We start from the raw sequence: 50,709 nt of genomic DNA on the forward strand, positions 1-50,709 counted from the left end.
CGCGTCCGCGCGGCGCAGTAAGCACCGCGACGCCTGACGCCATCGTCAGCAGCTGATGAACAATCGCCTGCTGCTGCTCCGGCGCGCGACACTGCCAGCGCGGCAGCGGCGCCAGCGGCGAGATACGCGGCGGCGCGTCCTGACGCAGCAGCGCCACGGCGGGATCGGCAAGCAAACTCGCCTGTAGATGCCGCACAAAGTGCGGCGTCGGGAGCGGTTCGGCGACGTTGGCCCAGCGCAGGCTGTCCTCGTCAGGCTGTTGCGCCCAGCGCGGCCACGGCGGCGTCAGCAGCAGCAGCCAGCTTCCGGCGCGCAGCGTGCCAGCCAGCGCGGCGAACGCCTCGGCGTGGAAACCGCGGCGCGCGTCGAAAATAGCGTGGGTGAATTCGCGGCCCAGCAGCGTGCGCAGCGCCGATGGCGCGCAGTGCGGCAACCCCGCGATCGGCGCGTCGCCCACAACCAGCCAGTCGCCCGGCAAGCCAGCGCGCCACTCGTCGGCGCGCGCCAGAGACCACTCTGCGTCGCCGCTAATGGCGCAAAGCCGCCTGACGCCTGCCTGCTGCATCTGGCGGCTGAGCTGCTCAGGCGACATCAGTTAGCAGCGAAAGTGTTGCACTGTCCCGGATCGCCGCTGTCGAATCCGCGTTTAAACCAGGTGTAGCGCTGCTCCGAGGTGCCGTGGGTAAAGCTGTCGGGCACCACGCGTCCCTGACTGCGCTGCTGCAGACGGTCATCGCCGATCGCCTGCGCTGCATCCAGCGCCTGCTGCAGGTCGCCGGTTTCCAGCCAGTTATCTTTGCTAACGTAGTGGCCCCAGACGCCAGCGAAGCAGTCCGCCTGCAGCTCCATTTTCACCGACAGATGGTTGATTTGCGTCTGGCTCGCGCCCTGCTGCATTTCGCGCACTTTCGGTTCGATGCCGAGCAGATTCTGCACGTGGTGTCCCACCTCATGCGCGACTACGTAGCCCTGCGCGAACTCGCCGCCCGCGCCGAGCTTGTTTTTCATCTCGTCGTAGAATGAAAGATCGATATAGACGCGTCGATCCGCCGGGCAGTAGAAGGGGCCCATCGCCGTCTGGCCGGTGCCGCAACGGGTCTGGGTCGCGCCGCGGTACATCACCAGCGTCGGCGCGGTGTACTCTTTGCCCATCTGCTGGAACAGTTTGCTCCAGGTATCTTCCGTGGAGGCCAGGATCACGCGGGTGAATTTCGCCGCTTCGTCGTCATTGGTGCTGACGCGCTGCTGCTGGCTGGTGGGGGCGACATCGCCGCCGGTCAGCAGCCCCGTCAGGTCGTAACCGTAATAGCCGGCAACCGCGACCACGACTAACAGAATAATGCCGCCCTTTCCGCGTGGAATACGAATCTGACGTCCGCCGCCACCGTAAGCTGGGCTTTGATCTCGACGGTCTTCTACATTGTCGCTCTCGCGACGTCCTTGCCAGCGCATAATCTGCTCCTGATTGAGATAGTTTCCCGTGATTTTAGTTGCGCGAGGAGACAACTACCAGCCTTGCGGCCAAATGAAAAAGGAGAGCCGCGGCTCTCCTTTCTCTGTCTGGCAAGCGATTAGCTTAGTCGAGCTTAACGCCCAGACGCTGCGCCACCTCTTCATAGGCTTCGATCAGGCCGCCCAGGCTCTGGCGAAAACGATCTTTGTCCATTTTATCCATCGTCTGCTTGTCCCACAGGCGCGCGCCGTCCGGCGAAAATTCGTCGCCCAGCACCACTTCGCCTTTAAACAGGCCGAACTCCAGTTTGAAATCGACCAGGATCAGGCCCGCGTCGTCAAACAGTTTGCTCAGCACTTCGTTGGCTTTAAAGGTCAGCTCCTGCATACGTGCCAGGTTCGCTTTACTTACCCAGCCGAAGGTTTCGCAGTAGGATTCATTAACCATCGGGTCGTGCTTAGCGTCGTCTTTGAGAAACAGATCGAACAGCGGCGGATTGAGGATCATGCCCTCTTCCACGCCGAGACGTTTTACCAGCGAGCCAGCCGCGCGGTTGCGCACCACGCACTCGACCGGCACCATCTCCAGCTTTTTCACCAGCGCTTCGTTATCGGAGAGCAGCGCTTCCATCTGGGTCGGAATGCCCGCTTCCTGCAGTTTGGTCATGATGAAATGGTTGAACTTGTTGTTTACCATTCCTTTGCGATCGAACTGCTCGATTCGGGCTCCGTCGCCTGCTGACGTATCGTTGCGGAACTCGAGTACCAGCAGATCCGGATTGTCGGTGCTGTATACGGTTTTCGCTTTACCGCGATACAACTCAGCTCGCTTTTGCATCTTGTTAACTCCAGACTTGAAAATTTCGGGTGTTCTGCGACGGCGGGCCGCTGGGGGATTGCCGCGACGCAATCGTTTACTTCGCCGCGCGCTATTATGCCAGAGACGAAAAAAAAAGGCCGGAGAATCTCCGGCCCTGAGGCGATTTATTTGTTGAGGGCCGCCTGGAACACGGCCACCAGCGCATCGTTTTGCGACTGGGTGAGCACATGCCCTTTCGGATCGATAAACTGCAGGCTGCTGCGGTTATCGAGATCGCCGACCTGCACTTTATAGTCGCCGTTCGGCAGTTCCGGATCTTTCGCGCCGACCTCATCCCACGCGCCGCTGCCCGGCGACTTGTAGGTCACGTTCATGCTGCCCTGCGAGCGATTGCTGTCGGTCACTTCCATGCCGACGCGCTGCATCGCCTGCGGCAGACGCTGCCAGGCGACGCTGAACGGCGTGCGCAGCACCAGCAACGGCAGGCCGGTATCGTCCGCGCCGCTCTGAACGTCAATGCTGCCGCTGACGCGGCCCGCCGCCGCGTTTTCGCTGGCGACGTCGATTTTATCCAGGCCGGCGCTGATGGCGTTGAGCATCTGCGCGGTGTAGCGCTGGATCTGCACCGGCGCGGTGACCGCTTTGCCTTCCTGCTGCAGCTCCAGCAGGCGCACCGTCAGCACCTGCTGATAGCTCTGCGACTGCACGCTGATCTCGTAGCGGCCGCGATACTGATTATCTTCGTCGGCGCGGTTCCACTGCACCCAGTCGGTGGTGAGCTGCTGACGCGCATCGTTGCGCTGCGCAATGGGGAAGTTGCTCGATTCAACGACTTTGGTTACCTGCGACCACACCGCACCGCGGCTGTTTTCCAGCATCAGCACGCCAGTGTTGCCGGTGAACTGCGCGCGCGCGCCGTTGACCAGCGCCAGCGGCTGAGCCGGCGGACGAATGTCGAGCTGCTTGCCGACGTTGCCGCTGGCGGCGGTATGCGGTACGTCGTAATCGCCGTGCGCTACCGGCAGGATCATGCCGGCGGGCGCCTGCAGATCGTGCAGCTCGCTGGCCTGTAAATAGGACTCGTCACCGCTTACCTGACGTTTATAACGCTGATCGCTAGAGCACGCCGTTAACAGCATCGCAGTAGACAGCGCCACGACGGTCGCAACCGTTGAGCGCTTTACAGAATGATTCATTGAAACTCCCTAACTTATCGCAAACCCGCTTTAATCAGCGCCTGCTCAACTTTTGGTATGGCCGCTGAACTCAGCGGCGTCATCGGCAGACGCAGCGTGTCACTGGCGATTAATCCTAACTGTTTCGCCGCCCATTTCACTGGGATCGGATTGGGTTCGCAGAAAAGCGTCTGGTGCAGATGCATCAGACGCTGATTCAGACGACGCGCCTCGACGAAGTTGCCCTGTTGCGCCAGCGCGCACAGCTCAGCCATTTCACGCGCCGCGATGTTGGCCGTGACCGAGATAACGCCCTTGCCGCCCAGCTGCATCAGGTCCAGCGCGCTGGCGTCGTCGCCACTGACGATTATAAAGGCCTCATCGACCAGTGCTTGGATCTGGCTAACGCGCGATAAGTTCCCGGTCGCCTCTTTGATTCCGATAATATTTTTGATTTCAGCCAGGCGCGCGACGGTTTCCGGCAGCATGTCGCAGCCGGTGCGTGAGGGGACGTTGTATAACATTTGCGGCAGCGCCGTGCTTTCCGCGATCGCTTTAAAGTGCTGGAACAGCCCTTCCTGCGTCGGACGGTTATAATAGGGCGTCACGGTCAGGCAGCCGACTACGCCGCTGTTTTCGAAGCGTTTGGTGAGAGAGATGCCTTCTGCGGTGGCGTTGGCGCCGGTGCCGGCGATCACCGGAATACGGCCATCCGCCAGATCGAGCGTCAGCATCACTACGTCGCCATGCTCTTCATGGCTCAGGGTCGCGGATTCGCCGGTGGTGCCGACGGAGACGATCGCCGCGGTGCCGCTGGCGACGTGATAATCAATTAGTTTTTTCAGACTCGCACGGCAGACATTACCTTTGTCATCCATTGGCGTAACGAGTGCAACAATACTTCCCGTGAACATTGGCGATCCCCTCGACAAACAAGTGCTTCATGGTACGTTTTACTTCTGTTGAAAAGCAAGCAGGCCACGTCCCTCCTGCGCTTGTCAGCAGTTTTTTTTATGTTTACCTTATAGTTATTAGCGAATGAACAGGAAATCCCACTTTGCCGCAGTCTCAGCCCCACCATTTGGTGATCACCGCACTGGGTGTTGACCGTCCGGGTATCGTCAATACCATTACCCGTCACGTCAGCAGCTGCGGATGCAATATCGAAGACAGCCGTCTCGCCATGCTCGGGGATGAGTTCACCTTTATTATGCTGCTCTCCGGCAGCTGGAACGCCATCGCGCTGATTGAATCGACGCTGCCGCTGAAAGGCGCGGAGCTGGAGCTGCTGATCGTCATGAAGCGCACCAGCGCCAGAATGCGTCCGCCGATGCCGGCGACGGTGTGGGTGCAGGTCGAGGTGCCGGATTCGCCCCACCTGATTGAGCGCTTTACCGATCTGTTCGACAAACATGCGATGAACATCGCTGAACTGGGATCGCGCATCAAGCCGGGTCAGGCGGATCAGACGCCGACGCTCTATATTCAAATTACCGCGCACAGTCCGGCGGGCGTCGGCGACTCTCAGTTTGAGCAGGCGTTTTACGCCCTGTGCCGCGAACTCAACGCCGACGGTACGCTGCGTTTCTACAGCCTGGCCGACGACGATGCGGCGACGCTGCAGGGTTCACGCTAAGCTGTAAACAAACCGGGGCTATTCCTCCACATCACTGTTGTCTGGCTATGTGGCGCAATATCCCCTGATGGCGGCTTTTCGCCTGACGCGGTTCGTCAGACGTCAGGTCGCCCACAGCATAAAGAAAAAATGGAGAGTAGTGATGAATCCACTGAAAGCCGGTGATACCGCACCGAAATTTAGCTTGCCCGACCAGGATGGCGAACAGGTAAATTTAACCGACTTCCAGGGACAGCGCGTTCTGGTCTATTTCTACCCGAAAGCGATGACGCCGGGATGCACCGTGCAGGCCTGCGGCCTGCGCGACAATATGGATGAGCTGAAGAAAGCGGGCGTGGAAGTGCTCGGCATCAGCACCGACAAGCCTGAAAAGCTGTCGCGCTTCGCCGAAAAAGAGCTGCTGAACTTTACGCTGCTCTCTGACGAAGATCATCAGGTCTGCTCCGCCTTCGGCGTCTGGGGCGAAAAGACCTTTATGGGCAAAACCTATGACGGCATCCACCGTATCAGCTTCCTGGTGGGCGTCGACGGCACTATCGAAAAAGTGTTCGACGACTTCAAAACCTCTAACCATCACGACATCGTGATGGATTATCTGAAGTCGGCGTAACGCGGCGCGGATGCGGCCCTGCGCCGCATCCCGTCTCTTCTCTACGGCGCCAGGCTCTTCGACGCCTCCGCCACCCGCACGCAGTTGCGTCCGTCATGCTTGGCCTGATAGAGCGCGGCATCAGCCTGTTTCAAACTCTGCTCCAGCGGTATCGCCTCATCCTGCCAGGCCGCGACGCCGACGGAAAGGGTAATGGCGCCGACGTCGGCTATCGACGCGGCGGCGATGCTGGCGCGTATGCGCTCGGCGAGGCGGCTCGCCTCATCAATATCGGTCACTGGCAGCAGCATCAGAAACTCCTCTCCGCCGCTGCGGCACACCACGTCGCTCTGACGCGCGCTGGCGCTTAACGTCTCCGCTACCTGCTTGATCACGCGATCGCCGACATCGTGTCCCCAGCTATCGTTGACCCGCTTAAAGTGATCGATATCCAGCGCCAGCACGGCGAACGGCTGACGCATCGTCTGATAGAAGTCGAGCACCGCGCTGAGCCCGCGCCGGTTGAGGAGCTGCGTCAGCGGATCGGTCTGCACCTCTGACTTCAGGCGGCCGATCTTGTCCTGCACCAGCCCGATGCCGGTCAGCAGCGCGCGCTTCACCTGCGCCGCCTCAAAGTACCAGGCATGAATCATGCCGAGCTCCAGCGAGACGCCGGGCGCATCCATCTGGCGCGCCTTACGCGCCAGCTGCCAGAGCGGCAGCGCGATCAGCCGCGCCAGCACCACCGCCACCAGCAGCGTCAGCAGCGCAAAAGGCACCGAGTGCTTCAGCACCTGCATCAGCAGACCGGTGAGCGGCTCCAGCGTTACCGCGGTCGGCTTCAGCGCCACCACCGTCCAGCCGGTGGTCGGCACCATGGCGTATCCGGCAAGGCGCGGCGGTTCGCCCGCCGTCTGCAGCTGCAGCGAGCCGTTGCTGTTTTCGTCGCGGCCGCTCAGCAGCGCAGGCAGAGTTTTGCCAATCAGCTGCCCGTTCTGGTGATAGAGCACCTGACTGGCGCTGTCGAGCACGTAGACGCTGGTGCCGTCGCGATAGTACTGCTCACCGAGCAGCGTATTTAAGATGCTTTTCTTTTTCAGGTAGATGGTGCCGCCTACGTAGCCGAGATAGTGCCCGTCGCGGCTCCAGATCGGCCAGGAGACGAAGATAATCAGATTGTTGGCCGCCGAAATGGTCGGCTTGCTGATGGCGGGCTGCCGCGCGCTGAGCGCTTCGCGCGACGCATCGCTGGTCAGGTGCATGCCCTGCAACATCAGAGACTCCGGCGAGATAGCCTTTACCACGCCGCTGGCGTCGACCACCGCCACCGAGTTAAAGCTGCTGGTCTGCTCGCGCAGGCGATCGACCTCCTGACGCAGCAGCGCGGGATCGTCAAAGTTTTCGCCGAGCAGCCTGGCGCTGTAGTGCAGCTGCGACTGCGCCAGCTGGAAAAAGATTTCGGTGGTGGAGGCGAGCTTGGTGGCGTAGGCGCGGTTCGCCTCCAGCGTGCTGTCGATCAACGCCATACGCTGCACGCGCCAGGTGGCATAGAGCGTGTTGGTCAGCGTAACCACAATGCTGACGATAGCGAGCAACGCGATAAGCGTACGCAGATCGGTTCGGGGACGCAGGCGCATTAACATAGCGCGCCCGCCGCAAAAGATAAGTACATGCTGAAAGGCCTGAGAATGTCGTTATTGTTGGAGGTTATCTGCCCTGGTGAGGCAATCGCCAAGTGTACACGCTGTCGCCCTCCTGAGCACCTTTCCCACCGCGACATTCTCAGAAACCGTTTATTTACGCCTGGCGCTAATCGATCAGTCCGTGCCGATCGTAGAAGGGCCAGGGGCCGGAGTAGTCGCCGATGGCGCACTGGTGCGTCACCATGCCCTGCCCCGGCTGCCAGCGGTGCAGCAAAAAGCCTGGCGGCTCCAGCACGAAATGGGCCGGGCCGTCGGGCTGCAGGTCAAAGGCCACCTGGTGAGAGAGGCCCGGCGCGCACACCGCCAGCGTGCCGGCGAAGCGCGTTTGCAGGCTGCGATGCAGATGGCCGCACAGCACGCGCTCAACCTGCGGATGCCGGGCGATCACCATCGCCAGCGCGTCGGGGTTGCGCAGCCGCTGGCGATCCATATGGTCGATGCCGCAGATAAAGGGCGGATGGTGCAGCATCACCAGCGTCGGCGCGGCGGGTTCACGCGCCAGGTTTTGCTCCAGCCACGTCAGCTGATGTTCATCGACATAGCCCCAGGGCTGCTGCGGCACGCTGGAGTCGAGCGCAAGCAGCTGCAGCGGCCCGACCTTTAGCTGCCAGTTCAGGGTGGCGCCGTGCTGAAGACAGGCGTGATCGGCAAACACCGCGCGCAGCGCCTGACGATCGTCATGGTTGCCCGGCATCAGGCGAAACGGCAGCTGCAGACGACGCAGCGCCAGCCGCAGCGTCTCATACTCCTCAACCGTGCCGAAATCGACCAGATCGCCGGTGATCACCACCATATCCGGCTGCGGCCGCAGCGCGTTAAGGGTGTCGATGGCGCGCAGCAGTGCGGCCTGGGTATCGACTTTTTTATAGGACAGGCGACCGTTCGCCTTGATATGCAGGTCGCTGATCTGCGCAATCAGCGTCGGATTGTCGGACACAGAGCTCTCCTTAATAACCGGTAAAATCGAGCGCGGCGCGCGGCGCCAGCGTCCAGGTGACGCGCTGCCCGGCGTGCCAGGCCTCCCGCGCATGGCGCTCGACCTGAATCGGCGCGGCGAGACCGATATCGATCTGCAAACGCTGCACGGCGCCTAAAAAGGTGTTGCCGACGATATAGCCGTGACGCGCATAGCGGCTGTCGTCCGCCAGCAGAATATCTTCTGGTCGGCAGAACTGACGCGGTTCGCCGCGGGCGTCGGTCTCGACGCAGTTGATGGCGCCGACGAAATCGGCGACGAAGCGCGTCGCCGGACGCTGATAAATCGCCTGCGGCGTGTCGATCTGGGCGATGCGCCCCTGCTCCATCACCGCGATACGATCGCCGAGCGCCATCGCCTCCTGCTGATCGTGCGTCACGTAGACGGCGGTAATGGCGAGCTTTTTCAGCAGCGCGCCGATCTCGATGCGCAAACGCTCACGCAGTTTGGCGTCGAGCGCCGCCAGCGGCTCGTCGAACAGCAGTACTTTCGGCCGTGCGGCCAGCGCGCGCGCCAGCGCCACGCGCTGCTTCTGTCCGCCGGAAAGCTTGTCGATGGCGCGGTTCGCCAGCGCGCTGAGATCCACCAGCGCCAGCATCTCTTTGACGCGCGCTTCACGTTCGCCGCGCCCCACGCCCTGCACCTTCAGGCCATACTCGACGTTCTGTGCCACGTTCATATTGGGAAACAGCGCGTAGTTCTGGAACACCATGCCGACGTTGCGCTTCTCGATCGGCAGCGCGGTGACGTCGCGATCGTCAAACCAGACCTCGCCGCCCTCGTCGCTGCTTTCCAGACCGCTGATAATGCGCAGCGTGGTGGTCTTGCCGCAGCCGGAGGGACCGAGCAGCACCAGAGTTTCGCCAGCGTGAACGGTGAGATCGAGCGGGTGCAGCGCGGTGTGTTGATGAAAGCGGCGCGCGCAGCGACGCAGCGTGACGGTAACGGCATCGTTATTCATGCCAGCTCCTTAAGGGCGTTGCGCGTCGCCTGACGCTCGAGCCAGTGATTGCAGGCGTTGAGCATCAGCAACAGCGGTAAAATCATGACGATAAAGATCAGCGTATAGGCCGATCCCACTTCCAGCCGCATTGAGGCGTAGCTGTCCGCCAGCCCGACCGGCAGGGTTTTGGTCAGCGGCGTATGCAGCATCCAGGTAATGTTGAACTCGCCTACCGACAGCGTAATCACCATAAACGCCCCCGCCAGGATGCCGTTGCGGCAGTTCGGCACCACCACGGTGAAAAAGCGGCGCCAGAAACCGGCCCCGAGGCTGGCGGCCGCCTCTTCGAGGCGCGGCAGCTGAATCGCCTGCATCACCGCCAGCACCGGACGGATCATAAAGGGCAGCGTAAAGAGCACATGGCCGATCAGGATAAACAGCCAGCTGTCGCGCAGGCCGCTAAACCGGCCGTAAAGCAGAATAATGCCGAGCGCGGTGGCGAGGCCCGGCAGCGCCACCGGCAGCATCAGGCACTCCTCGATGCGAGCGGCCCAGCGCGGCGGCGCCTTCAGCAGGCCCCAGGCGGCGGGCAGCCCGATCGCGACGGTGATCGCCAGGCAGCAGAGCGCAATCAGCAGCGACAGCCAGAAGGTGTCGGCGTAGAGCGCCCACACCTGATCGACCCACTTCAGCGTCAGGCCGCTGCGCAGACCGATAAAGTAATTCTCCGTGACGCCCGCCAGCATCGACAGCACCACCGGCACGATCATAAACAGCGCCGTCAGCGCGGTAACGCCGACCTGCAGACAGAACAGCGCGCGACGTTTCATGATGGTTGCTCTCCTCCAGCGTGCGTCAGCGCACGCGCCAGCATCAGCCCGAGCCAGGCGACCGCGCCCATCACCACCGACAGCGCCGCCGCGGTGGCGAAATTGGCATAGTTAGTGAACTCCCCGTAGATGGTCAGCGGCAGCACGCTAAGGCTGGTGCCGAGCGTAAAGGCGGTGCCGAATGCGCCCATGCTGGTAGCGAAGCAGAGCGCGCCGCTGGAGAGCAGCGCCGGCTTCAGCCCCGGCACGATAACGTCCCAGGTGATGCGCCACTGGCTGGCGCCCAGCGATCGCGCCGCCTCTTCCAGCGAACGATCCAGCTTTTCGCTGGCCGCCACCAGCGTGACGATAGCGCGCGGCAGCGAGAAGTAGAGATAGCCGATAAAGAGGCCGCTGAGCGAGTAGGCGAGCGTCCAGCGCTCGTGGAACAGGCTCATGCTCAGCTGCGCCAGCACCCCCTGCCGCCCCGCCAGCATCACCACCAGAAACCCCACCACCACGCCGGGAAAGGCGAGCGGAAAGGTCAGCAACGCCAGCAGCGTGCCGCGTCCGGCGAAGCGCTGACGCGCCAGAAAACAGCCGACCACGGCGGCGATCAGCAGCGTTATCAGCGTCACCGCCAGCGACAGCAACAGGGTGTTGAGCAGGCTTTGCAGATACTGCGGCTGGCTCACCACCGTCCAGTAGCCGCTCTGCTGCGTGGTGCGATCCGGCGAGAGGCCGATCTGCAGCAGACGCGCGAAAGGCAGCAGCCAGAAGGCCGCGAGAAACAGCAGCGCAGGCAGCAGCATCCAGGGCCAGCGCGCGCCATGATGCGCCCGACGGCGCAGGGCCGTCGGCGCGCGGCCGCGGGTTTCCAGCAGCGACATTAACGGATCTCGCTCAGGTAGCGGGCGGAGAAGGCTTTCTGCGCATCAGCCATCTGCTGGTAATCCACCGTCGTGGCGCGAGCATAGTCGCTGTCAGGCAGGAACTTCGCCTTCGCCTCGGCGGACATCGCCGACGGGCGCACCGGACGCAGATAAGCGTTAGCCCAGATAGCCTGACCTTTATCCGAGAGCACGTAGTCGATCACTTTTTTGCCGTTGGCGGCGTGCGGCGCGTTCTTCACCAGACTCATGACGTACGGCACCGTGACCGTGCCCTCTTGCGGGATCACGAAGGCGACGTTGGCGTGGTCTTTATATTTCGCGCGATAGGCGTTGAAGTCGTAGTCGAGCAGAATGGGGATCTCGCCGGAAATCAGGCGCGCGTAGGCGGTCTGCTTCGGCACGATCGGCTGGTTGGCCTGCAGCTTTTTGAACCAGCTCAACCCCGGCGCGAAATTCTGCAGGGTGCCGCCTTTTGCCTGGTTAACCGCCACGGCGGCGACGTAGCCGACGAAGGCGCTGGAGGGATCGAGATAGCCCACCATGCCTTTATATTCCGGCTTCAGCAGATCATCCCAGGATGTCGGCAGCGGCGCGCCGCCCAGCGCATCGACATTGACCATAAAGCCCATGGTGCCGGAGTGCAGCGCCACCCATTTGCCGTCAGGATCCTTCATGCCCGTTGGCACCTCATCCCAGTGCGCCGGTTTGTAGTCGGCGATAACGCCGGCGCCCGCCGCCTGGATGCCGAAGCTGACGCCGTAATAAACCACGTCGGCAACCGGATTGCCCTGCTCAGCGACCATCTGCGCCAGCGCCTGGCCGGAGTTTTTATTGTCCTGCGGCACCTGGATGCCGGTGTCGCGCGCGATGGCTTTCAGCTGCGTTCCCCAGTCCGCCCACTCCGGCGGGCAGTTGTAGCAGATGGCGCTGTCCGCCGCGTGGGCGGCCTGGCTCGCCATGCCGCATGCAGCCAGCAGCGCCGCAGCGGTTAAACTCTTTATTCTGTTGTGCGTTGACATGTGGATTCCCTGGTGTTGACAAAGGTAGAGCGCGGCGCGGGCGCGATGCTTTCGCCCAACCGCAGGTCGTGCGCCAGCATGCGGGATCCGCCGCGGGCGTGTTGTAAAAGCATATCGATGGCGCAGGCGCCGAGCAGATCGCTGGGCTGCACCACCGAGGCCAGCGACGGCGTCAGATGCTCGCCGGTCTCAATACCGTCGAAGCCCATAACGGAAAGCTGCGTCGGCACCTGAACGCCCGCGCGCGCGGCGGCACCCATCAGGCTGATGGCCAGCAGGTCGTTACTACAAATCACTGCGGTCAGCGGGTTCGCGCCCTGCAGGCGCGGCCGCAGCTGCTGAAAGTCGGAGCGCGTGTGGCTCGGCATCTCGATTAAAGGAAAGGGTTTCAGACCGGCCTGCTGCATGGCGTCGCAGTAGCCAAGGAAGCGCTGCTGGGCGCGATCGGACTGCCAGACAGGCCCGGTCACCATGCCGATATGGCAGTGGCCCAGCGCCAGCAGATGTTCGGCGGCTTCGGCCATCGCGCGCCGGTTATCGACGCATACGCTCGGCCAGCTGGCGCTCTGCGGCACGTTGTGCGCCAGCACGAAGGGCATCTGCGCGGCGGCCAGCGTCGGCAGCACGGCGCTGCGGTCCGCGTCGGCTACCGTCAGCACCAGCCCGGCGACGCGCTGACGCAGCATATGCTCGACAATCGCCGCCTCGCGTTCGGCCTGATAGTCGCTGGTGGCGACCAACAGCCCGAAGCCAGCCAGCCGCGCCTGACGCTCCATCGCCTGTAGCTGCTGGGCGAACACCGGATTAAGCAGCGAAGGCAGCAGCACGCCGAGGGTGGTGGAGTTCTGGGTGCGCAGCTGGCGCGCAATATGGTTAGGACGGAAGCCGAGCTGGTCTGACGCCGCCAGCACGCGCTGTAGCGTGCTCTCTTTCAGCAGATGGGGATCGGAGAAGGCGCGCGCCGCCGTGGCGCGCGAGACGCCCGCCAGTTTCGCTACGCTGACTAAATCCGTCATTTTTCTCCCCTTATGCGCTGATGAGAACGATCTCATTGGCGCTCAAAGTAAAGGGGTTGTATGACAGAACAATCGCAGCGGAATGACGAACAGATGACAGCGGCGCGCGGCCGCTGTCGGGAGAGGGTTTAAAGCATCAGGAAGGCGTAGCCTTCGTTTTGCAGCGTCGCCACCGTGGTGCCGCTGGAGATGGTGTGGGTCACGCGCTGATCGATCCAGTCGCGCTGCAGATTGTGGAAGGCCACCGACTGGTCGCAGATTGAGACTTGCACGCCCGCCTTCTTCAGCTCGTCGATCAGCTTCAGGTTGGGGTTATCCACGCCGTAGGCTTTATGGAACTGATCGTTATTCAGCGCCGCTGGCACCGCGTCGCTGTTGATCGACACTACGAATTTCAGCTGATCCAGCGGCACGCCTGCGGCGTAATAGAGGTTGGTCACGCGGGCGACGCGCTCCAGCCCGAGATTCGGCTGACGAATATCGCCTTCATTACGGTTAATCTGGAAAACGATTTTATTGCTCAGGCCAGGCACGGTGCCTGGTTTAAAAGCGGGCGTGTCGACATAGTGAATTTTGCCGAAGCCTTCAATTGCAGGCGTACTCCAGAAATCCGCTGGCTGTGTGGTGTTACCGGCAAATTTGCCGCTCACCTTGTCATATAATTCCGGCAGCTGTAACACATTGCCGCCAATAAAACCGGCTATCGCCGCCACCACAATATAGGCCGCTGGACGCATCGTTATTCTCCTGCTTGTTATTTTCGAAGTGTGATTACATCTGTAGCCATGCGTAACCCTGATTTTCCAGGGTTGAGACCGTGGTCGGGCTGGAGAGCGCATGGACGACCGATTTATCGATCCAGTCGTTGGGGTAATGGTGGAAAGCCACCGACTGATCGCAGACGGAGACCTTCACGCCCAGCTTATCGAGTTCGTTGATGAGCTTGAGGTTGGGATTGTCTACGCCGTAAAACTGTTTGAAGTGGGCGTTATCCAGCATCGCAGGCGTGGCGTCGCCCGTTACCGAGACCACGAATTTCAGCTCTTCCGCCGGCACGCCGGAGGCGACATAGAGATTGACCACGCGCGCCACGCGCTCCAGGCCAAGGTTGACGTCGGTCATCGCGCCGTCGCTGCGGGTAATCTGGAAAACGATCTTATTGCTCAGGCCCGCGACCGGTTTAAAGGCGGCGTCCGGTTCGTAATGGATCTTGCCGTAGCCGTCGACGGCGGGCGTGCTCCAGAAACCGTCGGGATCGCTGGGTTTAGCGGCAAAATGGTTAACGACTTTTTGATAGAGCGCGCCGCTCTGGGTAACGCCCGCGCCAACAGCACCGCCAATAATGGCGATGAGCGCGTAAGATACAGCTGAACGCATAAATTATCTCCGGACAACAGCGTAGCGCTGGTTCACATCCCGAATTGGGTGAGCTATCTATACCACAGCCCCGGCGCGGCAAAAGGGCGCGGCGCTGACCGCCTGCGGCGCGTTAATTTCAAAGGGAACTATTAATAAAGCTAATTGATGAACGCTTTCGATGGTGAAATGCGTATTGGTCTGCATTTGAGTGGATCGATATTAAAGAAGGGAATGGCGCTATATAAAATCCATCTCTCTGAATAACGTACCAGCTATTTATATTTCCCGGAGAAGCGTTACAGCTGTCACAATAAAAATTATTGATTTTCGCTTTCGCTCGCTAAGGCCTTTTAAGGCGTTTTTTTCAGAGTAAGCCTGGAAAAAAACATGCCACCTTCAATTTTTTTGAGTAAATTTACATATCTTTAATTAAAAAGCGTGTTGGCTATCTCCGCTTTAAATCACTATCAGCTATCTCGTCCGGTTCGCTTAAAAAAGCGACGCCTGTTGCAGCGCTGCTATAGCGCCGTTTCCTGTTAAGGAAATAAATGCGCGTTTTGTTTTTCAACGAAAGCGCGCCTGCGCTTAACGTTCAATTTTTTACTGCAAAAGCGTCGCTGTGGCGCGTGCTAATAGCAGAGCAGACCGTTTCTTTCTTTTAAGGCTCTGGTTAAGATAGGCGCGACGCGTCTTTTACCCTGAAAAAGCACAATGTACTTTCCAGGCCTCTGAGTTTCTCTACAGGATCCAGGCATGTTGAACCGGTTAAAGAAAACGCTACTCGCCGCGCTGATTCCCACGCTAGTGCTGATGCCGCATGCGTCCGCCTGGGCCGACGTCAGCGACTCGCTGCCCGATATGGGCACGACCGCAGGCTCGACGCTTTCTATCGGTCAGGAGATGCAGATGGGCGACTTTTACGTGCGCCAGCTGCGCGCCAGCGCGCCGCTGATCAACGATCCGCTGCTTAATGAGTACATCAACCAGCTCGGCCAGCGTCTGGTCGCCCATGCCGATTCGGTGAAGACGCCCTTCCACTTTTTCCTGATCCAGAACGACGAACTCAACGCCTTCGCTTTCTTCGGCGGCAATGTGGTGCTGCACGCCTCGCTGTTCCGCTTTACCGAAAATGAGAGCCAGCTGGCGTCGGTGATGGCGCATGAGATCTCGCACGTTACTCAGCGTCATCTGGCACGCGCGATGGAAGATCAGAAGCGTAACGCGCCGCTGACCTGGGTCGGGGCGCTGGGATCGATTCTGCTGGCGATGGCCAGTCCTCAGGCGGGCATGGCGGCGCTGACCGGCACGCTGGCAGGCACCCAGCAGGGCATTATCAGCTTCACCCAGGGCAACGAGCAGGAGGCGGATCGCATCGGCATTCAGGTGCTGCAGCGCGCCGGATTCGATCCCGAGGCGATGCCTAATTTTTTACAGAAGCTGGCCGATCAGAGCCGCTTCTCGTCGAAGCCGCCGGAGATCCTGCTGACGCACCCCCTGCCCGATAGCCGCCTGGCGGACGCGCGCAACCGCGCCAACCAGATGCGTCCGGTGGTGGTGCAGTCATCACAGGATTACTACATGGCGAAAGTGCGCGCGCTTGGCATGTACGCCACCGGCCGCAACCAGCTGACCGACGAGCTGCTGGACAGCTATAGCCACGGCAACAGCCGCGAGCAGCAGGCGGCGCAGTACGGCAAAGCGGTACAGTTTTTACAGGCGAAGAGTTTCGCTAACGCGAAAAAGATCATCGAGCCGCTGCTGGCGAAGCAGCCCGATAACGTCTGGTATCTCGACATCATGACCGATATCGATATCGGCCTGAACCAGCCGCAGCAGGCGATCGCCCGGCTGAATGCCGCGGGCGCGGCCAAAAACAGTCCGGTAGTGCAGCTAAACCTGGCGAACGCCTACGTCGAGGCGAAACAGCCTGCCAACGCCAGCCGCATCCTGAATCGCTATACCTGGTCGCATCCGGACGATGTCAACGGCTGGGAGCTGCTGGCGCAGGCGTCGGCGCAGCAGGGACTGAATGATGAAGAGATGTCGGCGCGTGCCGAAACGCTGGCGCTTAACGGCCAGCTTGATCAGGCGATCACCACGCTGAGCAGCGCCAGCGCGCAGGTGCCGGTCGGCAGCCTGAAGCAGGCGCGCTACGACGCGCGTATCGACCAGCTTCGTCAGCTGCAAACCCGCTTTAAGCAGTATCAAAAAGGATAACCCAGCATGGTCACCATTTATCACAATCCGCGCTGCAGCAAGAGCCGCGAAACCCTGGCGCTGCTGGAGGCGAATGGCATTGAGCCTGTGATCGTTCGCTATCTGGAGACCCCGCCGGATCGCGAAACGCTGCAAATTTTGCTGCAAAAACTCGGCATGAGCAGCGTCCGGCAGCTGATGCGCACCAAAGAGGAGCTTTATAAAACGCTGCGGCTGGAAGAGGCCGACGAAGCACAGCTGCTTGAGGCGTTGTCGGCGCATCCGGCGCTGCTGGAGCGGCCGGTGGTGATCAACGGCGATCGGGCGCGCATCGGGCGGCCGCCGGAAGCGGTGCTGGAGATCCTTTAAAGCCCGAGGGTCTCTTTTACGAAAGGAATCGTGAGCTTGCGCTGCGCGCTAATGGAAGCGTGATCGAGGCGATCCAGCGTATCGAACAGCGTACGCATTTCGCGATCGAGGCGTTTCAGCAGGAAACGGCCGACATCTTCCGGCAGCTCAAAGCCGCGCATACCGGCGCGCAGCTGCAGCGCCTGCAGCTTATCTTCGTCGCTCAACGGCTGCAGACGATAGATCTGCCCCCAGTCGAGACGCGACGCCAGATCGGGCAGGTTGAGGTTGAGCTGGCGCGGCGGCCGATCGCCGGTGATAAAGAGTCGGGTTTTGCCGGTTTCCAGGATACGGTTATAGAGGTCGAAGATCGCCATTTCCCACGCCTCTTCGCCGGCGATGCACTCGATATTATCGATGCAGACCAGCGCCAGATGCTCCATGCCGTCCAGCACGTCCGGCACAAACCAGGTGCGTTTATCCAGCGGCACATAGCCGACCGCTTCGCCGCGCGCCGACATCTCCGCGCACGCCGCGTGCAGCAAATGGCTGCGGCCGCCGCCTTCGCGCGACCAGAAATAGAGATAGCTGCCGTGTTGCTGACTGAGGGCGCCTTTCAGGGCGGCAATAAGCGACGGATTTTCCCCCGGCCAAAAGCTGGCGAAAGTCTCGTCGTCCGGTAAGTAGAGTGGCAGTGACAGTTGTGCCGGCGTGTTCAGAAGCACCTCAAAAGGAACAGGCAAAAAACGGGGCAAGTCTACCACAGTTTTCGCCGGGTGAGGATAACGGGCGTCCCTGCCCGTACGGGCTTAGTGACCGCCCTTCTCTTCGGCGTCCAGCACCACTTCTTCCGGGCGCAACAGCGAGATAACGCGGAAGATCAGCGCCAGCAGCACGCCGACCAGCGTCGCCAGCGCCATGCCTTTCAGCTCCGCGGCGCCGATGTGCACTTTCGCTCCGCTGACGCCGATGATGAGGATAACCGAGGTGAGGATCAGGTTTTGCGCTTTGCTGTAGTCCACTTTGGATTCGATCAGCACGCGGATGCCTGACGCGCCGATAACGCCATAGAGCAGCAGCGACACGCCGCCCATGACCGGCACCGGGATCGCCTGAATCGCCGCCGCCAGCTTGCCGACGCACGACAGCAGGATCGCGATGATCGCCGCGCCGCCGATTACCCAGGTGCTGTAGACGCGGGTAATCGCCATTACGCCGATGTTTTCGCCGTAGGTGGTGTTCGGCGTCGAGCCGAAAAAGCCGGAAATCACGGTGGAAAGGCCGTTAGCGAACATCGAGCGGTGCAGGCCGGGATCGCGGATCAGATCTTTTTTCACGATATTGGCGGTCACCACCAGATGACCGACATGCTCGGCAATCACCACCAGCGCGGCGGGCAGAATGGTCAGCATCGCCGCCCACTCAAAGCGCGGCGTATAGAAAGTCGGCAGCGCGAACCAGGGAGCATTGTAGACCGGCGTCCAGTCGACGATGCCCATAACGAACGAAAGCGCGTAGCCTGCCACCACGCCCACCAGAATAGGGATAATGGCGAGGAAGCCGCGGAACAGCACCGAGCCGAACACCGTCACGCCCAGCGTTACCAGCGAGATAGTAATGGTGGTGCTGTCGGGACTCGCGCCTTCTGCCGGCAGCAGTCCCGCCATATTGGCCGCCACGCCCGCCAGCTCCAGACCGATAACCGCCACGATCGCGCCCATCGCCGCTGGCGGAAACATTACGTCGATCCAGCCGGTGCCAGCCTTTTTCACAATCAGCGCCACGATGCAGAACAGCACGCCGCACAGGATAAAGCCGCCCAGCGCCAGCTCATAGCCGAGCGGCAAGAGCAGCAGCACCGGCGAGATAAAGGCGAAGCTGGAGCCGAGATAGGCGGGAATTTTGCCTTTGCAGATAAAAAGATAAAGCAGCGTGCCGACGCCGTTGAACAACAGCACCGTCGCCGGGTTGATATGAAACAGGATCGGCACCAGCACCGTTGCGCCGAACATGGCGAACAGATGTTGCAGGCTGAGCGGTATGGTTTGCAGTAGCGGCGGTCGTTCGCTGACGCCAATGGCGCGACGAGTCATCATTTATCCCCTTCAACGTTTATTTTTGCCAAAAAAAAGCCGACTCTCTGGTCGGCTGATTCAGTTACTTCGTTCCGAAAATCTTGTCGCCGGCATCGCCCAGCCCCGGAATGATATACCCCTTTTCATTCAGGCCGCGATCTACCGACGCGGTATAGAGCTCAACGTCCGGATGCGCCTTCTCCAGCGCGGCGATGCCCTCCGGCGCGGCCACCAGAACCAGCACCTTGATGCTGCTGCAGCCCGCTTTTTTCAGCAGATCGATGGTGGCGATCATCGAGCCGCCCGTGGCCAGCATCGGGTCGACCACCAGCGCCAGGCGCTCTTCGATGTTGGAGACCAGCTTCTGGAAATAGGGCACCGGCTCCAGCGTCTCTTCGTCGCGGTAGACCCCGACCACGCTGATGCGCGCGCTCGGCACATGCTCCAGCACCCCTTCCATCATCCCCAGACCGGCGCGCAGAATCGGCACGACGGTGATTTTTTTACCTTTGATTTGATCGATTTCCACCGGGCCGTTCCAGCCTTCGATGGTGACGCGCTCGGTTTCCAGGTCGGCGGTGGCTTCGTAGGTCAGCAGGCTGCCGACTTCCGACGCCAGCTCGCGGAAGCGCTTGGTACTGATATCGTGCTCACGCATCAAGCCCAGTTTATGTTTGACCAGCGGGTGTTTGACTTCCACGATCTTCATTGGTGTTCTCCCGGAATGAGTTGAGCTAAAAAAAAATCGCGGGATTATACCGCCTTTTCGCAAGTGCGCCATATGTCGTTGCGCAAAGAGGCTAAGTTTTGATCCGTCATTCAAGGATTGATGAAAATCGTCCGGCGCGCAATTTGACCAGGCAATGGGACTCGCAAACGTTTGCCTGCGCTGTTAGAATTGCCGCGCTTTTTGTTAACCACCAACCGCAATCGCGTGGGGATTCCGCAGTGACCGACAAGACCTCTCTCAGCTACAAAGACGCCGGCGTTGATATCGATGCTGGTAATGCTCTGGTTGATCGTATTAAAGGCGTAGTGAAAAAGACCCGTCGCCCGGAAGTGATGGGTGGGCTGGGCGGTTTCGGCGCCCTTTGCGCGCTGCCGCAGAAATATCGCGAGCCGGTGCTGGTCTCCGGAACCGACGGCGTCGGCACCAAGCTGCGTCTGGCGATGGATCTGAAGCGCCATGACGCTATCGGCATCGATCTGGTCGCCATGTGCGTGAACGATCTGGTGGTTCAGGGCGCGGAGCCGCTGTTTTTCCTCGACTATTACGCCACCGGCAAGCTGGACGTCGAGACCGCCTCTTCCGTTATCACCGGCATCGCCGAGGGCTGTCTGCAGTCCGGCTGCGCGCTGGTAGGCGGCGAAACCGCTGAAATGCCGGGCATGTACCACGGCGAAGATTACGACGTGGCGGGATTCTGCGTCGGCGTGGTTGAGAAATCTGAAATTATCGACGGCTCAAAAGTGCAGGACGGCGACGTGCTGATCGCGCTGGGCTCCAGCGGCCCGCACTCTAACGGCTATTCGCTGGTGCGCAAAATCCTGGAGGTAAGCCAGACCGATCCGCTGACGAAACAGCTGGACGGCCGCCCGCTGGCGGACCACCTGCTGGAACCGACCCGCATCTACGTGAAAAATATTCTCAGCCTGATCGAGCAGGTGGATGTGCATGCGATTGCGCATCTGACCGGCGGCGGCTTCTGGGAAAATATTCCGCGCGTGCTGCCGGATCATACCCAGGCGGTGATCGACGAGAAGAGCTGGGAATGGCCCGCGGTCTTTGACTGGCTGCAGCAGGCGGGCAACGTCAGTCGCCACGAGATGTACCGCACCTTTAACTGCGGCGTCGGCATGGTGATCGCCCTGAGCGCCGCCGAAGCCGACAAGGCGGTAGAGCTGATGCGCGCCGCGGGAGAAAAAGCCTGGAAGATCGGCGTGATCAAGGCGTCAGATGCGGAAGAGCGCGTGGTTATTAACGCATGAAAAAGCTGGTTGTACTGATCTCCGGCAACGGAAGCAATCTTCAGTCCATCCTCGACGCCTGCGCAAGCGGGCGGATTAACGGCAGCGTCGCTGCCGTTTTCAGTAATAAAGCGACCGCTTACGGGCTGACGCGCGCGCGCGACGCGGGCGTGCCTGCCCATGCGCTGGCGGCGGGCGATTTTCCCGATCGCGAAGCCTTCGATCATCAGCTGATGCGGGAGATCGACGCGTACGCGCCGGATCTGGTGGTGCTGGCGGGCTATATGCGCATCCTGAGCAGCGCCTTTGTCGCGCATTATCAGGATCGCCTGCTCAATATCCACCCTTCCCTGCTGCCGAAATACCCAGGCCTGCACACCCATCGTCAGGCGCTGGCGAACGGCGACGCCGAACACGGCACTTCGGTGCATTTCGTGACCGACGAGCTGGACGGCGGCCCGGTGATACTGCAGGCTCGCGTGCCGGTCTTCCCTGACGACAGTGAAGACGAGGTTACCGCGCGCGTGCAGCATCAGGAGCATGCGATCTATCCGCTGGTAATTAGCTGGTTTGTCGAGGGTCGGTTAGCGATGCGCGAAGGCAAGGCCTGGCTGGATAATCAGCCGCTGCCGCCGCAGGGCTACGCGTACGACTAAGGCATAAAGCTGTTTGATTCATCCGTGCTTACGTAGATGGCATGGACCGATCGCCAGGCCGCTCAAGGTATCCATACGCGCTCGGCCTGCGCGGACACGCACCTCCTCCCTGAGGTGCGCCCGTAAACGGGCCAGCGCTCTGCGCTGTTCAAAAACGCTCCCGGCGTTTTTGTCCCTGGCGCAGGCCGCTTTGCTCTTCTGCCCATGCCAGCTACGTTTTGACTTTGTTAGCTGCCTGTGAGAACACGTACCGCTACCTCAGCCGTAGCGCCCGGTAATGTAATCCTCGGTGCGCCGGTTGCGCGGCGAGGTAAAGATGCGATCCGTTTCATCAAACTCCACCACCGCGCCCTGATGCATAAAGGCGGTGTAGTCAGAGACGCGCGACGCCTGCTGCATATTGTGGGTGACCAGCACCAGCGTGAAGTGCTGCTTCAGCGTGGTCATCAGCTCTTCAATCACCAGCGTCGAGATAGGATCGAGCGCCGACGTCGGCTCGTCCAGCAGCAGGACTTCTGGTTCAATCGCGATGGCGCGCGCGATCACCAGTCGCTGCTGCTGGCCGCTGGAGAGCGTGAGCGCGTTCTGGCCCAGCTGATCTTTCACCTCGCTCCACAGCGCCGCGGCACGCAGCGCGCGTTCGCACGCCTCGTTCAGCACTCGCCTGTCGCGCACGCCCTGCAGCCGCAGGCCATACACCACATTTTCATAAATCGACTTAGGAAATGGATTGGGCCGCTGAAACACCATGCCAATGCGGCGGCGCAGCGCCGAGAGATCCTGCGCCGGCTGCATAATGTCGTGGCTGCCCAGCAGAATTTCGCCTTCGATCCGGCAGCTATCCACCACGTCGTTCATGCGATTAAAACAGCGCAGCAGCGTCGATTTGCCGCAGCCGGAAGGCCCAATCAGCGCGGTAATGCGCTTCTCGGGAATACGCAGCGAAATATCATGCAGCGCCTGTCGTTCGCCATACCATAACGAAAGGTGGTTTAGCGTCAGCGCCGTTTCGGTATCGGGCATCATAGTCATCATCTTTTATTGGGTCATCAGCCGGTAGCGTTCGCGCAGCCGATGACGCAGCGCCATCGCCAGCAGGTTGAGCGACAGAATAATCGTCACCAGCAGCAGCGCCGTGGCGTAGACCAGCGGGCGATCCGCCTCGACGTTGGGACTCTGAAAGGCGAGATCGTAAATCTGGAAGCCGAGGTGCATAAATTTTCGGTCAAGATGCAGCCAGGGAAAGACCGCGTCGACCGGCAGCTCCGGCACCATCTTCACTACGCCCACCAGCATTAGCGGCGCGGTCTCTCCCGCCGCGCGCGCCACCGCCAGAATCAGGCCGGTGAGCATCGCCGGCAGCGCCATCGGCAGCACCACGTGCCACAGCGTCTCCGCCTGGGTGGCGCCCAGCGCCAGCGAGCCCTGACGCAGCGAGTCAGGGATGCGCGACAGCCCCTCTTCGGTGGCGACGATCACTACCGGCAGCGTTAGCAGCGCCAGCGTCAGCGACGCCCACAGCAGCCCCGGCGTGCCGAAGGTGGGATTGGGCAACGAGCGGGAAAAGAAGAGCTGATCGAGCGTGCCGCCTGCCAGCCAGACGAAAAAGCCCAGCCCGAACACGCCATACACGATCGACGGCACGCCCGCCAGATTGACCACCGCAATGCGTACCAGCCGCGTCAGGGCGTTGCGCCCGGCATACTCATGCAGCCAGATAGCGGCGATAACGCCCAACGGCATCACCACCAGCGACATCAGCAGCACCATCAGTACGGTGCCGAAAATCGCCGGAAACGCGCCGCTGTCGCTCTCGCCGTCCGCGGGCGAGTCGCTGACGAAATGCCAGATCTGACGCAGCGTGTGGGCCAGTTTCTGCTGCGCGTTCATCGCGTTAGGACGCCAGGCTTCGACCACCTGCGCCAGCGGAATGGCGTGCTCGCGGTGCTGCGCGTCGCGCAGGATCAGCACGTCGCGCTGGCTCTCGCGCTGCAGATCGGCCAGCCGGCTGCTGAGCCGGGCGAAGCGGCGCTGTAGCGCCGCCTGGTTCGCCTCAAATTCCGACAGCGCACGCGTATCGAACTGCTGCTGCTGCCGCAGCCGATCGGCGCGCGCGTCCAGCGCCGCCAGCTGATCGTTGAGCCGCGTCAGATCGACATGACGAATGCGCTGAATTTTGTGCAGCAGTTCGCGCACCTGGCCCAGCCGCTGATGCAGCAGCGCATCGGGATCGCGCGCCGTCAGTGCCTCATTATCTTCGCGCAGGCCGGCGAACCAACCGTAAGCGTTGCCGCCGCTGCGCCGCTGCAGCACCATCACCTCTTTCGGCTGGCTGACCCTGAGCGCCTCGCGCGCATAGATCACGCGGAAATCGGGCGCGTCCCAGTCGCGATTGCCGGTTTTGATCAGGTAGCGGTGAACGTGGCTGACCGGCGGCAACGCCTCACCTTCCGCCGCGGGCGCGGGAAAGTTCGGCTGATGCTCCAGGGTTTCACCCAGCAGCGCCGTGTTCTGTTCTTCCGGCTGCGTCAGCTGATAGAGGTCGACGCGCTGCGGCCAGAAGGCGCGCATTCCCTGCCACGCCAGCAGCGCAATCAGCAGGGTAAAGGCCAGCAGGCAGACGGCGACCGCGCCTGCGGTCAGCCAGCGCCAGCGGTCGTTTTGTCGCATCGTCTTCATGCCTGGCCCTCATGCTGCCCGTATCGCTGGCGCAGGCGCTGGCGGATCAGCTCGGCCAGCGTGTTGATGATCAGGGTAAAGATCAGCAGCATCAGCGCGCTGAGAAAGAGTATCCGGTAGTGCGCGCTGCCTGCCGCAGCTTCCGGCATCTCGATGGCGATATTAGCGGAAAGCGCGCGTAGCCCGGAGAAGAGACCGCCCTGACTCTGCGGCGTGTTGCCGGTCGCCATCAGCACTATCATGGTTTCGCCGACCGCGCGGCCAAAGCCGATCATCAGCGCGGCGAAAATCCCCGCCGACGCCCCTGGCAGCACCACACGCGTCAGGGTCTGCCACGGCGTAGCGCCCAGCGCCAGCGACCCTTGCCCCAGCGCCGCGGGCACGCTGAACAGCGCATCCTCCGACAGGGTGAAAATCAGCGGCACCAGCGCAAAGCCCATCGCCAGCCCGGCCACCAGCAGGTTGCGCTGCTCGTAGTGCGGCAGCCACTCCGCGGCGTCGCGCATCAGAAAGGTCGGAACGATCAGGGTGCCCAGCGTCACGACCAGCAGCAGCGGCAGCAGCAGCATCACCTCGCGTCCCGGCTGACGCCAGCGCGGCGGCAGATGTCGGCTGAGCGCGCCGCAGATTAGCAGCGTGGCCGCCAGTGTCAGCGGCAGCAGCAAGACCCCGAGCAGCGCCTGGCTGATATGCGGCGCCAGCCAGAGTCCGGCAATAAGCCCGATCACCACGCTGGGCAGCGCGCCCATCATCTCAATCGCCGGCTTGACCCAGCGGCGCAGTCCTGGCGCCATAAACCAGGCGGTGTACATCGCGGCCGCCAGCGCCAGCGGCGTGGCGAACAGCAGCGACAGCGCCGCCGCTTTCAGCGTGCCGACGACCATCGGCATAAAGCTGAACTTGGCCTGATAGCTGTCTGCGGCGTTGGTGGACTGCCAGACCCAGTCCGGCGCGGGATAGTTTTCGTACCAGATTTTTTGCCAGAAGCTGCGCCAGCTGACGTCCGGCCAGGGATTATCGATACGCAATACCTGCCAGCTTCCGGCGCGCTCCAGCAGCAGCGCGTCGCCGCGCGGCGAGAAGGCAGCGCGCGTTACGCCGGGCGCCAGCTGACGCTGCAGGATCGGGCCGGGCTGCTTGCTGGCGAACAGCTTCAGCGCGCCGTCAGGCTCCAGGGTGGCGAAGACGCGACGCTGCGGTTCCGTGATCATCGCCGCGGTCGGGCTGCTGCCGACGAAGGTGCGGATTTCATGCAGTCGCGGCCCTTCCTCGCTGGCGATAGTGAACCACTGCGTCACGCCGCGTCCATCCTGAATTAATAAACTCCGCCCGCCCGCCAGCAGATGCAGGCTGCGCGGCGGCTGCGCCAGGGTTACGGTTTCGCGCAGGGTCGCGCGATCGTCGTCAAGCTGCCAGACGCGCAACACATTGCCTTCGCTGGCATAGAGCAGATCGCCCTGCGGCGACAGCAGCAGATGGTCGGCATGCCCCTGCGGCAGATCGACCGCGCGCGGCGCCTGCTGAGGCGCGAGCGTCAGGACGCTGAGCCCCTTCTCAGTCAGAAGGGCGATACGCCATTTATTTTCATTCAGCGTCGCCAGCGCCATCATTTTCACCGCGCCGCCAGGCAGGTTCAAAGGCGTATCGCCGAGCGGAAAGCGCCAGTCGCCCTCTGCGGGCTGCAGCAGCATCAGCCCGCTTTGCGCGCTCAGCAACAGCGTGCGGCCATCGGCGCTGCTCACCGCCTGCTGCGGCGTCGGACGCAGCATCAGCGGCGTTTCGGCGGGCTGACCGTTAAGCGGAATAAAGCGCGCCGCACCGTCGCGTCCGATACGCCAGCCCCGATCGCCCTGATTACCGATCATCAGCGCGGGCTGGCTGTCCCATAGCTGCTGTGTGGCCTGCGTATGAAGGCCCGGCGCGGCGAACAGCGGCAGGACCACCCAAATCAACCAGAAAAAGAGCAGCAGCATCAGCAGCAGAATAGCGATGCCGCAGGACGTGACCATGCGCCGCGTAAAGCGATCGATAGCGCGGCGACGGCGGTCGCTGAAGTTGACGGGAATATGCTTTAGGCTCATGCGGCTCTGAATGAGATCGGTATTAAGCCGCTATGTTGCCCGTAGCTGGTTGATAAGACAACTATTGACGTTGGACAAGGTTGCCATACTCTCGCCATAATGATGATGGACACTGGTTCTTTAAGTCCTGCGAACGCGATATGGAGTCAGAATGGGTCAGGAAAAGCTGTATATAGAAAAAGAATTAAGCTGGTTATCCTTCAACGAGCGCGTTTTACAGGAAGCGGCCGATAAAACCAACCCGCTGATCGAACGTATGCGTTTTCTGGGGATCTATTCCAATAACCTTGATGAGTTCTACAAGGTACGCTTTGCCGACCTTAAACGCCGCATCCTGATCGGCGAGGAGCAGGGATCGCCAGGCCTGCCGCGCCATCTGCTGAAGAAAATTCAGCAGCGCGTGATGAAGTCGGAACAGGAATTCGACGGCCTCTATAACGAACTGCTGCTGGAGCTGGCGCGCAATCAAATCTTTTTGATTAACGAACGCCAGCTTTCCGCCAATCAGCAGGTGTGGCTGCGTCACTATTTCAAACACGATTTACGCCAGCACATCACGCCGATTCTGATTAATCACGACACCGATCTCACTGAATTCCTGAAGGATGATTACACCTATCTGGCAGTAGAGATCATTCGCGGCGACGATATTCGCTATGCGCTGCTGGAGATCCCGTCCGACAAGGTTCCGCGCTTCATCAACCTGCCGGCTGAATCGCCGCGCCGCCGCAAACCGATGATCCTGCTGGACAACATTCTGCGTTACTGTCTCGACGATATCTTTAAAGGCTTCTTCGATTACGATGCGCTGAACGCCTACTCGATGAAGATGACGCGCGACGCGGAATACGATCTGGTGACGGAGATGGAGTCGAGCCTGCTGGAGCTGATGTCCTCAAGCCTGAAGCAGCGTCTGACCGCCGAGCCGGTGCGCTTCGTCTATCAGCGTGATATGCCGGATGCCATGGTGGAGCTGCTGCGTAATAAGCTGACCATCTCCAACTACGACTCCATCGTGCCGGGCGGCCGCTACCATAACTTCAAAGACTTTATCGGCTTCCCGGACGTAGGCAAAAGCAACCTGGTTAACCGGCCGCTGCCGCAGATCCGTCACATCGGCTTTGACGGCTTCCGCAACGGCTTCGACGCCATTCGCGACCGCGATATTCTGCTCTACTACCCCTACCACACCTTTGAGCACGTGCTGGAGCTGCTGCGCCAGGCGTCGTTCGACCCGAGCGTGCTGGCGATCAAAATCAACATCTATCGCGTGGCGAAGCGCTCGCGCATCATGGATGCGATGATACACGCCGCCTATAACGGCAAAAAAGTCACCGTGGTGGTAGAGCTTCAGGCGCGCTTCGACGAAGAGGCCAATATTTCGTGGGCCAAGCGCTTAACCGAAGCGGGCGTGCACGTTATTTTCTCCGCGCCGGGCCTGAAAATTCACGCCAAACTGTTCCTGATCTCGCGCCGGGAAGGCGACGAAGTGGTGCGCTACGCCCATATCGGTACCGGCAACTTTAATGAGAAAACCGCGCGCCTTTATACCGACTATTCGCTGCTCACCGCCGATGCGCGCATTACTAACGAAGTGCGCCGGGTATTTAACTTTATTGAGAACCCCTATCGCCCGGTAAGCTTCGAGCATCTGATGGTCTCACCGCAAAACTCGCGCCAGATGCTCTATCAGCTGGTGGATGCGGAAATCGCCAATGCGCAGCAGGGTCGTCCGTGTGGGATTACGCTGAAAATTAACAACCTGGTGGATAACGGTCTGGTCGATCGCCTCTACGCAGCGTCGGGCGCAGGCGTGAAGGTGAATCTGCTGGTGCGCGGCATGTGCTCACTGATTCCCGACTTGCCCGGGATCAGTGAAAATATCCGCGTGATCAGTATCGTTGATCGCTATCTTGAGCACGATCGCGTCTATATTTTCGAAAATGGCGGCGACAAAAAAGTCTTCCTTTCTTCCGCTGACTGGATGACGCGCAACATTGATCATCGCATCGAAGTGGCGGTATCGATCCTCGATCCGCGCGTGAAGCAACGCATTCTGGACATTATCGCTATTCTGTTTAGTGATACGGTGAAAGCGCGTATCGTTGATAAAGAGTTGGGGAACCGCTATGTTCCGCGCGGCAATCGTCGTAAGGTCCGCTCTCAACTGGCGATTTATGATTACATTAAGAAACTGGAACAGCCTGAATAATCTATGCCCATATCTCATAAAAGTACGCCGAGACCGCAAGAATTTGCGGCAATCGATCTTGGCTCAAACAGCTTTCATATGGTCATTGCGCGCGTGGTGGATGGCGCTCTGCAGGTGCTTGGCCGTCTGAAGCAGCGCGTGCATCTGGCTGACGGTCTCGACAGCAAAAATCGCCTGAGCGAAGAGGCGATAGAGCGCGGGCTGAGCTGCCTGGCGCTGTTTGCCGAGCGGTTGCAGGGCTTCAGCGCCAGCAACGTCACCATTGTCGGCACGCACACGCTGCGTCAGGCGGTGAATGCGGAAGAGTTTCTGCGGCGCGCGGCCGAGGTGATCCCCTACCCTATCGAGGTCATCTCCGGCCATGAAGAGGCGCGCCTGATTTTTATGGGCGTCGAACATACCCAGCCGGAAAAAGGCCGCAAGCTGGTGATCGACATCGGCGGCGGATCGACCGAACTGGTGATCGGCGAAAACTTCGAACCGCAGCTGGTCGAGAGCCGCCGCATGGGCTGCGTCAGTTTCGCTCAGCTCTACTTCCCTAACGGCGAGATCAGCCGCGAAAACTTCCGCCGCGCGCGTCTGGCGGCGGCGCAGAAGCTGGAGACGCTGGCGTGGCAGTATCGCCTGCACGGCTGGCAGTATGCGCTGGGCGCGTCGGGCACCATTAAGGCGGCGTGCGAAGTGCTGCTGGCGATGGGCGAGAAAGAGAAAATGATCACGCCGGAGCGGCTGGATATGCTCTACGACGAGGTGATGAAGCATAAATCTTTCAGCGCGCTGAGCCTGCCGGGCCTCTCTGAAGAGCGTAAATCGGTATTCGTGCCGGGTCTGGCGATTATCTGCGGCGTGTTCGACGCGCTGGCGATCCGCGAGCTGCGTCTCTCGGACGGCGCGCTGCGCGAAGGCGTGCTTTACGAGATGGAGGGCCGCTTCCGCCATCAGGATATCCGCAGCCGTACGGCGCAGAGCCTGGCGAACCACTACGCGATCGATAACGACCAGGCGCGCCGCGTGCTGGATACCACCGATCAGCTCTATCTGCAGTGGCGCGATCAAAATCCTAAGCTGGCGAACCCGCAGCTGGCGGCGCTGCTGAAGTGGGCGGCGATGCTGCACGAAGTGGGCCTCACCATCAATCACAGCGGCATGCAGCGCCACTCCGCCTATATCCTGCAAAACACCAATCTGCCTGGCTTTAACCAGGATCAGCAAACGCTGCTGGCGGCGCTGGTACGCTTTCATCGCAAAGCCGTCAAGGTCGAGGATCTGCCGCGCGTGACGCTGTTCAAGAAAAAACAGTTTTTGCCGCTGCTCTTCCTGCTGCGCCTTGGCACCTTACTCAACAATCAGCGTCAGGCGACTACGCGTCCCGACTCGCTTAAGCTGACCACCGACGAAGGCCACTGGACGCTGACGTTTCCGGCGGGCTATTTCAGCCAGAATAACCTGGTGCAGCTCGATCTGGAGCGTGAGCAGACCTACTGGACCGAGGTCACCGGCTGGAAGCTGACGCTGGAAGAAGAAGCCTGAGGAGATGGGCGCCTGCGCCCATCTGATAAAAGCGAACCATGATTAAAGAAAACTATTTTGCCGAAACCTATGGCCTGACGCCGACCCACTCTGAAGTGCTGGCGGCGCTGCCTCATCTGAATCCAGGCAAAGCGCTGGATCTCGGCTGCGGCAACGGCCGCAACAGCCTGTTTCTGAGTCAGAACGGCTTTGACGTCACCGCCTGGGATCACAATCCCGCCAGCCTGGCGCGTCTTGAGCAGATCGTCGCTCAGGAAGGGATTACCAATATTCATTCCGAGCAGCGCGACCTCAACCAGACGCGTTTTAACGGCGGCTACACCTTTGTGCTCTCCACCGTGGTAATGATGTTCCTGCAGCCGGAGACCATTCCGCAGCTGATCGCCGATATGCAGGCGAGCACGGTAAGAGACGGGCATAACCTGATTGTTGCGGCGATGAGCACCGACGATTATCCCTGCCCGCTCGCGTTCCCCTTTACCTTTAAATCGGGCGAGCTGAGCCACTACTACCGCAACTGGCACATCCTGAAATATAACGAACATGTCGGCCAGCTGCATAAGCGCGACGAACAGGGCAACCGTATCAGCTGCCGCTTCGCCACGCTGCTGGCGCAAAAAGCCAGCCTGTAAAGCGGGGCTGCGCAGGCGGCCCCTTCACCCTGCTCTTTTTTTAATCATTGATTGATTTCGACGCAGCGTTATGACTAAATATTGCCATCGCCCATAAGGGTCATTACAGGAAACACCTCGCGTGAACAGCGCCATCCCTTCCCGAAGACGTGCCAAAACCAGTTCCTTTACCCGGATCGTTTTACTGATTAGCTTTATTATTCTCTTCAGCCGCCTGATCTTTATCCTGCCTGCCGCTTTTGAACATCATCAGCAGAAAAAAGCTGCGCCGGACGCCGCCCCGTTGAGCACCGCTATCCGCGACAGCCGTTAACCTTTTATGTCCTCTGCATCTTCCAGCTAAACGCAGTCTGAATAACCGCGTCTTTTTTTGCGTCCTTTTGCGAGGCGAAACGCTACACTTCGTGCTGTAACTTTCAGACACAAAGGACTCGTTATGTCTGCCTCGCATACTCAACGTTTAAGTGAAATTCGTCATCGCATTCTGACGCTGCTGCTCAGTGAGCCGGATCTGGTGGACGCGCTGCTGGAGAAATCTGGCGATCGCAGCCCTGAACAGCAACGTGAAAATGCGGCGCACCAGGCTGCGCTGGAGCAGGATATCGCTCAGCTGCACGCAGCGGATTTAGCCGATATCCTCGAAGCGCTGCCGGAAGAGGCGCGCCAGGCGCTGTGGCGGCTGGTGCCCGTCGCGAAACGCGGCCATGTGCTGGTTGAAGCGTCGGAAACCGTCTGGGCCAGCCTGACGGAAGAGATGAGCGACCGCGACATTCTGCGCGCCATCGAACCGCTCGATATTGACGATCAGGTGTGGCTGGCGCGCTACCTGCCGCGCGACCTGACTGGTCGTCTGCTCGCCTCACTGGAGCCAGGCCAGCGCGCACGCGTGCTCAGCGTGGTCGATTTCGATCGCGATCGCGTCGGGCGCATTATGGATTTCAATATCCTGACGGTGCGCGCCGACGTCACGCTGGCGACGGTGCAGCGCTATCTGCGCCACCGAAAAAGCATGCCGAACGGCACAGACAAGATTTTTATTACCGATGATGACAACCTGCTGCTGGGCGAGCTTTCACTGACCGATATTCTGCTCAACAAGCCGAAAAAACGCGTTGAGGAGGTGATGAACACCTCGCCCACCACCTTCCAGCTCAACGACAAGGCCGAAGACGCAGCGGGCGCTTTTGAGCGCTATAACCTTATCTCCGCCGCGGTCATCGACGCCAAAGGCAAGCTGATCGGACGCGTTACCATTGAGGACGTGGTCGACCTGGTCAACGAAGAGAATGAGAGCAATATTCGCCGCATGGGCGGTATCAGTCAGGAAGAGGATGTGTTCGCGCCGGTGCGCAAAGCGGTGCGTCGCCGCTGGGCCTGGCTGGCGATCAATCTCTGCACCGCCTTTATCGCGTCGCGCGTTATCGGTTTGTTTGAAGAGACCATCTCGCAGCTGGTGGCGCTGGCGACGCTGATGCCGATTGTCGCCGGCATCGGCGGCAACACCGGCAACCAGACCATTACCATGATTGTGCGCGCGCTGGCGCTGCATCAGGTCGAGCCTGGCAACTTCTCGTTTCTGATTGCGCGCGAGCTGGGCGTGGCGCTGCTTAACGGCCTGTTCTGGGGCGGCACCATGGGGCTGATCACCTGGCTGATGTATGACAATCTGGAACTGGGCGGCGTCATGATGCTGGCGATGGTGCTGAATTTGCTGCTGGCGGCGCTAATGGGCGTCTTGATCCCGCTGATCATGACCAAACTGAAGCGCGACCCGGCGGTAGGCTCCAGCGTACTGATTACCGCCATTACCGATACCGGCGGCTTCTTTATTTTCCTTGGTCTGGCGACGCTGTTTCTGCTGCATCACTGATTGCCGACGTCAGCGGCGGCGGCGAGGCAGTGCGCATAGCGCTGCATCGCCTGCTGCAGGTTGAGCAGCAGCGTCACCTGCGCCAGATCGCGCGTCTCAGCAGGAATGGCGTAGTTGCCGCGCTGCTCCAGCCATTCCAGCACGTCCGCCAGATGCCAGAGCGCGGTTTTGCCGTCGTGTACCGGCTGTGGGAAGTGCGAGCTGTGGCTCAGCATTAGCTTGCGCATATTCTGGCGAGAAACGCCGATGATGTCGGCCACGTCGGTCAGGCCGACAAAGTCGGGCGCCGCTTCGATGAGCTGCGCGTCCGGCACCGCGTTCTGTACCTGCTGGATGGCGCTCAGCACCGCCCGCTTCGCGCTGGAGGCGTCACGCGTAAACTCCAGCGCCACTTTTCCTGGCACGCCTAACCCAACCAGCGCATCGTCGCAGCCCGCTTCGATGAGCCGCTGCAGCAGTTGTTCTTCCGGCAAAAGCGGTTTCGGCAAATGAAAACGCAGCGTAAAGATATATTCCATGTTGGCTCCTTAATGCAGTTTGCGCACCGCAATACATTTATCGACTACCCGCCGCAGCGCACGCGCATGGTTAAAGGCATTGCGCGGCGTGCTCCAGATCACGCTGATGCAAAACTCTCCGCAGCGGCATGACGCCGAATGCGTAGGACAATACATTTTGCCCCAGCCATGATGTCCCATCGTCACTATCTGCCATCCGTAGGCTTCGGCATGACGCAGCGCTGCCTCGATCTCTTTATCTGGATGCCGTCTTCTTTCCATTTTTATGCACCTTACGCCGAATTTATCTGGTTGTCAACTGACAACCACGCCAGACAATTTTGTCTGCGCAGCAGCATGCCTCAAACCGCTTTAGTCGGGGAATATCATGGAAAATCATGGAAGAGGCGCCGCAAAAAATGTTATGCAGGGGCACGCGGCGCGCCCTACACTTCCTTAACAACCAAGGAGAAAAGCATGTTTAAACCCGATGATTTTGTGCAGTCGAAAACCGGCGGCCCGAAGATGCTGGTGCTGCGCGTGGAAGGCGAGACGTTATGGTGCGCGCGCGTCGATGACGCCACGAAAAAAGAGATCGAGGTAAAGGCGGACAGCGTCAACCTCTACCATGAAGAGGGCGACTTCGGCGTTTGCTGACGCCTGCGCCGGGCGTCAGCCCGGCGGATTGTCCTGCTGCACGTTGTCGCCGCCAATGCCGCCAATAAATGGCAGACGCAGGCGCAGCGGCGTAAAATCCACGCCCATATTCAGACCCAGCACGTTCAGCTCAAAGCCCTCTTCCGCGCCGAGCGTTACGCCGGCAACGCCCAGTACGGAAACCTGAATGCCGCGCCCCGACGGCGGCAGGCCAATTGGACGCCACAGCGGCCGGTAATCTTTGCCGAGCGCGTTGGCGGGCATGTCGAGTTTCAATGCCGGCACTTCGCGTCCGATATGGGCGAGAAAGGTATTGCTGTTCGGTCCCGGCCAGGCGTGATAGGTATTCGGCCAGGGATAGGAGCGGATCGCTGCCTCAATGCGCGGGATCATCGCCTCCGCCGCCTCGCCGCGGTGCTCTACCAGCAGACGCGGTTTCGCCCCATACCAGTAGCCGTCCGGCAAATTGCTGTTGCGCCGCACTTTATCGCCGCTGCCCCAGCTAATCACCTCATAACGGTTGTAGCGCGTCTCGCCCGCGCGCTTGAAGATAATCCACGGATGCACCGCCACCGCCCCTTTCCAGCCGTAGGTCGGCGCGGCGTAGACCTGCACGATCGCCTGCGCCGCGTAGCGCTGCGGATCGGGCGCCAGACCGGCGGAGTCGCGTCGCGCCGACCACCAGCCGCCCTGCCCGCCTGAGAGATCGCCGTGGCGCGTCGCCTGCGCCAGGCTGGCGCCCAGCGACAGCAGGATCACCAGCAGAATGCAGAGGCTCACGGCCTTGAGTGGCAGCATAGGTATTTCCTGGAGTGAAAAGCGGAAAGAAAATCGCCAGCCTCTCTGACGACAGGCTGGCGAGGAATTAATCAAAGCGCTTCAGTGTAAGCGGAAAGCTTATTCCCACTCAATGGTCGCCGGCGGCTTGCCGCTGATATCGTATACCACGCGGGAGATGCCGTTGACTTCGTTGATGATGCGGTTAGAGACGCGGCCGAGGAAATCATACGGCAGATGCGCCCAGTGCGCGGTCATAAAGTCGATGGTCTCGACGGCGCGCAGCGAGACGACCCAGTCATATTTACGACCGTCGCCCATTACGCCCACGGAACGCACCGGCAGGAAGACGGTGAACGCCTGGCTCACTTTGTTGTAGAGATCCGCTTTGCGCAGCTCTTCGATAAAGATCGCATCGGCGCGACGCAGCAGATCGCAATACTCTTTCTTCACTTCGCCCAGCACGCGCACGCCGAGGCCCGGGCCTGGGAACGGATGGCGATAGAGCATATCGTACGGCAGCCCCAGCTCCAGGCCGATCTTGCGCACTTCATCTTTAAACAGCTCTTTCAGCGGCTCGACCAGGCCCAGCTTCATCTCTTTCGGCAGGCCGCCCACGTTATGGTGGGATTTGATCACGTGCGCTTTACCGGTTGCAGAGGCGGCGGACTCGATCACGTCGGGATAGATGGTGCCCTGCGCCAGCCATTTCACGTCGGTCAGCTTGCTCGCCTCTTCGTCGAACACTTCGACGAACACGCGGCCGATGATTTTACGCTTGGCTTCCGGATCGTTTTCGCCCGCCAGCGCGTCGAGGAAGCGCGCCTCAGCCGGAACGTGAACGATATTCAGACCGAAGTGATCGCCGAACATATCCAGCACCTGCTCCGCCTCGTTCAGACGCAGCAGACCGTTGTCGACGAAAACGCAGATCAGGCGATCGCCGATGGCGCGGTGCAGCAGCATTGCGGTCACGGAAGAGTCCACGCCGCCTGACAGGCCGAGAATGACTTTATCGTTGCCGATTTGCTCGCGCAGACGTTCGACCGCATCTTCGATAATTTTCGCCGGCGTCCAGAGCGCTTCGCATTCGCAGATATCGAGCACGAAACGCTCCAGCATGCGCAGACCCTGACGAGTATGCGTGACTTCCGGATGGAACTGCACGCCATAGAAACGCTTCTCTTCGTTAGCCATGATAGCGAACGGACAGGTTTCGGTGCTGGCAACGGTGACGAAGTCGGACGGAATAGCGGTCACTTTATCGCCGTGGCTCATCCAGACGTCGAGCAGCGGTTTGCCTGCGGCGCTGATGGCGTCTTCGATATCGCGGATCAGCGCGCTTGGCGTCAGCACTTCCACCTGCGCATAGCCGAACTCACGTTCGTTAGAACCTTCGACTTTGCCGCCCAGCTGCATCGCCATGGTCTGCATGCCGTAGCAGACGCCGAGCACCGGTACGCCCGCATTGAAGACATACTCCGGCGCGCGCGGGCTGTTGAGTTCGGTGGTGCTTTCCGGGCCGCCGGAAAGGATGATGCCGTTCGGGTTGAACTGGCGGATCTGCTCTTCGGTGACATCCCATGCCCAGAGTTCGCAGTACACGCCCAGCTCGCGTACGCGGCGCGCGACCAGCTGCGTGTATTGAGAACCAAAATCGAGAATCAGAATGCGATGCTTATGAATATTTTCCGTCGTCATTGAGGCGTTTCCAGAGCGGGTAACTTGATAATGAAAGCGCCCGGCTTATGCCGGGCGATAAATCTTACGGGATCAGGATCCCATACGGTAGTTCGGTGACTCTTTGGTGATGGTCACATCGTGCACGTGGCTTTCGTTGATGCCGGCGCCGCTGATGCGAACGAACTCCGCTTTGGTGCGCAGGTCATCGATGGTCTGGCAGCCGGTCAGGCCCATACAGGAGCGCAGGCCGCCCATCTGCTGGTGAACGATCTCTTTCAGGCGGCCTTTATAGGCGACGCGACCTTCAATGCCTTCCGGCACCAGTTTGTCAGCGGCGTTATCGCTCTGGAAGTAGCGGTCAGAAGAGCCTTTGGACATCGCGCCCAGCGAACCCATGCCGCGGTAAGATTTGAAAGAGCGGCCCTGATAGAGTTCAATTTCCCCCGGCGACTCTTCCGTACCGGCCAGCATAGATCCAACCATAACAGCTGCCGCGCCAGCGGCGATCGCTTTGGCGATGTCACCGGAGAAACGGATACCGCCGTCGGCGATAACCGGAATGCCGGTGCCTTCCAGCGCTTCCACCGCGTCGGAAACGGCGGTGATCTGCGGCACGCCCACGCCGGTGACGATACGGGTTGTACAGATAGAACCCGGGCCGATACCGACTTTCACCGCGCTCACGCCCGCTTCCGCCAGCGCCAGCGCGCCTGCGCCGGTCGCGACGTTGCCGCCGATGATTTCCAGGTCAGGATATTTTGCGCGAGTTTCGCGGATGCGCTGCAGCACGCCTTCTGAGTGACCGTGCGACGAGTCGATCAGCAGTACGTCGACGCCAGCGGCGACCAGCGCGTCGACGCGCTCTTCGTTGCCTGCGCCCGCGCCCACTGCCGCGCCAACGCGCAGACGGCCCTGCGCATCTTTACAGGCGTTCGGCTTACGTTCGGCTTTCTGGAAGTCTTTAACGGTGATCATGCCGAGCAGATGGAAGCTGTCGTCCACCACCAGCGCTTTCTCGACGCGTTTTTCGTGCATTCTCTGCAGCACGACGTCACGCGCCTCGCCCTCTTTCACCGTGACCAGACGTTCTTTCGGCGTCATGACTGCGGTAACCGGCTGCGTCAGATCGGTAACGAAGCGCACGTCGCGGCCGGTGATGATGCCGACCAGTTCGTTGCTTTCATTCACGACAGGATAACCGGCAAAGCCGTTGCGCTCGGTCAGGGCTTTGACTTCCGCCAGCGTCGTGGTCGGCAGGACGGTTTGCGGTTCGGTTACCACGCCGCTTTCATGTTTCTTCACCTTGCGAACTTCATCCGCCTGGCGCTCAATCGACATGTTTTTGTGGATAAAGCCCAGACCGCCTTCCTGCGCCAGCGCAATAGCCAGTCCCGCTTCGGTTACGGTATCCATAGCGGCGGAGAGCATCGGGATGTTCAGACGAATATTTTTCGTCAGCTGAGTGCTGAGATCGGCCGTGTTAGGCAGAACGGTGGAGTGAGCAGGAACGAGCAGAACGTCGTCGAAAGTAAGGGCTTCTTTAGCGATTCTTAGCATGGCAATATCTCAACCTGGGGTGAATGAGAACAGATAAAATATTGCCGCGGCATTATACAGGCCGTAATCGTTTGCCTCCAGCATTATTTTAGAAAAAGTCTTGATCCTCGCCAGCAGCCATGTAGTATCGGTTAATTAACCCTCTGATTTACTATTTGATCTCCATCACATGTCGCTACCGCCAGTCGCCAATGTTTTTACCGTCAGCCGCCTGAACACCACGGTGCGCCAGCTCCTGGAACAGGAGATGGGATCGGTGTGGCTGAGCGCGGAGATCTCCAACTTTTCTCAGCCCGCGTCGGGCCACTGGTACTTCACGCTGAAGGATGACGGCGCGCAGGTGCGCTGCGCGATGTTTCGCAACAGCAACCGCCGCGTCACCTTCCGTCCTCAGCACGGCCAGCAGATTCTGGTGCGCGCCACCATTACGCTTTATGAGCCGCGCGGCGACTATCAGCTGATTATCGAAAGCATGCATCCGGCGGGCGAAGGCGCGCTGCAGCAGCAGTTCGAGTTGCTGAAGGCGAAGCTGGCGAGCGAAGGCCTGTTCGACCAACAGCATAAACAGCCGCTGCCCGAGCCGGCGAAACAGGTCGGCGTGATCACCTCGGCCACCGGCGCGGCGCTGCATGACGTACTGCGCGTGCTGCACCGCCGCGATCCTTCGCTGCCGGTGATTATCTACCCTACGCCGGTCCAGGGCGCCGACGCGCCAGCCGCTATCGTGCGCGCAATTGAGCTGGCGAACCAGCGCGCAGAGTGCGACGTGCTGATCGTCGGTCGCGGCGGCGGCTCGCTGGAAGATCTCTGGAGCTTCAACGAAGAGCGCGTCGCGCGGGCTATTTTCGCCAGCCGTATTCCGGTGGTGAGCGCCGTCGGCCATGAAACCGACATCACCATCGCCGATTTCGTCGCCGACCTGCGCGCGCCGACCCCGTCCGCCGCTGCTGAAATTGTGAGCAGAAATCAGACGGAACTGCTGCGACAGTTGCTCTCGCAGCAACAACGACTGGAAATGGCGATGGATTACTATCTGGCGCAGCAACAACGCCGCTTCTCCCGTCTCGATCATCGCCTGCAGCAGCAGCATCCGCAGCTCCGTCTGGCGCGCCAGCAGACCGCCCTGTTCCGCCTGCAGCAGCGGTTGAACGAGGCAATGGAAAACCGGCTGCGTCAGAGCCTGCGGCAGCAGGATCGACTTTCTCAACGTCTTGCCGCGCATCAGCCGCAGCCGCGTCTGTTTCAGGCGCAGCGCCAGCTGGAGCAGATGCGCTATCGCCTGCAGCAGAGCATGGAAAAGATGCTTAACCGCGACAGACAGCGCTTTGCGACCCTTGCCGCGCAGCTGGAAGGCGTCAGCCCGCTGGCGACGCTGGCGCGCGGCTTCAGCGTCACTACCGACAGTGCCGGCCAGGTAGTGAAAAAAACCGCCCAGCTGCAGAGCGGTGATACTCTGCGCACCCGTCTCGACGACGGCTGGGTGGAAAGCCAGGTGACCAGCCTGCTGCCAGAAAAAAAACGCCGTCGTAAAACCGCTTCCTGAACAAAGACTATACTTTTTGGCACATTACTTGTGCCAAGGAGTCGGGTATGTCTTATAGCGTTATTCCTCCCTATATCTTGCGTAACATCGTCACCCACGGTTCCAGTCATCAACAGGACTATGCGCGCCGTACGCTGATGCACGTTCAGCATCTGATGGCAGAAAACTGGCAAAAGCCGGTCGCGCAGCAGACGGCGACGGGCGGTCATGTCGAGCGCGAAATCTACGATGCGAAAAACACCCAGAACCTGCCAGGCGAGCTGCTGCGCAGCGAAGGTCAGCCTGACACCGGCGATGTCGCCGCCCGAGAAGCCTGGGATTATCTTGGCGTAACCTACGACTTCTTCTGGCAAACCTATCAGCGCAACTCCCTCGACAATCAGGGGCTGAAGCTGCTCGGCACCGTCCACTACGGCAAGGCGTATCAAAACGCCTTCTGGAACGGACAGCAGATGGTGTTCGGCGACGGCGACGGCGAAATCTTTAATCGCTTTACTATCGCCATCGACGTGGTGGCGCACGAGCTGGCGCACGGCGTTACCGAGACAGAAGCCGGATTGATCTATTTCGAGCAGGCGGGCGCGCTAAACGAGTCGCTGTCAGATGTCTTCGGCTCGCTGGTGAAGCAGTTCCATCTGAAGCAGAGCGCGGACCAGGCCGACTGGATTATCGGCGAAGGCCTGCTGGCGAGCGGTATTAACGGACGCGGGCTGCGCTCGATGGCGGAGCCGGGCACCGCCTATGACGATCCGATGCTGGGCAAGGATCCGCAGCCTGCGCATATGGATCACTATATCAAGACGCGTGAAGATAACGGCGGCGTGCATCTGAACTCCGGCATTCCCAACCGCGCTTTTTACCTGGCGGCGAAAGCGCTGGGCGGTTATGCCTGGGAGCAGGCGGGCCAGGCCTGGTACGATACGGTGTGCGACAAATCGCTGCCGCAGGACGCCGATTTCAGCACCTTCGCGCAGTTGACCATTCAGCACGGGGAACGCCGCTTTAATCGTTCTGTGGCGCAGTCGATCGAACAGGCGTGGAAGGAGGTTGGCGTGCTATGAGTTCCCTTCCCGAACTGACCGACGACGCGGTCATTGAAGTCGAACGCGAGGGCGGACTGGCCTTTATTCCCGGCCTGCGCGGCGCGCGGCGTTTCGCGCTGGCTCAGCTGCCGCAGCCGCAAAAGCAGCGCGTCTGTCAGGTTCTGGAACAGGCGCTGCCGCTGGGCGAACCTGAAGATAAAGCGCCGGAGATTGGGCGTAGCGATCAGCGCTACTTCCGCATACAGATCAGCTACGCCACGCATCGTGAAGTTGGCACTATCGTCTTGTTGATTCCGGAGCAGGTCGCGCCGCCGGAGCTGGAAGCGCTCTGGCGCGACGGCGACGATCCAACGCAATAAAAAAGGCCGCCACAGAGATGGCGGCCTTATGAAGGCGCTTCAGCCTGTCCAGGCAACAGCCGGTAAAGGCGGGGATCACTCCCCGCCTTCCGGTTGCTACTTACCAGATTCGTAAGCCATCGAAGCAGCCACCTCGCGCTGGTTGTCCCGGTAGCGGATTTCGCACAGCGATTTCCGCGTCAGCCAGGTAAAGATTAAAAGTGTGAGACACACCAGTAATACGCAAAAAACCAGCGTTAGCTGTGGCAATTTCATGGTCACTCCTCCTTGCGCAGAGCGCGGTAAGAGGCTACCCTGCTGTTGTTGGGACAGTTGGGCAGCCTCGTGGGTTAATGAAAATTAACTACGGGGCTTTCTCTTTTCTGCCTCACAACCAGCATGCCGATCGCTTAAGGCAGAAACCTCAAGCGCCGTCGCGATTATACCCGCTTCTCTTTCCTGCCCAACCGGCACGCCGCCACTTAGCGACCCGCTTCCCATACGCTTTTGCAATTGCCGCCACGCTTACACTTTATTGTGCGCCAAATAAAAAACCCCACGCCGGAGCGCAGGGTTTTGTTAATAACGCTTTGCCGTTACGGCAGCGCGTAGGCAATCACGTAATCGCCGCGATCCGGCGACTGACGCGCGCCGCCTGCGGAGATCAGAATGTATTGTTTACCGTTTTTCGGTGAAACATAGCTGATCGGACCGCCCTGGCTACCCACCGGCAGACGGGCTTTCCATACCTCTTTACCCGTAGAGCTGTCGAAGGCGCGCAGATAGTAGTCCTGCGTACCGGCGATAAACACCAGTCCGCCCTGCGTTGCCAGCGTACCGCCCAGCGTCGGCATGCCGATCGGCATCTGCGCGTGCATTTTAATACCGAACGGACCGGTATCCTGCACCGTGCCGACCGGCACCTGCCAGACGATTTTACGCGTCTTCATATCGATCGCCGACAGCGTGCCGAACGGCGGCGCCTGGCAAGGAATGCCCAGCGGCGACATAAAGCGGTTTTTGTTAACCGCGTACGGCGTGCCTTTCAGCGGCACCGCGCCCATGCCGGTATTGATCGCTTCGCCGCCGTTGCTGCCGCGAGAGATTTTACTGGTATCAGCCGGGATCATCTGCACCCACAGGCCGAGACGCATATCGTTGACGAACATGTACTGGTTGTTCGGATCGAACGACATGCTGCCCCAGTTCATGCCGCCGAGGGAACCCGGGAAGCTGAGCGACTTATCGGTATCCGGCACGGTAAACAAACCGTTGTAACGCATCGATTTAAAGGCGATGCGGCACGCCAGCTGATCGAACGGCGTCGCGCCCCACATGTCCGACTCGGTCAGCGTCTGGTTGCCGATCTGCGGCATCTCGGTCGAATGCGGCTGCGTTTTGGTGTACTGCTCGTTCGGGATATGCCCCTGCGGCATCGGCAGCTCTTCGACTTTCGTCAGCGGCTTGCCGGTTTCGCGATCCAGCACGAAGATCATGCCGGTTTTCCCGCCGATAACCACCGCTGGTTTGGTGGTGCCGTCTTTCATTGGGAAATCGACCAGGCTCGGCTGCATCGGCAGATCGAAGTCCCACAGATCGTTATGAACGGTCTGATAGACCCACTTCTCTTTGCCTGTAGTCGCATCCAGCGCCAGAACAGAGGCGCCATATTTATGGTCCAGTTCGGTGCGGTTCGCGCCCCACAGATCCACCGAGGAGCTGCCCATCGGGATGAATACCGTGTTCATCGCCGGATCGTATGACATCGGCGCCCAGGAGTTCGGGGTGCTGCGTTTGTAATCCTGGCCCGGCATCAGTACGGCGTTCGGATCGACATTGCCTGGGTCAAACGCCCAGCGCTGCTTGCCGGTGATTACATCGAAACCGCGCAGCACGCCGCCCGGCATATCCGTCTGGACGTTATCCGCGACGCGACCGCCCACGACTACCGTGGTGCCCGCCAGCGTCGGCGCTGACGTCAGCTGATATTTCGGATCCTGCGCTTCGCCCAGACCCTCTTTCAGGTTAACCACGCCGTGGTCGCCGAAGTTTTCGCAGAACTCGCCGTTGTCGGCGTTAATCGCGATCAGTCGCGCGTCGATAGTATTCATCAGAATACGACGCTGGCAGGTATCGCCTGCCGCCAGGCTAACTGCCGGTACCGGCGTCGAGCCAGGCTTGCTCGGCTGAGTCAGCGGTTTGGTGGCGTCAAAGTAGGCCAGACCGCGGCAGCGCGGCCAGACTTCCGCTTTCGCGTTGATTTCGCGTTTCCAGATCTGCTTGCCGCTGTCCGCTTCCACCGCAATCACGTTGTTGTGCGGCGTACAGAGATAGAGCGTGTTGCCAATCTGCAGCGGCGTTTGCTGATCTTCCGCGCCGTTGCCGGTCGGGCTGATCGGCGTATCGCCAGTGTGGAAGGTCCAGGCGACTTTGAGATCTTTTACGTTATCGCGCGTGATCTGATCGATAGCGGCAAAACGGTCGCCGCCCGGCGTGCGGCCATAGTTATTCCAGTCCTGCTGCGGCTTGCTCTTATCGACCGGGATCAGCGGCAGCGCTTTGCCGGTGAAGGCCACGGTGGGATGCGGCTGGAACATCTGCACCAGCGTGCCGACCATGCCGACGGCAATAACGGCCGAAAGCACGTAGGACACTTTCGCCAGCGACGATTTTCCTTCGCGCTTGCGCAGCGCAGGCCAGGTCAGGAATGCCAGCAGCATCAGACCCGACGGCACCATCAGGCGCGATACCAGCGGCCAGAAGGACCAGCCCGCGTCCGCCAGCGCCCAAATCAGCGTGCCGACGAAAACCAGAATAAACAGCACGACGGCTGAGGACTTGCGGCGGAAGAACTGGATCGCCGACAGCAGCATCACAATGCCTGCAATCAGGAAATACCAGCTGCCGCCCAGCGAGACCAGCTTGCCGCCGCCAATTGCAAAGAACAGGCCGATTGCCAGCAGCACCAGCCCCAGCAAAATCGACCAGATACCCAACCCTTTGCCGGATCGGGAGGATGTTTCAGCCATAACACTTACTCTCCTGGAAGAATAAAGCCACCGCGCCTCAGCCTTCTGAAGCGTGACGACGTCTGATGCGTCGGATATCGCTTTATTTTAATTCGTAATGGTACGGACCTGTGTCCGGGATGCGGGCATTGTGAGCAAGGAGACACTGAGGTGTGGTCGCTCCCGTCGCAATACGGGGCGGGATTGTACCACCTGGTACATTATGAGGTGAACATCTATAACGTGAAGTACACGCGACAATAGCATTTTTGCTACAAATTCAGCGCTAAGCGGCTCAATTTTCACGCACTCTGGCGCAGAGCTGGCGTTAATCGCAAAAGTAACCAAATGTGTTAACGGCGCGCCGCCTGTTTGGCCGACCCTAAAAACAACAAAGGGACCTTTCGGTCCCTATGGTTTAACGCTTGTTCTTCTTCAGATGCGAAAGCAGACGCTTACGCTTGCGCTGCTGCGTCGGCGTCAACAGGTTGCGCTTGCCCGCAAAGGGGTTATCGCCCTCTTTGAACTGAATGCGGATCGGCGTGCCCATCACGTTAAGCGAACGACGGAAGTAGTTCATCAGATAGCGCTTGTAGGAGTCAGGCAAATCTTTTACCTGGTTGCCGTGGATCACCACGATCGGCGGGTTATAACCGCCGGCATGCGCATACTTCAGCTTCACGCGGCGACCACGCACCAGCGGCGGCTGATGATCTTCGGCGGCCATATTCATGATGCGCGTCAGCATAGAGGTGTTAACGCGTTTGGTCGAGCAGTCGTAGGCTTCAGTAACCGATTCAAACAGGTTGCCAACGCCGCTGCCGTGCAGCGCAGAGATAAAGTGTACGCGAGCAAAGTCGATAAAGCCGAGACGATAGTCCAGCGTTTCTTTGACCTCGTCCTTGATCTCCTGCGTCAGTCCGTCCCACTTGTTCACCACGATCACCAGCGAACGACCGCTGTTGAGGATAAAGCCGAGCAGCGACAGATCCTGATCGGAGATGCCTTCGCGCGCGTCGATCACCAGCAATACGACGTTGGCGTCTTCAATCGCCTGCAGGGTTTTAATGACCGAGAATTTTTCCACCGTATCGGTGATTTTGCCGCGTTTACGCACGCCCGCGGTATCAATCAGGATATATTCACGGTCGTCGCGCTGCATCGGAATATAGATGCTGTCGCGCGTGGTGCCCGGCATATCGTAAACCACAACGCGATCTTCGCCGAGAATACGGTTAGTCAGCGTGGATTTGCCGACGTTAGGACGACCAACGATAGCCAGCTTAATCGGCAGACCGGTCGGATCGAACGCCTCTTCTTCCTCTTCTTCCGGCGCTTCGCCGCTCTCTTTCGCCGCCAGCGCCGCCCAGTAGGCTTCGTTCTCGTCCTCTTCCTTCACTTCGCGCGGATCGACTTCGTCCATCCACGGCAGCAAAGCGGTTTCCAGCAGGCTGGTTACGCCGCGACCGTGCGATGCCGCGATAGCGTGAATCTCTCCCAGACCCAGCGAGTAGAAGTCGACAACCGCTGAATCGGGATCGAGTCCGTCGGTTTTATTCGCCACCAGGAACGTCGGCTTCTGGCGCGAACGAATATGGTTAGCGATCTGCTTGTCCGCCGGCATGACGCCCGCGCGCGCATCCACCATGAACAGCACGACATCCGCCTCTTCAATCGCCAGCAGCGACTGTTCAGCCATACGCGTTTCGACGCCCTCTTCAGTGCCGTCGATACCGCCGGTATCAATAACAATAAATTCGCGCCCTTCCACTTCGGCGCGACCATATTTGCGATCGCGTGTCAGTCCAGGAAAATCCGCCACCAGCGCATCACGAGTGCGCGTTAAGCGGTTAAACAGCGTGGATTTCCCCACATTGGGACGCCCAACCAGCGCGACCACAGGTATCATAACAGTGCCTCAATAAAAAAATTAATCGCCCGAATGGCGTGATTATAACGGTTTTAACCGCCGGGTTCAGGCTGAAGGCGCTAAGAATATCATGCCTGACTAAAAACGAAACGGCTCCTGACGCGTCAGGAGCCGTGATACGGAAGGCAAATTCCGGTGGCGCGTTAACGCGTAATCGCGTAAACCTCGCCGCCTTTGGCCTGAATGATCAGCTTATCGCTGGCGACGACCGGCTCGGTCTGGAAGCCATCGCTGTCGACTTTCTGCTGCGCCACGAAACGACCGTCCGAGGTATTGAGCCAGTGCAGATAGCCCTCGCTGTCGCCTACCACCAGATAGCCGTTATAGAGCACCGGCGCCGTCAGGTTGCGGTGCAGCAGATCGCTCTGACGCCAGATGGCGACGCCGCCGTCGGCGTTCAGCGCGATCACGCGGTCATCCTGATCCACCAGATAGATGCGGCCGGCATCGACGATCAGATCTTTCACGCCGCCGATTTCACGCTTCCACAGGATCTGGCCGGAGCGCAGATCGAGCGCGGTCAGGTTGCCGTTATACGCCAGCGCGTAAACTACGCCGTTGACGATAACCGGCGTCGTATCGACGTCGTTCAGGCGATCGATTTCGGTCGCGCCGCTCGGCTGAGAGATACGCTGCTGCCAGATAAGCTGGCCCTGATTCATAATGACCGCGCTGACGCGGCCGTTATCGCCGCCGACAATCGCGCCGCCGAACGCGGTCGCTGGCGCAGATTCGCCGCGCAGCGACAGCGCAGGCATGTCGAGGTTAACGCTCCACTTCACTACGCCGCTGTTTTGATCCAGGCCCTGCAGCATGCCGTTGCTGGTATGCACCAGCACCAGGCCGTCGCTCGCCACCGGACGCGACAGCGCTTCGCCGGCGACTTTGGTTTGCCAGGCGATACTGCCGTCGCTGCTGTTCAAGGCGAACAGCTGACCGCGCTCGCTGCCGATGTAGAGGTGATCGCCCGCAGCGGTCACGCCGCCGGAGAGCAGAGCCGAGATGTTTTTCGAGAAGAAGCCGGTTTTCTCAGAGAGATCGACTTTCCATTTTTCTTTGCCGTTGGAGGCGTCCAGCGCTTTTACTACGCCGAAACGATCCGCCGCAAATACGGTATTGTCCTGCCATGCCGGATGCAGGTTAGAGTAGAAATCGCCAATGCCGTCACCGACCGACGTGCTCCACACTTCCTGGGGATTAAACTGGTTTTCCACCTTTGGCAGCGGGGCCATTTTCACTACATCTTCTTCGCCGCTGAACAGCGAACAACCGCTGAGCAAAGTGACTGAAATCAGTCCTGGCAGCAGGTATTTACGTAATTCCATGCGCTCTCTCTTGACTGGCTTAGCTTAAGTTATTCATCTTCATCTGCATCATTTGCTTCAGCGCCGGAGAAGCGTCTGATTCGACGCCTTTGCTCCACGCATCGCGCGCGCCCTGCTTGTCGCCTTTGCTCAGCAGCGCTTCGCCGCGAATATCCGCCACAATGGCTGTCCAGCCATCGCCCTTAACAGCGTCGAGGGTTTTAAGGGCGGCATCCGCCTGATTCTGTTGCAGTTGAATGCGCGCCAGTCGCAGGTTGATAACCGCCTGCAGATTGGCATCTTTGGTATTCTTCAGACCGTTTTCCAGCAGGGAAGACGCTTTATCAAGCTGGTTGGCGTCGACATACTGCTTCGCTGCGTCCATTGCCGCCAGCGCGCCGTAGGTGTTGCTGTTTTCGCTAACGAATTTCGCTACCGCATCCAGCGTGGCCGGCTGATCGGCTTTCATCGCAGTCGTCACTTGCTGATACTGGGCTGAAAGCGCTTTCGACGAGCCCTCTTCATGACTGGCCCAGTAGCGCCAGCCGCCGAGCGCGGCAATACCGATAATCACGCCGACCGCCAGCGCCTTGCCGTTACTGGCAAAAAAGCGACGTACCGCGTCAACCTGCTCGTTTTCGTTGCTATAAACTTCCACGCGATCCCTCTCCTTTACTCTGGTTGGTGCCGTGCCACGCTTACTTTAACAGCGTGCGCAATGCAGCAGCAGCCTCTGTCTGCGCCAGCGTTTGCTGATCGCCGCTGCGCAGATCTTTAATCACTACCTGACCGGCTTTCACTTCGTCTTCGCCTACCACCAGCGCGACGCGAGCGCCCCACTTGTCGGCGCGAGCAAACTGCTTTTTGAAGTTGCCGCCGCCGAAGTTGGTCATCAGCTTCAGTTCCGGCGCTTCATCGCGCAGTTTTTCCGCCAGCTGCATCGCAGCGGACTGAACGCCCTGGCCCGAAGCGATAACATAGACATCAACAACGCGCGTCGGTTCAAATTCAGGATTCACCGCCTGAACCAGCAGCACCAGACGCTCCAGACCCATGGCGAAACCGACCGCCGGCGTAGCGCGTCCGCCCAGCTGTTCGACCAGGCCGTCGTAACGACCGCCGCCGCACACCGTGCCCTGCGCGCCGAGGCTCTCGGTCACCCACTCGAAAACGGTGCGGTTGTAGTAGTCGAGGCCGCGCACCAGACGCTGATTAACGCGATAGGCGATGCCGGCGTCGTCCAGCAGGGCGCACAGTCCCTGGAAATGTTCGCGCGATTCGTCGTCGAGATGATCCATCAGCTGCGGCGCGTCGTTAAGCAGCGTCTGCACCTCGGGATTTTTGCTGTCGAGCACGCGCAGCGGGTTGGTGTACATGCGGCGCTTGCTGTCTTCGTCCAGCGTCTCTTTGTGCTGTTCAAGGAAGGCCACCAGCGCTTCGCGATAGTTGGCGCGCGCCTCCAGCGAACCGATAGAGTTAAGCTCCAGGCGCACGTGATCGGCGATGCCCAGCGCTTTCCACCAGCGAGCGGTCAGCATAATCAGCTCGGCGTCCACGTCCGGCCCCTGCAGGCCGAACACCTCGGCGCCCATCTGGTGGAACTGACGATAGCGCCCTTTCTGCGGACGCTCGTAGCGGAACATCGGTCCCATATACCACAGACGCTGTTCCTGATTGTAGAGCAGACCGTGTTCGATGCCGGCGCGCACGCAGCCTGCGGTGCCCTCGGGACGCAGCGTCAGGCTTTCGCCGTTGCGGTCGTCAAAGGTGTACATCTCTTTTTCGACCACATCGGTTACTTCGCCGATGGCGCGTTTAAACAGCGGAGTCTGCTCGACGATCGGCATGCGAATTTCGCTATAGCCGTAGCTGGCCAGCACCTGCTTGAGCGTACCTTCAATGCGTTGCCAGATAGCCGTATCCGCCGGCAGGTAATCGTTCATGCCGCGGATAGCTTGAATATTCTTCGCCACGTTAAAATCTCTTAATGCAAAAAAACCTGTCCGGCATCATACCTTATGAGGATGAAACCGCACAGGTTCATTGAACAAAGTCGCGCTGCGCGCGCCGACGCTTAGTTTTCCAGCTGCTGAACGTTGATGCGACGATTTTCGTCCAGCATGGTCGCTTTGGCGCGGATGCGCGCTTCCAGCTGATCGATCATATCGTCGTTATCGAGACGATCGCGCTGGCGCACGCCATCTTCGTAGAAACCGCTTTTCTTGTTGCCGCCGGTGACGCCCAGCGTCGATACCGTCGCTTCGCCAGGACCGTTCACCACGCAGCCGATAATCGAGACGTCCATCGGCGTGATGATATCTTCCAGCCGCTGTTCAAGCGCGTTAACCGTGCCGATAACGTCGAACTCCTGACGCGAACAGGTTGGGCAGGCGATAAAGTTGATGCCGCGCGCGCGAATGCGCAGCGACTTCAGGATATCGAAGCCGACTTTCACCTCTTCGATCGGATCGGCCGCCAGCGAAATACGCAGCGTATCGCCGATTCCCTCTGAGAGCAGCAGCCCCAGACCGATGGCCGATTTCACCGCGCCGGCGCGCGCGCCGCCCGCCTCGGTAATGCCGAGGTGCAGCGGCTGGTCAATCTGCTTCGCCAGCAGGCGATAAGATTCGACGGCCAGGAAAACGTCCGACGCTTTTACGCTCACCTTGAACTGATCGAAGTTGAGACGATCGAGATGATCGACGTGGCGCATCGCCGACTCCAGCAACGCCTGCGGCGTTGGCTCGCCGTACTTTTCCTGCAGATCTTTTTCCAGCGAACCGGCATTCACGCCGATACGGATCGGAATATTGTGGTCGCGCGCGCAATCCACTACCTGGCGGATACGTTCGTTATTGCCAATGTTGCCAGGGTTGATACGCAGGCAGTCAACGCCGTATTCGGCGACTTTCAGCGCGATGCGGTAGTCAAAATGGATATCCGCCACCAGCGGCACGTTGACGCGCTGCTTGATCAGTTTGAAAGCTTCGGCGGCATCCATGGTCGGCACCGAGACGCGGACGATATCGACGCCGACGCGCTCAAGCGCTTTGATCTGATTGACCGTCGCGTCTACGTCGGTTGTGCGGGTATTGGTCATCGACTGGACGGCGATAGGCGCGCCGTCGCCGACAGGCACCTTGCCGACATAAATCCGGGTCGATTTACGACGGATAATGGGTGCTTCGTTATGCATATTCTTTCTCCACAATTGCCCCGGGCGCGATGCAGCGTTATTGCGCACCCAACGTCAGGCGAGCAACCTGGTTATTACGGATAAAACGACTTAAATCAACCGGCTGGTTCTGATATTGCACCTGCACCGCCGAGGGTGCGCCGATTTTCAGGCGATAGGGCGCAGTGCCGGAAAGGCTGAGTTTACCACCGCTGCGTTGCATTCCGCTGAAGAGTTTTTTACCGGTAGCGTCGCTCACTTCCAGCCAGCAGTCGGCGTTGAAGTTCATGACCACGGTATTAGGATCGGCGGCCGCTTCGCCAACGGCAGCGCCGCTGGTCGGCAGCTGACCGGCAGTGGCCGTCGGGCTGGCCGCGTTATCGACCGGCGCCTGGCTCGGCGACACCACGGCGCTGTTGGCCGAAGTGGCGGCCGGCGCCGCGCTGTTAGCGGCGCTCTGCGCGGGCGCGGTGCTGGACGGCTGGCTGGCGGCAGGCGCCGCCGCGCTGGCGTCCGCGCTGTTGGTTTCGTCCGGCGCGGCAGGCGCCGCCGGCTCGTCG

General features: G+C 60.2%; 48 protein-coding genes. 15 read left to right on the top strand and 33 right to left on the bottom strand.

Annotated features, from left to right (window positions below; genetic code table 11):
* From B3229_RS06215 to dapA, 5 genes are all read right to left on the bottom strand, one after another.
* Window positions 1-592 (bottom strand): tRNA(Met) cytidine acetyltransferase TmcA domain-containing protein (locus B3229_RS06215; protein WP_286870141.1); only part of this gene is annotated, 592 nt, incomplete at its 3' end.
* Window positions 592-1,452 (bottom strand): KPN_02809 family neutral zinc metallopeptidase, encoded by an 861-nt coding sequence (gene ypfJ / locus B3229_RS06220; RefSeq protein WP_033753800.1) that lies wholly within the window; start codon window positions 1,450-1,452, stop codon window positions 592-594. The genes B3229_RS06215 and ypfJ, both read right to left, overlap by 1 nt.
* A gap of 124 nt (window positions 1,453-1,576) precedes the next feature.
* Complete coding sequence (purC, locus tag B3229_RS06225; protein ID WP_033753802.1) at window positions 1,577-2,290, bottom strand: phosphoribosylaminoimidazolesuccinocarboxamide synthase; 714 nt, start codon at window positions 2,288-2,290, stop codon at window positions 1,577-1,579.
* A gap of 146 nt (window positions 2,291-2,436) precedes the next feature.
* Entirely contained in the window at window positions 2,437-3,468 is a 1,032-nt protein-coding gene (bamC, locus tag B3229_RS06230) for an outer membrane protein assembly factor BamC (RefSeq protein ID WP_048783909.1), read from the bottom strand.
* Window positions 3,469-3,482: 14 nt separating this feature from the next.
* Entirely contained in the window at window positions 3,483-4,361 is an 879-nt protein-coding gene (gene dapA, locus B3229_RS06235; RefSeq protein ID WP_033753807.1) for a 4-hydroxy-tetrahydrodipicolinate synthase, read from the bottom strand.
* A 143-nt stretch (window positions 4,362-4,504) separates the two neighbouring features.
* Here dapA and B3229_RS06240 point away from each other — a divergent pair, with 143 nt between their 5' ends.
* Window positions 4,505-5,083, top strand: a complete 579-nt coding sequence (locus B3229_RS06240) for a glycine cleavage system transcriptional repressor (protein ID WP_033753810.1) — start codon at window positions 4,505-4,507, stop codon at window positions 5,081-5,083.
* A gap of 142 nt (window positions 5,084-5,225) precedes the next feature.
* Complete coding sequence (gene bcp / locus B3229_RS06245; protein ID WP_033753813.1) at window positions 5,226-5,693, top strand: thioredoxin-dependent thiol peroxidase; 468 nt, start codon at window positions 5,226-5,228, stop codon at window positions 5,691-5,693.
* Between the two features lie 41 nt (window positions 5,694-5,734).
* Here the strand turns inward: bcp and B3229_RS06250 are convergent, their stop codons facing one another.
* The 9 genes from B3229_RS06250 to B3229_RS06290 form a co-directional block, all read right to left on the bottom strand.
* On the bottom strand, window positions 5,735-7,315 hold the full coding sequence (locus B3229_RS06250) for a GGDEF domain-containing protein (RefSeq protein ID WP_048783911.1): 1,581 nt from the start codon (window positions 7,313-7,315) through the stop codon (window positions 5,735-5,737).
* 166 nt (window positions 7,316-7,481) lie between these two features.
* Window positions 7,482-8,312: a phosphodiesterase gene (locus B3229_RS06255; protein WP_286870142.1), complete on the bottom strand. Its 831-nt coding sequence runs from the start codon at window positions 8,310-8,312 to the stop codon at window positions 7,482-7,484.
* A gap of 10 nt (window positions 8,313-8,322) precedes the next feature.
* Entirely contained in the window at window positions 8,323-9,312 is a 990-nt protein-coding gene (locus B3229_RS06260; RefSeq protein WP_048783915.1) for an ABC transporter ATP-binding protein, read from the bottom strand.
* Window positions 9,309-10,124: an ABC transporter permease gene (locus B3229_RS06265; RefSeq protein WP_048783917.1), complete on the bottom strand. Its 816-nt coding sequence runs from the start codon at window positions 10,122-10,124 to the stop codon at window positions 9,309-9,311. The genes B3229_RS06260 and B3229_RS06265 overlap by 4 nt, the downstream gene beginning before the upstream one ends.
* A complete protein-coding gene (locus B3229_RS06270; protein WP_286870143.1) occupies window positions 10,121-10,993 on the bottom strand; it encodes an ABC transporter permease in 873 nt (290 codons plus the stop codon). The genes B3229_RS06265 and B3229_RS06270 overlap by 4 nt, the downstream gene beginning before the upstream one ends.
* Window positions 10,993-12,015, bottom strand: coding sequence for an ABC transporter substrate-binding protein (locus tag B3229_RS06275; RefSeq protein WP_048783921.1), 1,023 nt, complete (start codon window positions 12,013-12,015; stop codon window positions 10,993-10,995). Before B3229_RS06275 ends, B3229_RS06270 begins: the two co-directional genes overlap by 1 nt.
* The gene (locus B3229_RS06280; protein ID WP_286870144.1) at window positions 11,994-13,031 is read right to left on the bottom strand and encodes a substrate-binding domain-containing protein; all 1,038 of its coding nucleotides are present in this window, start codon (window positions 13,029-13,031) and stop codon (window positions 11,994-11,996) included. The genes B3229_RS06275 and B3229_RS06280 overlap by 22 nt, the downstream gene beginning before the upstream one ends.
* 128 nt (window positions 13,032-13,159) lie before the next feature.
* Window positions 13,160-13,768: a DsrE family protein gene (locus tag B3229_RS06285; RefSeq protein ID WP_033753830.1), complete on the bottom strand. Its 609-nt coding sequence runs from the start codon at window positions 13,766-13,768 to the stop codon at window positions 13,160-13,162.
* 34 nt (window positions 13,769-13,802) lie between these two features.
* On the bottom strand, window positions 13,803-14,408 hold the full coding sequence (locus B3229_RS06290; protein ID WP_048783923.1) for a DsrE family protein: 606 nt from the start codon (window positions 14,406-14,408) through the stop codon (window positions 13,803-13,805).
* Window positions 14,409-15,143: 735 nt separating this feature from the next.
* Here B3229_RS06290 and B3229_RS06295 point away from each other — a divergent pair.
* Complete coding sequence (locus B3229_RS06295) at window positions 15,144-16,607, top strand: tetratricopeptide repeat protein (protein ID WP_048783924.1); 1,464 nt, start codon at window positions 15,144-15,146, stop codon at window positions 16,605-16,607.
* A gap of 6 nt (window positions 16,608-16,613) precedes the next feature.
* The gene (gene arsC / locus B3229_RS06300; protein WP_048783925.1) at window positions 16,614-16,955 is read left to right on the top strand and encodes an arsenate reductase (glutaredoxin); all 342 of its coding nucleotides are present in this window, start codon (window positions 16,614-16,616) and stop codon (window positions 16,953-16,955) included.
* Here the strand turns inward: arsC and hda are convergent.
* The 3 genes from hda to upp all read right to left on the bottom strand — a co-directional run bounded on the left by hda (window position 16,952) and on the right by upp (window position 19,718).
* Complete coding sequence (gene hda / locus B3229_RS06305) at window positions 16,952-17,653, bottom strand: DnaA inactivator Hda (protein ID WP_239670403.1); 702 nt, start codon at window positions 17,651-17,653, stop codon at window positions 16,952-16,954. The genes arsC and hda overlap by 4 nt on opposite strands.
* Before the next feature lie 90 nt (window positions 17,654-17,743).
* On the bottom strand, window positions 17,744-19,027 hold the full coding sequence (gene uraA / locus B3229_RS06310) for a uracil permease (RefSeq protein WP_048783926.1): 1,284 nt from the start codon (window positions 19,025-19,027) through the stop codon (window positions 17,744-17,746).
* Between the two features lie 64 nt (window positions 19,028-19,091).
* Entirely contained in the window at window positions 19,092-19,718 is a 627-nt protein-coding gene (gene upp / locus B3229_RS06315; RefSeq protein WP_033753846.1) for a uracil phosphoribosyltransferase, read from the bottom strand.
* A 239-nt stretch (window positions 19,719-19,957) separates the two neighbouring features.
* Here upp and purM point away from each other — a divergent pair, with 239 nt between their 5' ends.
* Together purM and purN are read left to right on the top strand one after the other, a co-directional pair.
* Window positions 19,958-20,998, top strand: a complete 1,041-nt coding sequence (gene purM / locus B3229_RS06320) for a phosphoribosylformylglycinamidine cyclo-ligase (protein WP_033753849.1) — start codon at window positions 19,958-19,960, stop codon at window positions 20,996-20,998.
* On the top strand, window positions 20,995-21,633 hold the full coding sequence (purN, locus tag B3229_RS06325; protein ID WP_286870145.1) for a phosphoribosylglycinamide formyltransferase: 639 nt from the start codon (window positions 20,995-20,997) through the stop codon (window positions 21,631-21,633). Before purM ends, purN begins: the two co-directional genes overlap by 4 nt.
* 258 nt (window positions 21,634-21,891) lie before the next feature.
* Here the strand turns inward: purN and pstB are convergent, their stop codons facing one another.
* The 3 genes from pstB to B3229_RS06340 are packed head-to-tail and all read right to left on the bottom strand — an operon-like array spanning window position 21,892 to window position 26,393.
* Window positions 21,892-22,659: a phosphate ABC transporter ATP-binding protein PstB gene (gene pstB / locus B3229_RS06330; RefSeq protein WP_048783930.1), complete on the bottom strand. Its 768-nt coding sequence runs from the start codon at window positions 22,657-22,659 to the stop codon at window positions 21,892-21,894.
* A gap of 12 nt (window positions 22,660-22,671) precedes the next feature.
* The gene (gene pstA / locus B3229_RS06335) at window positions 22,672-24,312 is read right to left on the bottom strand and encodes a phosphate ABC transporter permease PstA (RefSeq protein ID WP_286870146.1); all 1,641 of its coding nucleotides are present in this window, start codon (window positions 24,310-24,312) and stop codon (window positions 22,672-22,674) included.
* Window positions 24,309-26,393, bottom strand: a complete 2,085-nt coding sequence (locus B3229_RS06340) for an ABC transporter permease subunit (RefSeq protein ID WP_286870147.1) — start codon at window positions 26,391-26,393, stop codon at window positions 24,309-24,311. Before B3229_RS06340 ends, pstA begins: the two co-directional genes overlap by 4 nt.
* A gap of 151 nt (window positions 26,394-26,544) precedes the next feature.
* Here B3229_RS06340 and ppk1 point away from each other — a divergent pair, with 151 nt between their 5' ends.
* From ppk1 to mgtE, 5 genes are all read left to right on the top strand, one after another.
* On the top strand, window positions 26,545-28,605 hold the full coding sequence (gene ppk1, locus B3229_RS06345) for a polyphosphate kinase 1 (RefSeq protein ID WP_033753863.1): 2,061 nt from the start codon (window positions 26,545-26,547) through the stop codon (window positions 28,603-28,605).
* A gap of 3 nt (window positions 28,606-28,608) precedes the next feature.
* Entirely contained in the window at window positions 28,609-30,135 is a 1,527-nt protein-coding gene (gene ppx, locus B3229_RS06350) for an exopolyphosphatase (RefSeq protein WP_033753865.1), read from the top strand.
* A gap of 38 nt (window positions 30,136-30,173) precedes the next feature.
* Window positions 30,174-30,767, top strand: coding sequence for a tellurite resistance methyltransferase TehB (gene tehB, locus B3229_RS06355; RefSeq protein WP_048783936.1), 594 nt, complete (start codon window positions 30,174-30,176; stop codon window positions 30,765-30,767).
* A 121-nt stretch (window positions 30,768-30,888) separates the two neighbouring features.
* The gene (locus B3229_RS06360) at window positions 30,889-31,080 is read left to right on the top strand and encodes a YfgG family protein (RefSeq protein WP_033753871.1); all 192 of its coding nucleotides are present in this window, start codon (window positions 30,889-30,891) and stop codon (window positions 31,078-31,080) included.
* 123 nt (window positions 31,081-31,203) lie between these two features.
* Entirely contained in the window at window positions 31,204-32,637 is a 1,434-nt protein-coding gene (mgtE, locus tag B3229_RS06365; protein ID WP_048783940.1) for a magnesium transporter, read from the top strand.
* On the opposite strand, the gene B3229_RS06370 is transcribed toward mgtE, so the two are convergent.
* Together B3229_RS06370 and B3229_RS06375 are read right to left on the bottom strand one after the other, a co-directional pair.
* The gene (locus tag B3229_RS06370) at window positions 32,631-33,155 is read right to left on the bottom strand and encodes a helix-turn-helix transcriptional regulator (protein WP_286870148.1); all 525 of its coding nucleotides are present in this window, start codon (window positions 33,153-33,155) and stop codon (window positions 32,631-32,633) included. The genes mgtE and B3229_RS06370 overlap by 7 nt on opposite strands.
* Before the next feature lie 9 nt (window positions 33,156-33,164).
* Window positions 33,165-33,416 (bottom strand): hypothetical protein, encoded by a 252-nt coding sequence (locus tag B3229_RS06375; protein ID WP_048783944.1) that lies wholly within the window; start codon window positions 33,414-33,416, stop codon window positions 33,165-33,167.
* A gap of 195 nt (window positions 33,417-33,611) precedes the next feature.
* On the opposite strand from B3229_RS06375, the gene B3229_RS06380 reads away from it, so the two are divergent.
* Window positions 33,612-33,791: a hypothetical protein gene (locus B3229_RS06380; protein WP_033753879.1), complete on the top strand. Its 180-nt coding sequence runs from the start codon at window positions 33,612-33,614 to the stop codon at window positions 33,789-33,791.
* A 15-nt stretch (window positions 33,792-33,806) separates the two neighbouring features.
* On the opposite strand, the gene B3229_RS06385 is transcribed toward B3229_RS06380, so the two are convergent.
* The 3 genes from B3229_RS06385 to guaB form a co-directional block, all read right to left on the bottom strand.
* Entirely contained in the window at window positions 33,807-34,589 is a 783-nt protein-coding gene (locus tag B3229_RS06385; protein ID WP_033753881.1) for a DUF3750 domain-containing protein, read from the bottom strand.
* 99 nt (window positions 34,590-34,688) lie between these two features.
* Window positions 34,689-36,269, bottom strand: coding sequence for a glutamine-hydrolyzing GMP synthase (gene guaA, locus B3229_RS06390; RefSeq protein ID WP_033753883.1), 1,581 nt, complete (start codon window positions 36,267-36,269; stop codon window positions 34,689-34,691).
* A gap of 72 nt (window positions 36,270-36,341) precedes the next feature.
* On the bottom strand, window positions 36,342-37,808 hold the full coding sequence (guaB, locus tag B3229_RS06395; protein ID WP_033753885.1) for an IMP dehydrogenase: 1,467 nt from the start codon (window positions 37,806-37,808) through the stop codon (window positions 36,342-36,344).
* A 169-nt stretch (window positions 37,809-37,977) separates the two neighbouring features.
* Between guaB and xseA the strand changes: the two genes are divergently transcribed.
* From xseA to B3229_RS06410, 3 genes are read left to right on the top strand one after another with little or no spacing between them, the layout of a single operon-like run.
* Window positions 37,978-39,351 (top strand): exodeoxyribonuclease VII large subunit, encoded by a 1,374-nt coding sequence (gene xseA, locus B3229_RS06400; protein WP_286870149.1) that lies wholly within the window; start codon window positions 37,978-37,980, stop codon window positions 39,349-39,351.
* Window positions 39,352-39,398: 47 nt separating this feature from the next.
* Entirely contained in the window at window positions 39,399-40,412 is a 1,014-nt protein-coding gene (locus B3229_RS06405) for a M4 family metallopeptidase (protein ID WP_286870150.1), read from the top strand.
* The gene (locus tag B3229_RS06410; protein ID WP_048783951.1) at window positions 40,409-40,753 is read left to right on the top strand and encodes a protealysin inhibitor emfourin; all 345 of its coding nucleotides are present in this window, start codon (window positions 40,409-40,411) and stop codon (window positions 40,751-40,753) included. The genes B3229_RS06405 and B3229_RS06410 overlap by 4 nt, the downstream gene beginning before the upstream one ends.
* 96 nt (window positions 40,754-40,849) lie before the next feature.
* On the opposite strand, the gene B3229_RS06415 is transcribed toward B3229_RS06410, so the two are convergent.
* The 8 genes from B3229_RS06415 to B3229_RS06450 all read right to left on the bottom strand — a co-directional run.
* The gene (locus tag B3229_RS06415; protein WP_033753892.1) at window positions 40,850-41,008 is read right to left on the bottom strand and encodes a type I toxin-antitoxin system Hok family toxin; all 159 of its coding nucleotides are present in this window, start codon (window positions 41,006-41,008) and stop codon (window positions 40,850-40,852) included.
* 320 nt (window positions 41,009-41,328) lie between these two features.
* Window positions 41,329-43,761, bottom strand: a complete 2,433-nt coding sequence (locus B3229_RS06420) for a glucose/quinate/shikimate family membrane-bound PQQ-dependent dehydrogenase (RefSeq protein WP_048783953.1) — start codon at window positions 43,759-43,761, stop codon at window positions 41,329-41,331.
* A gap of 397 nt (window positions 43,762-44,158) precedes the next feature.
* A complete protein-coding gene (gene der / locus B3229_RS06425) occupies window positions 44,159-45,649 on the bottom strand; it encodes a ribosome biogenesis GTPase Der (RefSeq protein ID WP_048783956.1) in 1,491 nt (496 codons plus the stop codon).
* A 164-nt stretch (window positions 45,650-45,813) separates the two neighbouring features.
* The gene (gene bamB / locus B3229_RS06430; protein ID WP_286870151.1) at window positions 45,814-46,995 is read right to left on the bottom strand and encodes an outer membrane protein assembly factor BamB; all 1,182 of its coding nucleotides are present in this window, start codon (window positions 46,993-46,995) and stop codon (window positions 45,814-45,816) included.
* Window positions 46,996-47,014: 19 nt separating this feature from the next.
* Window positions 47,015-47,632, bottom strand: coding sequence for a YfgM family protein (locus tag B3229_RS06435; RefSeq protein ID WP_033753904.1), 618 nt, complete (start codon window positions 47,630-47,632; stop codon window positions 47,015-47,017).
* 40 nt (window positions 47,633-47,672) lie between these two features.
* A complete protein-coding gene (gene hisS, locus B3229_RS06440; RefSeq protein ID WP_048783961.1) occupies window positions 47,673-48,947 on the bottom strand; it encodes a histidine--tRNA ligase in 1,275 nt (424 codons plus the stop codon).
* A 101-nt stretch (window positions 48,948-49,048) separates the two neighbouring features.
* Window positions 49,049-50,170: a flavodoxin-dependent (E)-4-hydroxy-3-methylbut-2-enyl-diphosphate synthase gene (ispG, locus tag B3229_RS06445; RefSeq protein ID WP_033753912.1), complete on the bottom strand. Its 1,122-nt coding sequence runs from the start codon at window positions 50,168-50,170 to the stop codon at window positions 49,049-49,051.
* Window positions 50,171-50,207: 37 nt separating this feature from the next.
* On the bottom strand, window positions 50,208-50,709 hold a 502-nt coding region (locus B3229_RS06450), incomplete at its 5' end, for a RodZ domain-containing protein (protein ID WP_286870152.1).

Origin of the sequence: Pantoea sp. UBA5035, from assembly GCF_002415245.1 — a bacterium.
Taxonomy (GTDB): Bacteria; Pseudomonadota; Gammaproteobacteria; order Enterobacterales; family Enterobacteriaceae; genus Pantoea; species Pantoea septica.

Bases quoted from the DNA above. Each gene is read 5' to 3' on its own strand.
- ypfJ (WP_033753800.1), bottom strand. From the start codon at position 1,452: ATGCGCTGGCAAGGACGTCGCGAGAGCGACAATGTAGAAGACCGTCGA.
- purC (WP_033753802.1), bottom strand. From the start codon at position 2,290: ATGCAAAAGCGAGCTGAGTTGTATCGCGGTAAAGCGAAAACCGTATAC.
- bamC (WP_048783909.1), bottom strand. From the start codon at position 3,468: ATGAATCATTCTGTAAAGCGCTCAACGGTTGCGACCGTCGTGGCGCTG.
- dapA (WP_033753807.1), bottom strand. From the start codon at position 4,361: ATGTTCACGGGAAGTATTGTTGCACTCGTTACGCCAATGGATGACAAA.
- bcp (WP_033753813.1), top strand. From the start codon at position 5,226: ATGAATCCACTGAAAGCCGGTGATACCGCACCGAAATTTAGCTTGCCC.
- B3229_RS06250 (WP_048783911.1), bottom strand. From the start codon at position 7,315: ATGTTAATGCGCCTGCGTCCCCGAACCGATCTGCGTACGCTTATCGCG.
- B3229_RS06260 (WP_048783915.1), bottom strand. From the start codon at position 9,312: ATGAATAACGATGCCGTTACCGTCACGCTGCGTCGCTGCGCGCGCCGC.
- B3229_RS06265 (WP_048783917.1), bottom strand. From the start codon at position 10,124: ATGAAACGTCGCGCGCTGTTCTGTCTGCAGGTCGGCGTTACCGCGCTG.
- B3229_RS06270 (WP_286870143.1), bottom strand. From the start codon at position 10,993: ATGTCGCTGCTGGAAACCCGCGGCCGCGCGCCGACGGCCCTGCGCCGT.
- B3229_RS06275 (WP_048783921.1), bottom strand. From the start codon at position 12,015: ATGTCAACGCACAACAGAATAAAGAGTTTAACCGCTGCGGCGCTGCTG.
- B3229_RS06280 (WP_286870144.1), bottom strand. From the start codon at position 13,031: ATGACGGATTTAGTCAGCGTAGCGAAACTGGCGGGCGTCTCGCGCGCC.
- B3229_RS06285 (WP_033753830.1), bottom strand. From the start codon at position 13,768: ATGCGTCCAGCGGCCTATATTGTGGTGGCGGCGATAGCCGGTTTTATT.
- B3229_RS06290 (WP_048783923.1), bottom strand. From the start codon at position 14,408: ATGCGTTCAGCTGTATCTTACGCGCTCATCGCCATTATTGGCGGTGCT.
- B3229_RS06295 (WP_048783924.1), top strand. From the start codon at position 15,144: ATGTTGAACCGGTTAAAGAAAACGCTACTCGCCGCGCTGATTCCCACG.
- arsC (WP_048783925.1), top strand. From the start codon at position 16,614: ATGGTCACCATTTATCACAATCCGCGCTGCAGCAAGAGCCGCGAAACC.
- uraA (WP_048783926.1), bottom strand. From the start codon at position 19,027: ATGACTCGTCGCGCCATTGGCGTCAGCGAACGACCGCCGCTACTGCAA.
- upp (WP_033753846.1), bottom strand. From the start codon at position 19,718: ATGAAGATCGTGGAAGTCAAACACCCGCTGGTCAAACATAAACTGGGC.
- purN (WP_286870145.1), top strand. From the start codon at position 20,995: ATGAAAAAGCTGGTTGTACTGATCTCCGGCAACGGAAGCAATCTTCAG.
- pstB (WP_048783930.1), bottom strand. From the start codon at position 22,659: ATGATGCCCGATACCGAAACGGCGCTGACGCTAAACCACCTTTCGTTA.
- pstA (WP_286870146.1), bottom strand. From the start codon at position 24,312: ATGAAGACGATGCGACAAAACGACCGCTGGCGCTGGCTGACCGCAGGC.
- B3229_RS06340 (WP_286870147.1), bottom strand. From the start codon at position 26,393: ATGAGCCTAAAGCATATTCCCGTCAACTTCAGCGACCGCCGTCGCCGC.
- ppk1 (WP_033753863.1), top strand. From the start codon at position 26,545: ATGGGTCAGGAAAAGCTGTATATAGAAAAAGAATTAAGCTGGTTATCC.
- ppx (WP_033753865.1), top strand. From the start codon at position 28,609: ATGCCCATATCTCATAAAAGTACGCCGAGACCGCAAGAATTTGCGGCA.
- tehB (WP_048783936.1), top strand. From the start codon at position 30,174: ATGATTAAAGAAAACTATTTTGCCGAAACCTATGGCCTGACGCCGACC.
- mgtE (WP_048783940.1), top strand. From the start codon at position 31,204: ATGTCTGCCTCGCATACTCAACGTTTAAGTGAAATTCGTCATCGCATT.
- B3229_RS06370 (WP_286870148.1), bottom strand. From the start codon at position 33,155: ATGGAATATATCTTTACGCTGCGTTTTCATTTGCCGAAACCGCTTTTG.
- B3229_RS06375 (WP_048783944.1), bottom strand. From the start codon at position 33,416: ATGGAAAGAAGACGGCATCCAGATAAAGAGATCGAGGCAGCGCTGCGT.
- B3229_RS06380 (WP_033753879.1), top strand. From the start codon at position 33,612: ATGTTTAAACCCGATGATTTTGTGCAGTCGAAAACCGGCGGCCCGAAG.
- B3229_RS06385 (WP_033753881.1), bottom strand. From the start codon at position 34,589: ATGCTGCCACTCAAGGCCGTGAGCCTCTGCATTCTGCTGGTGATCCTG.
- guaA (WP_033753883.1), bottom strand. From the start codon at position 36,269: ATGACGACGGAAAATATTCATAAGCATCGCATTCTGATTCTCGATTTT.
- guaB (WP_033753885.1), bottom strand. From the start codon at position 37,808: ATGCTAAGAATCGCTAAAGAAGCCCTTACTTTCGACGACGTTCTGCTC.
- xseA (WP_286870149.1), top strand. From the start codon at position 37,978: ATGTCGCTACCGCCAGTCGCCAATGTTTTTACCGTCAGCCGCCTGAAC.
- B3229_RS06405 (WP_286870150.1), top strand. From the start codon at position 39,399: ATGTCTTATAGCGTTATTCCTCCCTATATCTTGCGTAACATCGTCACC.
- B3229_RS06410 (WP_048783951.1), top strand. From the start codon at position 40,409: ATGAGTTCCCTTCCCGAACTGACCGACGACGCGGTCATTGAAGTCGAA.
- B3229_RS06415 (WP_033753892.1), bottom strand. From the start codon at position 41,008: ATGAAATTGCCACAGCTAACGCTGGTTTTTTGCGTATTACTGGTGTGT.
- B3229_RS06420 (WP_048783953.1), bottom strand. From the start codon at position 43,761: ATGGCTGAAACATCCTCCCGATCCGGCAAAGGGTTGGGTATCTGGTCG.
- der (WP_048783956.1), bottom strand. From the start codon at position 45,649: ATGATACCTGTGGTCGCGCTGGTTGGGCGTCCCAATGTGGGGAAATCC.
- bamB (WP_286870151.1), bottom strand. From the start codon at position 46,995: ATGGAATTACGTAAATACCTGCTGCCAGGACTGATTTCAGTCACTTTG.
- ispG (WP_033753912.1), bottom strand. From the start codon at position 50,170: ATGCATAACGAAGCACCCATTATCCGTCGTAAATCGACCCGGATTTAT.